The sequence below is a fragment of the Conchiformibius kuhniae DSM 17694 genome, assembly GCF_000428785.1.
GTDB classification, from domain to species: Bacteria; Pseudomonadota; Gammaproteobacteria; order Burkholderiales; family Neisseriaceae; genus Conchiformibius; species Conchiformibius kuhniae.
The window spans coordinates 1-42,081 of sequence record NZ_AUAP01000019.1; the positions used below are offsets into that span (position 1 = coordinate 1).

General features: G+C 58.0%; 33 protein-coding genes and 1 tRNA gene. 16 read left to right on the forward strand and 18 right to left on the reverse strand.

The features are described from left to right. Positions 1 to 191 precede the first annotated feature (191 nt). Positions 192 to 2,033 carry a glutamine--fructose-6-phosphate transaminase (isomerizing) gene (gene glmS, locus G392_RS0106720; protein WP_027009631.1) on the reverse strand — a complete coding sequence of 614 codons (1,842 nt, stop codon included), beginning with the start codon at positions 2,031 to 2,033 and terminating at the stop codon, positions 192 to 194. A gap of 139 nt (positions 2,034 to 2,172) precedes the next feature. After that, a complete protein-coding gene (exaC, locus tag G392_RS0106725) occupies positions 2,173 to 3,693 on the reverse strand; it encodes an acetaldehyde dehydrogenase ExaC (RefSeq protein ID WP_027009632.1) in 1,521 nt (506 codons plus the stop codon). Positions 3,694 to 3,849: 156 nt separating this feature from the next. On the opposite strand from exaC, the gene polA reads away from it, so the two are divergent. Then, on the forward strand, positions 3,850 to 6,594 hold the full coding sequence (gene polA / locus G392_RS0106730; protein ID WP_027009633.1) for a DNA polymerase I: 2,745 nt from the start codon (positions 3,850 to 3,852) through the stop codon (positions 6,592 to 6,594). A 55-nt stretch (positions 6,595 to 6,649) separates the two neighbouring features. Here polA and G392_RS0106735 read toward each other — a convergent pair. From G392_RS0106735 to galU, 6 genes are all read right to left on the reverse strand, one after another. Beyond that, positions 6,650 to 6,725, reverse strand: a tRNA-Lys gene (locus tag G392_RS0106735). Positions 6,726 to 6,774: 49 nt separating this feature from the next. Beyond that, entirely contained in the window at positions 6,775 to 7,437 is a 663-nt protein-coding gene (locus G392_RS0106740; protein ID WP_034334652.1) for an NAD(P)H-dependent oxidoreductase, read from the reverse strand. Between the two features lie 245 nt (positions 7,438 to 7,682). Then, positions 7,683 to 8,561, reverse strand: coding sequence for an Hsp33 family molecular chaperone HslO (gene hslO, locus G392_RS0106745; protein WP_027009635.1), 879 nt, complete (start codon positions 8,559 to 8,561; stop codon positions 7,683 to 7,685). A gap of 35 nt (positions 8,562 to 8,596) precedes the next feature. Beyond that, positions 8,597 to 9,619, reverse strand: a complete 1,023-nt coding sequence (murB, locus tag G392_RS0106750) for a UDP-N-acetylmuramate dehydrogenase (RefSeq protein ID WP_027009636.1) — start codon at positions 9,617 to 9,619, stop codon at positions 8,597 to 8,599. 91 nt (positions 9,620 to 9,710) lie between these two features. Further along, positions 9,711 to 10,943, reverse strand: a complete 1,233-nt coding sequence (locus G392_RS13050) for a transferrin-binding protein-like solute binding protein (RefSeq protein ID WP_051255621.1) — start codon at positions 10,941 to 10,943, stop codon at positions 9,711 to 9,713. Positions 10,944 to 11,093: 150 nt separating this feature from the next. Continuing rightward, positions 11,094 to 11,972 carry a UTP--glucose-1-phosphate uridylyltransferase GalU gene (gene galU, locus G392_RS0106760; protein WP_027009637.1) on the reverse strand — a complete coding sequence of 293 codons (879 nt, stop codon included), beginning with the start codon at positions 11,970 to 11,972 and terminating at the stop codon, positions 11,094 to 11,096. Between the two features lie 146 nt (positions 11,973 to 12,118). Between galU and G392_RS12350 the strand changes: the two genes are divergently transcribed. Then, positions 12,119 to 12,325, forward strand: coding sequence for a (2Fe-2S)-binding protein (locus G392_RS12350; protein WP_051255622.1), 207 nt, complete (start codon positions 12,119 to 12,121; stop codon positions 12,323 to 12,325). Between the two features lie 218 nt (positions 12,326 to 12,543). Here the strand turns inward: G392_RS12350 and purD are convergent, their stop codons facing one another. Genes purD through mnmE form a run of 3 tightly spaced genes read right to left on the reverse strand, consistent with a single transcriptional unit; the run spans position 12,544 to position 16,238 of the window. Further along, positions 12,544 to 13,818 (reverse strand): phosphoribosylamine--glycine ligase, encoded by a 1,275-nt coding sequence (gene purD, locus G392_RS0106770; protein WP_027009638.1) that lies wholly within the window; start codon positions 13,816 to 13,818, stop codon positions 12,544 to 12,546. A 20-nt stretch (positions 13,819 to 13,838) separates the two neighbouring features. Continuing rightward, positions 13,839 to 14,840, reverse strand: a complete 1,002-nt coding sequence (locus tag G392_RS0106775) for a thiamine ABC transporter substrate-binding protein (RefSeq protein ID WP_027009639.1) — start codon at positions 14,838 to 14,840, stop codon at positions 13,839 to 13,841. Between the two features lie 39 nt (positions 14,841 to 14,879). After that, the gene (gene mnmE, locus G392_RS0106780) at positions 14,880 to 16,238 is read right to left on the reverse strand and encodes a tRNA uridine-5-carboxymethylaminomethyl(34) synthesis GTPase MnmE (protein ID WP_027009640.1); all 1,359 of its coding nucleotides are present in this window, start codon (positions 16,236 to 16,238) and stop codon (positions 14,880 to 14,882) included. 212 nt (positions 16,239 to 16,450) lie between these two features. Here mnmE and G392_RS0106785 point away from each other — a divergent pair, with 212 nt between their 5' ends. Together G392_RS0106785 and G392_RS0106790 are read left to right on the forward strand one after the other, a co-directional pair. Beyond that, positions 16,451 to 17,200 carry an electron transfer flavoprotein subunit beta/FixA family protein gene (locus tag G392_RS0106785; RefSeq protein ID WP_027009641.1) on the forward strand — a complete coding sequence of 250 codons (750 nt, stop codon included), beginning with the start codon at positions 16,451 to 16,453 and terminating at the stop codon, positions 17,198 to 17,200. 16 nt (positions 17,201 to 17,216) lie between these two features. Continuing rightward, positions 17,217 to 18,155, forward strand: coding sequence for an electron transfer flavoprotein subunit alpha/FixB family protein (locus G392_RS0106790; protein WP_027009642.1), 939 nt, complete (start codon positions 17,217 to 17,219; stop codon positions 18,153 to 18,155). A 368-nt stretch (positions 18,156 to 18,523) separates the two neighbouring features. Here G392_RS0106790 and ileS read toward each other — a convergent pair whose 3' ends face one another. Continuing rightward, a complete protein-coding gene (ileS, locus tag G392_RS0106795) occupies positions 18,524 to 21,295 on the reverse strand; it encodes an isoleucine--tRNA ligase (protein ID WP_027009643.1) in 2,772 nt (923 codons plus the stop codon). 206 nt (positions 21,296 to 21,501) lie between these two features. Here ileS and G392_RS14195 point away from each other — a divergent pair, with 206 nt between their 5' ends. Further along, positions 21,502 to 21,867, forward strand: a complete 366-nt coding sequence (locus G392_RS14195) for an MliC family protein (protein ID WP_027009644.1) — start codon at positions 21,502 to 21,504, stop codon at positions 21,865 to 21,867. A 62-nt stretch (positions 21,868 to 21,929) separates the two neighbouring features. Here the strand turns inward: G392_RS14195 and G392_RS0106805 are convergent, their stop codons facing one another. Both G392_RS0106805 and G392_RS12355 read right to left on the reverse strand, forming a co-directional pair. Beyond that, on the reverse strand, positions 21,930 to 23,270 hold the full coding sequence (locus tag G392_RS0106805) for an NCS2 family permease (protein WP_027009645.1): 1,341 nt from the start codon (positions 23,268 to 23,270) through the stop codon (positions 21,930 to 21,932). A gap of 126 nt (positions 23,271 to 23,396) precedes the next feature. Continuing rightward, positions 23,397 to 24,026, reverse strand: coding sequence for a YdcF family protein (locus G392_RS12355; protein ID WP_034334635.1), 630 nt, complete (start codon positions 24,024 to 24,026; stop codon positions 23,397 to 23,399). Between the two features lie 151 nt (positions 24,027 to 24,177). Here G392_RS12355 and tsaA point away from each other — a divergent pair, with 151 nt between their 5' ends. From tsaA to virB11, 6 genes are all read left to right on the forward strand, one after another. Further along, on the forward strand, positions 24,178 to 24,873 hold the full coding sequence (gene tsaA / locus G392_RS12360) for a tRNA (N6-threonylcarbamoyladenosine(37)-N6)-methyltransferase TrmO (RefSeq protein ID WP_034334638.1): 696 nt from the start codon (positions 24,178 to 24,180) through the stop codon (positions 24,871 to 24,873). 57 nt (positions 24,874 to 24,930) lie between these two features. Next, the gene (locus G392_RS0106820; RefSeq protein WP_027009646.1) at positions 24,931 to 26,733 is read left to right on the forward strand and encodes a DUF294 nucleotidyltransferase-like domain-containing protein; all 1,803 of its coding nucleotides are present in this window, start codon (positions 24,931 to 24,933) and stop codon (positions 26,731 to 26,733) included. Positions 26,734 to 26,746: 13 nt separating this feature from the next. Further along, entirely contained in the window at positions 26,747 to 27,349 is a 603-nt protein-coding gene (locus tag G392_RS0106825; RefSeq protein ID WP_027009647.1) for a 3'-5' exonuclease, read from the forward strand. A 102-nt stretch (positions 27,350 to 27,451) separates the two neighbouring features. Then, on the forward strand, positions 27,452 to 27,658 hold the full coding sequence (locus tag G392_RS0106830; protein WP_034334642.1) for a hypothetical protein: 207 nt from the start codon (positions 27,452 to 27,454) through the stop codon (positions 27,656 to 27,658). A gap of 15 nt (positions 27,659 to 27,673) precedes the next feature. Continuing rightward, positions 27,674 to 29,038, forward strand: coding sequence for a bifunctional UDP-N-acetylglucosamine diphosphorylase/glucosamine-1-phosphate N-acetyltransferase GlmU (gene glmU / locus G392_RS0106835; RefSeq protein ID WP_027009649.1), 1,365 nt, complete (start codon positions 27,674 to 27,676; stop codon positions 29,036 to 29,038). A gap of 89 nt (positions 29,039 to 29,127) precedes the next feature. Continuing rightward, a complete protein-coding gene (gene virB11, locus G392_RS0106840; protein ID WP_027009650.1) occupies positions 29,128 to 30,153 on the forward strand; it encodes a P-type DNA transfer ATPase VirB11 in 1,026 nt (341 codons plus the stop codon). 49 nt (positions 30,154 to 30,202) lie between these two features. On the opposite strand, the gene G392_RS0106845 is transcribed toward virB11, so the two are convergent. The 4 genes from G392_RS0106845 to G392_RS0106860 all read right to left on the reverse strand — a co-directional run bounded on the left by G392_RS0106845 (position 30,203) and on the right by G392_RS0106860 (position 35,717). Continuing rightward, entirely contained in the window at positions 30,203 to 32,332 is a 2,130-nt protein-coding gene (locus G392_RS0106845) for an AAA family ATPase (RefSeq protein ID WP_027009651.1), read from the reverse strand. A gap of 11 nt (positions 32,333 to 32,343) precedes the next feature. Further along, complete coding sequence (gene prfH, locus G392_RS0106850) at positions 32,344 to 32,964, reverse strand: peptide chain release factor H (protein ID WP_027009652.1); 621 nt, start codon at positions 32,962 to 32,964, stop codon at positions 32,344 to 32,346. Beyond that, on the reverse strand, positions 32,957 to 34,033 hold the full coding sequence (locus G392_RS0106855; RefSeq protein ID WP_027009653.1) for an RNA ligase RtcB family protein: 1,077 nt from the start codon (positions 34,031 to 34,033) through the stop codon (positions 32,957 to 32,959). Before G392_RS0106855 ends, prfH begins: the two co-directional genes overlap by 8 nt. Before the next feature lie 280 nt (positions 34,034 to 34,313). Next, positions 34,314 to 35,717, reverse strand: a complete 1,404-nt coding sequence (locus G392_RS0106860) for a surface lipoprotein assembly modifier (RefSeq protein ID WP_027009654.1) — start codon at positions 35,715 to 35,717, stop codon at positions 34,314 to 34,316. 142 nt (positions 35,718 to 35,859) lie between these two features. On the opposite strand from G392_RS0106860, the gene G392_RS0106865 reads away from it, so the two are divergent. The 5 genes from G392_RS0106865 to G392_RS13275 form a co-directional block, all read left to right on the forward strand. Then, the gene (locus G392_RS0106865; RefSeq protein ID WP_034334646.1) at positions 35,860 to 36,873 is read left to right on the forward strand and encodes a Slam-dependent surface lipoprotein; all 1,014 of its coding nucleotides are present in this window, start codon (positions 35,860 to 35,862) and stop codon (positions 36,871 to 36,873) included. Between the two features lie 17 nt (positions 36,874 to 36,890). Further along, positions 36,891 to 39,500, forward strand: a complete 2,610-nt coding sequence (locus tag G392_RS0106870; protein WP_156900838.1) for a TonB-dependent hemoglobin/transferrin/lactoferrin family receptor — start codon at positions 36,891 to 36,893, stop codon at positions 39,498 to 39,500. Positions 39,501 to 39,521: 21 nt separating this feature from the next. After that, on the forward strand, positions 39,522 to 40,106 hold the full coding sequence (locus tag G392_RS0106875; RefSeq protein WP_027009657.1) for a biliverdin-producing heme oxygenase: 585 nt from the start codon (positions 39,522 to 39,524) through the stop codon (positions 40,104 to 40,106). A gap of 309 nt (positions 40,107 to 40,415) precedes the next feature. Further along, positions 40,416 to 41,693, forward strand: a complete 1,278-nt coding sequence (locus G392_RS0106880; protein ID WP_027009658.1) for a DUF2868 domain-containing protein — start codon at positions 40,416 to 40,418, stop codon at positions 41,691 to 41,693. Positions 41,694 to 41,894: 201 nt separating this feature from the next. Beyond that, a partial coding sequence (locus tag G392_RS13275; protein ID WP_156900839.1) for a transposase occupies positions 41,895 to 42,081 on the forward strand: 187 nt, incomplete at its 3' end.

Here is a 42,081-nt window from a genome sequence, read left to right on the forward strand (position 1 = left end):
CGTTCAAAACCACGCAGCCGTTCAAAACCACGCAGCCGTTCAAAACCACGCAGCCGTTCAAAACCACGCAGCCGTTCAAAACCACGCAGCCGTTCCATACTACTTCAAATCAAATTATCTGTCAAAAAAATTAATTTTTAATTAACAAAACGGTATGGCGTTTTTATTGTGCAACACCATACCGTTCGGTTTTATTCCACCGTAACCGATTTTGCCAAATTGCGTGGTTTGTCCACGTCCGTGCCCCGCGCCAGTGCCGCGTGATACGCCAGCAGTTGTACGGGAATGCTGTGGATAATCGGCGACAATGCGCCCGTGTGGCGCGGGGTGCGAATCAGATGAACGCCCTGCGCCGCTTCAAAATGGCTGTCCAAATCGGTAAACACGAACAGTTCGCCGCCCCGCGCACCGACTTCCTGCATATTGGCTTTGACTTTGTCGAGCAGGGCATCGTTGGGGGCGATGACCACAATCGGCATGTTTTCGTCCACCAGTGCCAAAGGCCCGTGCTTGAGTTCGCCCGCAGGATAGGCTTCGGCGTGGATGTAGGTGATTTCTTTGAGCTTGAGTGCGCCTTCGAGCGCAATCGGGTAGTGGATGCCGCGCCCCAAAAACAAGGCGCTGCTTTTTTGGGCAAATTTTTGCGCCCACGCCGCCACTTGCGGCTCGAGGTTCAGGGCGTGCTGAATGCTGCCCGGCAGTTGGCGCAAGGCTTCGGTGTGGGCGTGTTCGCGTTCGGCATCGATGTGTCCGCGCAGTTTGCCCAGCGTTACCGCCAAGCCGAACAGTACGACCAGTTGGGTGGTAAAGGCTTTGGTGGACGCCACGCCGATTTCCGCGCCCGCACGGGTGTACAGCACCAAGCTGCTGGCACGGGGCAGGGCGGATTCCATGACGTTGCAAACCGACAGTGAGTGGCAGTGTCCGAGCGATTGGGCGTATTTCAGGGCTTCCATCGTGTCGAGCGTTTCGCCGGATTGGGAGATGGTGATGACCAGTTGCTGTGGGTCGGCGATGACATCGCGGTAGCGGTATTCGCTGGCGATTTCTACATCGGTGGGGATTTTGGCGATGCTTTCCAGCCAGTATTTGGCGGTGAGCGCGGCGTAATATGATGTGCCGCAAGCCAAGATTTTGATGCTGTTGATGCTTTGGAACACTTCGCGGGCGTTGCTGCCGAAGTTTTCCGGCACGAAGCCGCCATCGAGAAACACTTCGGCGGTGGCGGCAACGGCTTGGGGCTGCTCGTGGATTTCTTTTTGCATGAAGTGGCTGTAGAGCCCCAGCTCCAGTGATGCGAGCGACAGTTCGGAAGTTTTGACGGCGCGTTCTGCGGCTTCGCCGTTTTTGTCGCACAGGCGCACGATGCCCTGTGTGTTCAGCAGGGCGATGTCGCCATCTTCCAGATAGGCGATGCGGCGGGTGAAGGCGATGACGGCGGAAACATCGGAAGCGATAAAGGTTTCGCCTTCGCCGAAGCCGACCAGCAGGGGGCAGCCCATGCGTGCCACTGCCATGTGTTCGGGACGGTCGCGGCTGATGACGCCGATGGCATACGCGCCGTGAAAGCGGGCGCAGGCTGCTTTCACGGCAGCAAACAGGTCGCCGCCGTTGGCGGTGTATTCGTGATGCACGCTGTGGGCGATGACTTCGGTGTCGGTTTGCGATTCGAAAGCATAGCCCAGTTGTTGCAAACGGGCGCGTTCGGCTTCAAAGTTTTCGATGATGCCGTTATGCACCACCGCAATCAATCCGCCGGAAACGTGCGGGTGGGCATTCGGTTCGGTAACGCCGCCGTGTGTCGCCCAACGGGTATGCCCGATGCCGGTTTGTCCGCACAGTTTTTGCGCTTGGGCGGCGGCTTCCATATTGGCAACGCGCCCGACACGGCGCACGCGGCAGATGCCTTCGGCGGTATGCACGGCAATGCCCGAAGAATCATAACCGCGATATTCCAAACGCTTGAGTCCGTCCGTCAGAAAATCGACCACATTGTTTTGGGGGGCGCGTATCGCGCCGACAATTCCGCACATAGTTGTTCCTCAAAATTCATACCAAGCGGCGCAATTGCCGCACGGTGCTTATTGTAACAGAAGCGGCAAAACAAAAACGATGCTTCATGTGCTGAAGCATCGTTGCCGTATTCAGTAAACATTCAAGTGATGATGCGCTTTAGAAAAAACCGAGCTTATCGGGCGAGTAGCTGACCAGCAAGCATTTGGTTTGTTGGTAGTGTTCCAGCATCATTTTGTGGGTTTCGCGGCCGATGCCCGATTTTTTGTAGCCGCCGAAAGCGGCATGGGCGGGATAAAGGTGGTAGCAGTTTGTCCACACCCGTCCTGCCTGCACGCCGCGACCGATGCGGTAGGCGGTGTTGATGTCGCGGCTCCACACCGCCGCCCCCAAGCCGAACGCGGTATCGTTGGCAATGGCAAGGGCTTCTTCGGCGGTTTTGAACGTGGTTACGGCAACAACGGGCCCGAAAATTTCTTCTTGGAAAATCCGCATGCTGTTTTCGCCTTTGAAAATGGTCGGCTCGATGTAGAAACCGCCCGCCAAATCGCCGCTTTCCTGCCGCGCCGTACCGCCCGCCAGCACCTGTGCGCCTTCTTCTTTGCCCAGCTTCAGATAGCCTTCGATTTTGTCAAACTGCTCTTGGCTTGCCTGTGCGCCCACCATGGTTTCGGTGTCGAGCGGGTCGCCCGCTTTGATGGCTTTGACGCGGGCAACGGCTTTTTCCATGAATTTTTTGTAAATCGACTCCTGCACCAGCACCCGCGAAGGACAGGTACACACTTCGCCCTGATTGAGCGCAAACATGGCAAAGCCTTCCAAGCATTTGTCTAAAAAGGCATCATCTTCGTCCATCACGTCTGCAAAGAAGATGCTGGGGCTTTTGCCGCCCAGCTCCAGCGTGACCGGAATGATGTTTTCCGCCGCATAGCCCATAATCAGCTTGCCGGTACCGGTTTCGCCGGTAAAGGCGACTTTGGCAATACGCGGGTTTTGCGCGAGCGGTTTGCCGCATTCGATGCCGTAGCCGTTGACCACGTTCAGCACGCCCGCCGGCAGCAGGTCGCCGATGATTTCCAGCAGATACAAGATGGACACGGGCGTTTGTTCGGCGGGTTTCAACACGATGCAGTTGCCCGCCGCCAGCGCGGGGGCGATTTTCCACGCCGCCATCAAAATCGGGAAGTTCCAAGGAATGATTTGCCCCACCACGCCCAAAGGCTCGTGGAAGTGGTAGGCAACGGTGTCGTGGTCGATTTCGGAAATGCCGCCTTCTTGGGCGCGAATCACGCCGGCAAAGTAGCGGAAATGGTCGATGGCAAGCGGAATGTCCGCCGCAAGGGTTTCGCGCACGGGCTTGCCGTTTTCCCATGTTTCGGCAACGGCGATTTTTTCCAGATTCTGCTCGATGCGGTCGGCGATTTGCAGCAGAATGCGGCTGCGCTCGGCAACGGAGGTTTTGCCCCATGCGTCTTTGGCGGCGTGCGCGGCATCAAGGGCTTTTTCGATGTCTTCCGCCTGCGAGCGCGGCACTTGGGCAAACGGCTTGCCGGTAATCGGGCTGATGTCGTCAAAATATTCCCCGCCAACGGGCGGAATCCATTGTCCGCCGATGTAGTTTTCATAACGGGTTTTGAATTGCACGATGCTGTCGGGGGTATTGGGGGCTGCGTACTTCATAAATCAGGCTCCTGATGTGTGTGGTTGTGGGCGGTTTGATATTAAAACGCCTGTTGGCACAATGCCAGCCCCTTCGGTTTTTGTGATGCGCGGCATCAACGCGCACAATCATCAAAGACGGGTATAATCGCCGTTTTGATTCCCGCCCCACCCAACATGTCCGCACCCACCCTGCTGCTGGTAGACGGCTCGTCCTATCTTTACCGCGCCTTCTACGCCATGACCCACCTTTCCGCACCGGACGGCACGCCCACCAATGCCGTTTACGGCGTACTCAACATGCTGCGCCGCGCCCGCAGCGAAATCGCCCACGACCACTGCGCCTGCGTGTTTGACGCCAAAGGCAGCAACTTCCGCCACCGTCTTTATCCCGACTACAAAGCCACCCGCCCGCCCATGCCCGACGATTTGCGTCCGCAAGCACAAATGCTGCCCGAACTGGTGCGCCTGCTCGGCTGGACGGTGCTGCAAACCCCCGACGTGGAAGCCGACGACGTAATCGCCACACTGGCAACACAAGCGCAACAACGCGGTTGGCACACCATTATTTCCACCGGCGACAAAGACATGGCGCAATTGGTCAATCCGCACATCACACTGGTCAATACCATGTCGGACGAAACGCTCGACCGCAACGGCGTATATGCCAAATTCGGCGTTTATCCCGAACAGATTGCCGACTATTTGAGCTTGGTCGGCGACAAAGTGGACAACGTGCCGGGTGTGGAAAAATGCGGCCCGAAAACCGCCGCCAAATGGCTGGCACAATACGGCTCATTAGACCAAATCATCGCACACGCCGATGCGTTTGGCGGCAAAATCGGCGAACACCTGCGCGGCGCACTGGCACACCTGCCGCTTGCCAAACAACTGGTGCGGCTGAAAACCGATGTGGACTTACACGCCGAATTGCCCGAAGGCTTGGATAGCCTGCGCCGCCGCGATGCCGATTGGACGGCACTGGCAACACATTTCGAACGGCTCGGCTTCAAAAGCTGGCTCAAAGAAGCCCGCGAACACGGACAGGGAACGGACACGCCCGCCGCACCGTCCGCACCGCCAACGCCCGTACCCGCCCAACCCGTTGCCCATCTGCACTACCGCACCATCACCAACGAACACGATTTCCAAGCCTTATTGCAACGCTTGGCAAACAGCACCCGCATCGGCTTGGACACCGAAACCGACTCTTTGGACGCCATGCGCGCCCGCCTGGTGGGCATCAGCATTGCCTTTGCGGCGGGCGATGCCGCCTACATTCCGCTTGCCCACAACCCCGCGCTCACCGAACACCAGCTCGATGCCGACACCGTATTGCCCGCACTCAAACCGCATTTGGAAAACCCCCAATTGCACAAAATCGGACAAAACCTGAAATACGACCGCCATGTTTTCGCCAACCACGGCATCGGCTTGCAAGGCATTGCCGGCGATGCGATGCTGGCATCGTACATTGTCGAAAGCCACTTGGGACACGGCTTGGACGAATTGGCACAACGCTGGCTCGGGCTGCCCACCGTATCCTACGAAGACCTGTGCGGCAAAGGCGCCAAACAAATCCCCTTTGCCGACGTGCCTTTGCCACAAGCGTCCGACTACGCCTGCCAAGACGCCGATTTCGCCCTGCGCATCGAAACCCACCTGCGCGCGCAAATGGACGCCGCACAACAACACATGTACGAAAACATGGAACTGCCCGTTGCCGAAGTGCTGTTTGCGATGGAGCGTGCGGGCGTGCACATCGACACCCGCGAACTGGCGGCGCAAAGCCGCGATTTGGGGCGCGAGCTGCTGGATTTGGAACAAAAAGCCTATGCGCTGGCAGGTCAGCCCTTCAACCTCAACTCGCCCAAACAGCTTCAGGAAATCCTGTTCCGCCAAATGGGCATTCCCACCAAAGGGCTGAAAAAAACCGCATCGGGCGGCGTGTCCACCAACGAAGCCGTATTGGAACAACTGGCTTTGGACTACCCCCTGCCCAAACTCATCTTGCAGCACCGCAGCGTGGCAAAACTCAAATCCACCTACACCGACAAACTGCCGGAAATGGTGTCGCCGCACACGGGGCGCGTCCACACCACCTACGCCCAAGCCGTCGCCATCACCGGCAGGCTTGCCAGCAGCAACCCCAATTTGCAAAACATTCCCGTACGCACCGAAGCGGGACGGCGGGTGCGCCGCGCCTTTACCGCACCTGCGGGCTTTATCATGGTGTCGGCAGACTACTCGCAAATCGAATTGCGCATCATGGCGCATTTGAGCGGCGATGCCACACTGCTGGAAGCCTTCCGCAAGGGCGAAGACATCCACCGCCGCACCGCCGCCGAAGTGTTCGGCATTGCCCCCGAACAGGTCGGCACGGAACAGCGCCGTTATGCCAAAACCATCAATTTCGGCTTGATTTACGGCATGGGGCAATACGGCTTGGCAAAAGCCTTGGGCATCGACAATTTGTCGGCAAAAAATTTCATCGAGCGTTATTTCGCCCGTTATACGGGCGTGGCAGACTATATGCGGCGCACCAAAGAACAGGCCGCCGAACAAGGCTATGTGCAAACCCTGTTCGGCAGACGGCTGTATCTGCCCGACATCCGCAGCCGCAACGCCGTTGCCCGCGCCGCCGCCGAACGCGCCGCCATCAACGCCCCCATGCAAGGCACGGCTTCCGACCTGATGAAACGCGCCATGATTGCCGTACACCGTTGGCTGGGCGAACACAGCCCCGCCAGCCTGACGGTGATGCAGGTACACGATGAATTGGTGCTGCAAGTGCCCGAAGCGGAGCAAGAACGCGTGTGTGCCGAACTGCCGCACCTGATGGCACAGGCGGGCGCGGACGTGCTGGACGTGCCTTTGACGGCGCAAGTGGGCGCGGGCGCGGATTGGGAAGCGGCGCACTGACCTGCCGCAGCAAAAGAAACAAGCCCGAACGGAACACCGTTCGGGCTTGAAAATGTGGTGGGTCGTGAGCGATTCGAACGCTCGACCAACGGATTAAAAGTCCGCTGCTCTACCAGCTGAGCTAACGACCCGAAAGCCGAGACTATACGCGCCGCCGTTTCGTTTGTCAAGATTTTTTTGTCAAACCCATGCCACGATGTCGTCAAGGCTTTGGCGGGTTTTCGGGCGCGGCGGGTCGGCGCGGTAGCCGAACGCCGCCATCACGGCGAGTTTGAACGTGCCGCCGTCATACACGCCGCGTTCTGCCAAAGCACGGTTGAGCGTTTCCAAAGGAAAGCCTTCCACGGCAGTGGCATCGATGCCTGCGGCTTGCGCCGCCGTCAGCATATTGCCCAAAGCAATGTAGCACTGTTTGCACGCCCAATCGTAAAAGCTGCGCGGCTCGTGCGGATACAGAGCGAAATCCTGTTCGCAAAAGGTGCGGTAACGCTCGCGGCGGGCTTCGGCAGCTTCGCGGGCGATGCCGTGTACGTTTTGCATCATGTGCATGATGTAGGGCGCGTCTGCGTGCAGGGTGTTTGCCAAACGCGCCAAAATCAGCACAAAATGGCTGCACGCGCCGATTTTGTCTTTCGCGCCCCATGCGTGCGTGCCAATCAGTTGGCGCAATTCGGGGCTTTGCACCACCACAAAACGCCACGGCTCAAAGCCGAACGAGCTGGGCGAAAGCCGCGCCGCTTCCAGCAAAAAGGCAAAATCGTCATCGCTGACGGTGCGGGCAGGGTCGTATTGTTTGCAGGTGGAGCGGGTTTGCAGCAGGTGCAGCAGGTTTTGTTTGTCCATACGGTTTTCCTGTGTGTGGTGGTTGGCGGATTCGCTGATGGTGCGCCCTTGGGGCGTGTCATCAATTGACCGAAAAATCCCTGCACCGTCATTCCCGCGCAGGCGGGAAGCCAAAACAAATTTCAAAAAGCATTGATAAAACATCGCTTCACAAACATCAGACAGTGGATTCCCGCATTCGCGGGAATGACGGCGTTTTTGTATTATGCTGATTTATAGCATAAAAGTTTAATTGATGACACGCCCTAAACCATGTTGCGCATGGCTTGCGCCGCCGCCAGCACGTCTGTGCCGAACAGCGCGTCCGCATCGGCTTGGTCGAAGGTGTAACGTTCGCCGCAAAAATCGCAGTCTACGCCAATCGAGCCTTCCGTGCCGATGGCATCGCCCACTTCTTTGCAGCCGAGCAGCAACAGCATGTCCGCCACTTTGCTGCGCGAGCAGGTGCAGGCAAATTCCAGCTCTTCGGCGGGAAACAGGCGCGGCGGGGTTTGGTGGAACAGGCGGTACAGCAGGGCTTCGGTGTTTAAATCATGCAATTCCTGCCGGCTCAGTGTTTGCGCGGGCGCAAGCACTTCCGCCCATGCGTCTTCGCTGCCGGCGGGCAAACGCTGCAACAAAAAGCCGTTGGCGCGGTGTTCGTCTGCGGTCAAAACGATGTGGGTGTCGATTTGTTGGGAATGGCGCATGTAGGCGCTCAGCATTTGGGCGATGTTGTCGCCGTCAAGGGGGACAATGCCCTGCCACGCTTCGCCCTGACGCGGTTGGACGGTGATGGCGCAGATGCCGTCTTTGCCGAGCAGGTCGCTCAGGCGGGCATCACGGGCAATGTCGGCGTGTTCGTCCCAACGGGCGGTGGCGCGGCAGGTTTGCCCGCAAGCGGCTTCGGCAACCAGCATTTTCAATGCGCCCGTGCCTTGCACCTGAATGGTGAGGGTGCTGTCGGATTTCAAATCTTCGGCGAGCAGGGCGGCGGCGGCAAGCAGTTCGCCCAAAGCGCGGCGGACGGCGGGCGGGTAGTTTTTGCGTTGCAGAATGTGCTGCCACACCACGTTCAGGCGCACGTGCAAACCGCGCGCGGGGTGGTGGTCAAACAAAAAACGGCAGCGTTGGTCTTGGTTCATGTCTGTTCCTTGAGTTTTTTAAATAAGGCAATTGATTATAAAATATTCGGCTCGGGAACAAGCACCACGCCGAAACGCTCGCGCACCGTTTCGCACACCAGCGCCGACAATGCCAGTACGTCTGCCGCGCCCGCGCCGCCGCGATTGACCAACACCAGCGCCTGACGGTCGTGTACCGCCGCGCCGCCGATTTGCCGCCCTTTCAGCCCGCAACGGTCAATCAGCCAGCCTGCCGCCAGTTTGACCGTGCCGTCCGGCTGGGGATACACGGGCATGTCGCCGAAGCGTTGGCGCAGGTCGTCTGCCCGTGCTTTGTCCACAATCGGGTTTTTGTAGAAGCTGCCGACATTGCCCGTGTCATCGGGATCGGGCAGCTTGCTGCGGCGGATGGCGCACACCGCTTCCGATACGTCGGCGGCAGTCGGCGCACGCGTGCCGCAGCGTTGTGCCAACACCGCCGCCAAATCGCCGTAGCCCGCATTCGGGCAAAAATCCCGCTTCAGGGCAAACACCACCGACACAATCACATAACGCCCCTTGCCCGCCTGTTTGAACAGGCTTTCGCGGTAGGCGAAGGCGCACGCCTCCCGCCCCAAACGCACAAATTTTTGCGTTGCCAAATCAAAGCAATGCACATGGTCGATACAATCTTTCACTTCCACCCCGTACGCGCCGATGTTCTGCACGGGCGCTGCCCCGACCGTGCCCGGAATCAGGCTCAGGTTTTCCAAGCCGCACCAGCCTTCGCGCACGGTGTGCAACACAAAATCGTGCCACACTTCGCCCGCTTGCGCTTCCACCAGCACCGTATTGCCCTGCTCCGACAGCACGCGGATGCCCTTGTTGGCGATTTTCACCACCAAGCCCCGATAATCGCGGGTAAACAGAATATTGCTGCCGCCGCCGAGCCACAGCACCGTTTGGCGGTCAAACTCGGGCAGGGCGCAGATTTCGGGCAACCGCGCCGCATCGTCCAGCACACAAAAATGCGCGGCACGGGCGGGCAGGCGGAAGGTGGAACAGTTTTGCAAATCGTATTCGGAGCAAATCGTTATCATGATGCATTCGCAGAAAAACAAAAACGGATTATCCCATCTGCACGCTTGGCGGTACAGATGGGATAATGGCTGAACCTACGGCGGGGCAGGCTTATTCTTTCGCCGCACCGAATGTGCCGTGGCTGGTGCCGTTGATGTAAATGCCGGTCAGTTCTTCGGCATTGTCGCCGTGGAACGTGCCTTCCATAATCGCACCCGCTTCTCCCAAAGCGGAATCCTTGCCGCCGAAACGGTAGGGGTCGGTATCGCTGTAATCGGCTTTTTTGCCAAACGTGCCTTTCAAATTGATTTTGAAATCGGGGTTGTTTTCGTCCTTAATCGTGCCGACTACGGTTTTGTTGCCAAAATTAACGAAAAATTCGGACTGCACGGGAACGGGTTTGACCGATAAGGCGGATTTGACGCCTTCTTGCGCGGTTGCCAAGCCTTGTCGGGCGCCGTTCAGGGCATCTGCCGCCGTTTGCAAATTGCTATGGGCGCGACCGAGTTCGGTTTCGGCTGCCGCAATGGCAACGGCATCACCGCCCAGTTTGGCATTTTCCACTGCCGTTACTGCGCCTTCCCAAGCGGCATACGCGCCTTTGACATTGTTTTCGGCATTGTCAAGCTGTTGTCTGCGTTCTTGTAAAAATGCTGCCGCATTAAAATACGGTGCGGCTTCCACATGCAGGGCTTTGCCTGTGTATTTGATTTCTTTGTCGATTGCGCCTTTGGCTTCGGTCATTTGTTTGATTTTGTCTTCGGGTGTGGCATCGCCGACCGTCAGGGTGTGGCGTTTTTCGTATTCATCGTATATTTCGCCGTAGCGGGCGTGCTTGAGATGGGTGCCAATCATGCGCCACGAGTTGCTCGGGTCTTGATGGTAGGGTGCGGTACTGGTACCGGTATAGATTTTTTCGTTGCTGCCTTCATAAAAGCCGTCTTCTTTACCGTCTGCGGCATCGCCTTTGCCGGTGGGTATCAATTGGATAACGCGCCCTTCGATTTCCACCGCCTCCATGCTTTTCGACAACTTCCAATCGCCGTGCGCAGGAACAAATTTTCCTGCCTGTTCGGAAGCGGGATTCACGTCCAAAGAGGCGTGCAAGCCGGCAAGTACTTTGATTGCGGGCGCGCTGCCGCCGGTGCTGCTGCCGGATTGGTTGCCCGCAGACGAAGAAGCGCCGGTGTTGTTGGCAGAACTGCCGCCCGCAGACGCACCGCCCTTGCCGCCACTGCTTCCGCCACTGCCTGTGGTAATCACACCGCTTCCGCCGCCGCCACTGCCGCAAGCCGCCAATCCGAACACTGCCGTTACCAAAACGGCGGTAAGTTTTTTATCCATATCACATGCTCCTGAGAGTTTTGTTTTGAAACCGCCGCAAAGGCAGGTGCGTGATTCTAACACAGCTTGTTCGCGGCAAAGCATTTTTTCGTGCCGCAAGCCGTCCGCGCCCGCACCTGTGTGGCATTTGCGGCGCACCTTGCCAAGCGCTTATTGTTCCGCCGCGTAACGGCGCAGCAGTTCGCGGAACGCCGCGCCCGTTTCGGGGTGTTTCAAGCCGTAGGCGAGCGTGGCTTCCAGATAGCCGATTTTGCTGCCGCAGTCGTAGCGCGTGCCGGTAAAGGCGTGTGCCAGCACGGGTTCGTATTCCAGCAGCTTGGCGATGCCGTCGGTAAGCTGGATTTCGTTGCCCGCGCCGCGCCCCAAGCCCGCCAGCAGCTCAAAAATGCGCGGGGTCAGCACATAACGCCCCACCACCGCCAAATCCGAAGGCGCGTCTTCGGGCTTGGGCTTTTCCACAATGCTGCGTACGCGTTGGCACTGCTGCCAATCCGCCACTTCGACAATGCCGTAGGAAGCGGTTTGGCTCGGCTCGACCGTTTCCACCCCCAACACGCTCGCGCCCGTTGCCCGATACACGTCCACCATTTGTTTCAATGCCCCTTGCGGCGCGTCAATCAGGTCGTCTGCCAGCACCACCGCAAACGGTTCGTTGTTTACCGCCGCTTGGGCGCACAGCACCGCATGCCCCAAGCCCAAGGCTTCCGCCTGACGGATGTACAGGCAGGTAATGCCTGCGGGCAAAATGTTTTGTACCGTTTCCAGCAGCGTGTGTTTTTCGCGCAATGCCAATTCGGTTTCCAATTCGTAGGCTTTGTCGAAATGGTCTTCGATGCTGCGTTTGCTGCGTCCGGTAACAAAGATGATTTCATGGCAACCTGCGGCAACCGCTTCTTCCACGGCATACTGAATCAACGGTTTATCCACAATCGGCAACATTTCTTTCGGGCTGGCTTTGGTGGCGGGCAAAAAGCGCGTGCCCATTCCGGCAACGGGAAAAACGGCTTTTCTGATGGTGCGGGTGTGCATGATGCAGGCTCCTGAAACAAAAACGCCCATTGTATCAGCATTACCCGCCGCAACAAAAACCCCCATGCCCCTTGCGGCTCGAAATAAACAGTATTATCATTACACGCACACCCCGTCTCTAAAACTGTCGGAAAAAGGAACGCGCCATGTACGTTTGTATCTGCAATGCGGTTACCGACCGCCAAATCCAAGACACTGTTGCCGCAGGTGCGGCGTCGTTAAACGATTTGCAAGACCGTTTGGGGGTGGCAAGCTGTTGCGGCTGTTGTGCCGATTTGGCGGTGTCGTTTTTAAACGGCAGCGCGGGCATGGGGCAGACGGTGTGCCATATGGGCTGTGCCGAAGCCGTGTGAGCGATATGATTGAAATGCTTTTTCCATACAGCGTTGGCTCGCCTTGCCGTATTGTCCATGCTGTCTGCGGCTCGCCGCCTTTTCTGAAAAATAAATCATTTCAACTATATTAAAAAACCGTATCTGTGCAGATACGGTTTTTTGTTTGGCGGAAAAATGACGGTTTTTTATACCCGACCGGTTTTCATAAGAAAGATTCAGATGACGGCACACCCCAATCAGCGCGGCAGGGCTTTGCCGGCAATGTCGCGGCGGTACTGCATGCCGGTGAAGCGGATTTTTCCGGCAGCGCGGTAGGCTTGGGCTTGGGCGGCGGCGGCATCGTCGCCCAAACCGACCACGCACAACACGCGTCCGCCGTCGCTGACGGTTTGCCCTTGTCCGTTTTGGCGGGTGCCGGCGTGGAACACTTTTCCGCCTGCGGCGGCGGCTTCGTCCAAGCCTTCAATCGGGTCGCCTTTGCGCGGCTGCTGCGGGTAGCCTTCGGCGGCAAGCACCACGCCGACTGCGGTTTGTGTTTTCCATTGTGCGGACGCGCCGTCCAGTTTGCCCGCCAAGGCGCTTTGTACCAGTTCGGCAAAGTCGCTGTCCAAACGGCTCAATACGGGCTGGGTTTCGGGGTCGCCGAAACGGCAGTTAAATTCGATGGTGTGCGGTGCGCCCGTGTCGTCAATCATCAGTCCGGCATAGAGAAATCCGGTAAACGGTGTGCCTTCCGCCCGCATGCCGCGCACGGCCGGCAAGATGATTTCGTCCATCACGCGGCGGTGGACGGCGGGGGAAACCACAGGCGCGGGGCTGTACGCGCCCATGCCGCCGGTATTGGGGCCCTTGTCGCCGTCCAGCAGGCGTTTGTGGTCTTGGCTGGACGCCATCGGCAACACGTTTTCGCCATCGCACATGACGATGAAGCTGGCTTCTTCGCCTTGCAGAAAGTCCTCAATCACCACGCGCGCGCCCGCGCCGCCCATGCTGCCGCCCAGCAGCATGTCGTTCACGGCACGGACGGCTTCGTCCACGCTTTGGGCAACCACCACGCCTTTGCCCGCCGCCAAGCCGTCTGCCTTAATCACAATCGGCGCACCTTTGCGGCGTACGTAGTCGCAAGCGGCGGCGGCATCGGTAAAGGTTTGGTGGGCGGCGGTGGGAATATTGTGGCGCAGCATGAAGGCTTTGGCAAAATCTTTCGAGCTTTCCAACTGTGCCGCCGCACGGGTCGGGCCGAAAACCGCCAAACCCGCCGCACGGAAATCATCAACAATGCCCGCCGCCAAGGGCGCTTCCGGCCCGACCACGGTAAAGGCGATGTTTTCCCTGCGGCAAAAATCCGCCAATTCATCGTGTTTGCCCAAAGCGAGGTTGCACACCTTCGCTTCCTGCGCCGTCCCCGCATTGCCCGGCGCGACAAATACGGTGTCCACTTTGGGCGACTGCGCCAGCTTCCATGCCAAAGCGTGTTCGCGACCGCCGCCGCCGATGACCAAAATCTTCATTTTGCTTCCTTTTGCTCAAATTATCTCAAAACGGTTTTCGTCCAACGCGCCACCCACGTTTTGCGGTTGTCGGCAATACGCCGGTCGTTGGGCGACCAGTGCCGGTGCGGCACGGACGCGTGTTTCATCACGGCGGGAAGTGGGGTGCCCGACACGGCGGGATACACCCACATCGCCGTCGGCACGGCTGCCTGCACATCGGGGCTGTGCAGGTATTGCACCAGCTTTTCCGCCAATTGCGGCACTTTCGCCCCCTTCAGCACCGCCGCGCCTTCAATCTGGCGGTACACCCCGCCTTCCAAAAACAAATTGCCCATATTCGGCGCAGACAATTTGCCCTTGCTGTAAAACACTTCCGCCGCAGGGCTGCTGGCATAGCCCACCATAATCGGACGCGAACCGCCGTTGAGCGAAAACTCGGTATTGTAGGCTTCCGACCAGCCTTTGGTGATTTTCACCCCGTTGCGGCGCATCTGCGCCCACCATGCAAATGCCTTGTTTTCGCCCAAACCGCCGATGTTCGCCAGCAGAAACGCCATGCCCGGCGTGGACGTGCCGGGGTGCGGCACCACCGTCAAATCCTTGTATTGCGGCAAAGTCAAATCATGCAGACTTTTGGGCAGGGGCAGCTTTTTCTGCGCGAACCACTGCTTGTCGTAATTGAGCGCGACAAAGCCGTAGTCCACCGCCAGCATGCCGGGCAGCTTCACCACCGTGTCCGCCCCCGCAGGCTGGCGCGCCGCCAAAATGCCCGCCGTACGCGCCTTGTCGGCATTGCCGTTGTCCAAGCCGTACACCGCATCGGCAATCGGCTTGCTTTTGGTGAGAATCAAACGGTTGAGCAGCTCATTGCCGTCTCCCGCCTTCACCTGCACGATTTTGGCATCGTGTTCCTGCTCGAAACGCACCAACAGGGCTTTGGGCAGCTCGAAGCTGTCGTGTACGGCAAGGCGCACTTCCACGGGCGCGGCACGGACGGCCGGTACGGTCAGCAGCGACAACAGCAGCAGGGTTTTCAACAGTTTCATCATGATTCCTTTGCGTTTTGATGGAAAAGGGGATTATTTGCCGATGCAAAAACGGCTGAAAATCACGCCGAGCAGGTCGTCGGCGGTAAATTCGCCGGTGATTTCGTTGCAGGCGTTTTGTGCCAAACGCAGGTGTTCGGCAAGCAGTTCGGCGTTTGCGCCGGCACCGGCAAGCGCGGCGGCGTGCGCCAGCTCGTCATCGGCACGGGCAAGCGCGTCCAAATGGCGGCTGCGGGCGAGAAACAGCCCTTCGCTCTGCCCCTGCCAGCCGATTTGCCGCAACAGGGTGTGTTTGAGCAAGTCCAAGCCCGCGCCGGTTTTGGCGGACAAGCCCACCACCGCCGCTGCGCCGCACACGCTGCCGCTTCCGTCTGCCACAAACGGCGCTTCGCCGCGCAAGTCGCATTTGTTGCGGATTTCCACGCGCACCAATTCGGGCGGAAGCTGATGCAGGGTGAGGGCGAGGGTGTCGTTGATGCCTTCTTGCGGATCAATCAGCACCAGTGCGATGTCTGCCTGTGCCAATGCCTGACGGCTGCGCCCGATGCCGATTTGTTCGACTCGGTCGCCGGTTTCGCGCAGCCCTGCGGTGTCGGTGATGCGGACGGGTATGCCGTCCAAAGTGATTTGTTCGCGCACGGTGTCGCGGGTGGTGCCGGCAATGTCGGTAACGATGGCGACTTCTTCGCCCGCCAGTGCGTTGAGCAGGCTGGATTTGCCGACATTCGGCGCACCCGCCAGCACCACCTGTACGCCCTCGCGCAGCATCGCGCCCTGCGCTGCTTGGGCGCGGACGGCGGCGACCCGCGCCCGCAAGTCCGCCACTTGTGCGGCGATGTCCAGCTCTGCCAAAAAATCAATGTCTTCTTCGGGAAAATCCAAAGCGGCTTCCACCAGCATGCGCACATGCACCAAGCCGTCCGCCAAGCTGCGGATGTGTTGTGAAAACGCGCCTTTGAGCGAGCGCACTGCCATGCGGGCGGCGGCGCGGCTGTCGGCGTCAATCAGGTCGGCAACGCTTTCCGCCTGTGCCAAATCCAGTTTGCCGTTTAAAAACGCCCTTTGGCTGAACTCGCCCGGCCGCGCCACCCGCGCCCCCAGTGCCAAGCAGCGCGCCAACAGCATCTGCATCACCACCGTACCGCCGTGTCCGTGCAGTTCCAATATGTCTTCGCCGGTAAAGCTGGCGGGCGCGGGAAAATACAGCAGCAGTCCGTTGTCGAGGGCTTCACCGTTTTCGTCTAAAAAATCGGTGTGCAGGGCGGTGCGCGGTTGGGGCGTTTTGCCGCACAAGGCGCGGGCAAAGGGCAGCAGGTTTTTGCCCGACACGCGGACGATGCCCACCCCGCCGCGTCCGGCGGCGGTGGCGATGGCGGCAATGGTTTGGCTCATGGCAGGGTGCGGCTGATAAAAACGCCGCGATTATAACCGAGAAACCCGCCCGATGACACGGACGCGCCGTTTGCGCCGCGCCCGAATAGTTTTCCTGCTCCAATCTGTTCAAGCAGGGGCGTTTGCATTAGAATAGCGCGGATTGTCCGACACATCAAAAGGGCTTGGGGCGCAAGTTGCCAAGCAAACCAAAAAGAAAAGGAACTGAAATAATGAAGATTCTGGTTGCCGTCAAACGGGTGGTGGATTTCAACGTCAAAGTCCGCGTCCTGCCCGACGGCTCTGACGTGGACACCGGCAATGTGAAAATGTCGATGAACCCCTTTGACGAAATCGCGGTGGAAGAAGCGGTGCGCCTGAAAGAAGCGGGCAAGGCAAGCGAAATTGTGGCGGTTTCCATCGGCGGCAAAAAATGCGAAGACACCTTGCGCACCGCCTTGGCAATGGGCGCCGACCGCGCCCTGCACATCGAAACAGACGTCCCCGCCATCGAGCCTTTGGCGGTGGCGAAACTGCTGGCACAGGTGGCGCGGCAGGAACAGGCAAAGCTGATACTGTTGGGCAAACAGGCGATTGACGACGATGCCAACCAAACCGCGCAAATGCTCGCCGCCCTGCTCAACGCCCCGCAAGCCACCTTTGCCGGCAAAATCGATATCGGCACAGACGAAATCACCGTCGTCCGCGAAATCGACGGCGGTACGGAAACGCTGGCATTGCGTCTGCCGGCGGTGGTCAGCACCGATTTGCGCCTGAACGAACCGCGCTTCGTCAAACTGCCCAACCTGATGCAGGCAAAGAAAAAACCGCTCGAAAAAAGCACCCCCGCCGACTGGGGCGCAGACATCAGCCCGCGTCTGCACACCCTGTCCTATGCCGAACCGCAACCGCGCCAAGCCGGCGTGAAAGTGGCAAACGTTGCCGAGCTGGTATCGGCACTCAAAGCCGCCAAAGCCATTTGAACCAAGGAGCAACACGATGACAACCCTCGTTTTGGCAGAACACGACGGTCAAACCCTGCAAGCCGCCACACGCAACGCCATCAGTGCCGCAGCGCGTTTGGGCGCGGTGGACGTACTGGTTGCCGGCGACAACGTGCGCGGCGTGGCGCAAGCGGCGGCAAACATTGCCCACGTCCGCACCGTATTGTTGGCGCAAGCACCGCACTACGCCCACCAACTTGCCGAAGAAATCGCCCCTTTGCTGGTGTCGCTGGCAGAACCGTATGACCATTTGGCGGCGGCGGCAGGCAGCTTCGGCAAAAACATCATGCCCCGCGCCGCCGCCCTGCTCAACTGCCCGCAGATTTCCGATTTGACCGAAATCATCGCTGCCGACACCTTCGTGCGCCCGATTTACGCAGGCAACGTTTTGGCAACCGTACGCAATCCGGGTGGCAAACTGGTGCTGACCTTCCGTGCCAGCGCCTTCGATGCCGCCGCCGACACAGGCGGCAGTGCCGACATCCGCGAAGTCCCCGCCACCGCCGCCCAAAACCTCAGTCGCTTCGTGCGCCGCGACCTGACCGAATCCGAACGCCCCGAGCTCACCCAAGCCAAAGTAGTGGTGTCGGGCGGACGCGGCTTGGGCAGTGCCGAACAGTTTGACGCACTGATGACCCCGTTGGCAGACACGCTTGGTGCCGCCATCGGCGCATCGCGGGCGGCGGTGGACGCAGGCTACGCCCCCAACGACTACCAAGTCGGACAAACCGGCAAAATCGTTGCCCCCGAGCTGTACATTGCCGTAGGCGTATCAGGCGCGATTCAGCATCTGGCGGGCATGCAGGGCAGCAAAACCGTGGTGGCGATTAACAAAGACCCCGATGCGCCGATTTTCGCCGTTGCCGATTACGGACTGGTCGGCGACCTGTTCGAGCTTGTGCCGCAGCTTACCGATGCCCTGAAGCAGGTCTAGGGCGTGTCATCATTTAATTTTTCATGAAAATCAGCACAATATAAAAACCGCCGTCATTCACGCAAATGCGGGAATCCACTGTACGATGCTTGGCAAACGATGTTTTATCAAGGTTTGTCGTGCTTCGATTTGGATTCCCGCCTACGTGGAAATGACGGTACGAAGGTTTTTCGGTCAATTGATGACACACCCGAGAACACATCATCATTTCACTGAAAAAACAGCACCGTTTCATAACGGTGCTGTTTTTTAGTCGCTTGTCAGCGATGGAGCGATGGTTGGTGTGATTTATTTTTCATACAAGGCAGCGAGCCGCAGTACAAAAGTACGGCAAGGCGAACCAACACAGTATGAACATTAAAAAAACATCAACTATAGTCGCGCTGCTCGCCCTGTCCGCCGATATTGTCGGCGCAACGTCCGCACACGCCGTCTGCGCCCATCTCATCAACATAATGCCAGCAGCGCGGACATTTTTGCGCGGTGCTGGGCGACACCGCCGCCGCCAGTTCCGCGCCTTCACGCAGTGCCACTTTGGACACCAGCAGCACGAAACGCAGTTCCGCGCCCAAAGTTTCCAAAGCGGCAAAATGGCTTTCCGGCGCGGTCAGCACCACGTCTGCCTGCAAGGACGAACCGATGGTTTTGTCGGCACGCAAAGGCTCAATCGCCGCATTCACCACCGCACGAGCTTCCCTTACAACCGCCCATTTGTTCAACAACTCGGTTTCGCTCGCTGCAGGCATGGACGGAAAGTCATGCCAAGTATGGTACAACACACTGTCTTCCGAACCGCCGCCAATCAACTCCCACGCCTCTTCTGCAGTGAAGCACAGAATCGGCGACATCAGCAGCACCAAACTGCGGGTGATGTGGTACAGGGCAGTCTGTGCGGAACGCCGTGCATGGCCATCTGTCTTGGTGGTGTACAAACGGTCTTTGAGAATGTCCAGATAGAACGCACCCAAGTCTTCAGAACAGAAATGCACGATGTCTTTCACCGCCAAGTGAAAGGCATAACGGGGATAGTATTCGCCCGCAACTTTTTCCTGCAACTTACGAGCCAGCACCAGCGCATAGCGGTCAATCTCCACCATGTCTGCTTGCGGTACGGCATGTTCCATCGGGTTGAAGTCCGTCAAGTTGGCAAACAGGAAGCTCAAGGTGTTACGGATACGGCGATAGGACTCTGTAACCCGTTTCAAAATCTCTTTGGAAATCGCCAATTCGCCTGAGTAATCGGTCGCTGCCGTCCACAGGCGCAGAATGTCCGCACCAAACTCGTTGTACACTTCTTGCGGAGCAACCACATTGCCAACGGATTTGGACATCTTACGTCCGTTCTGGTCCACCACAAAACCGTGCGTCAGCAATTGCTTATAGGGTGCGCGTCCCAAAGTCGCGCAGCCCGTCAGCATGGACGATTGGAACCAACCGCGATGCTGGTCGCTGCCTTCCAGATACAAATCCGCAGGCCATGCCAGCTCGTTACGTTGCTTCAACACGGAAAAATGCGTGCTGCCTGAATCAAACCATACGTCCATCGTATCGGGCAGTTTGTCGTATTGGTCGCAGTCTTCAGGAGAAAGCAGTTCCGATTTATCCATTTCAAACCAGGCATTGATGCCACCTTGCTCAATTCTTTGCGCCACTTGTTCCAAAAGGGAGGCAGAATCAGGGTGCAACTCACCCGTTTCCTTGTGCGCGAAGAAGGTCATCGGTGTGCCCCAATAACGTTGGCGCGACACCACCCAGTCGGGACGGTCTTCAATCATAGCTTGTAAACGGGCGCGTCCCCACGCAGGGAAGAACTCCGTATCGTCCACCGCTTTCAAAGCGGTGTTCCGTAAAGTCTGTCCTTTTGCACCCGCTTTGTCCATGCCGATAAACCATTGGGGCGTAGCACGGTAAATCAGGGGCGTTTTATGCCGCCAGCAGTGTGCATAGCTGTGCTCAATTTTATTCTCGCACAGCAGAAGTCCGTTTTCAGCCAGCCACGAGATGATGACAGGATTGGCTTCCCATACATTCATACCTGCGACACGCTCCACAGACGGGAAATAATGCCCTTTGGCATCAACAGGGTTAATCAGTTTGATACCGTATTGCAGACATACAAAGTAGTCTTCCAAACCGTGTGCGGGCGCGGTATGAACCAAGCCCGTACCGGCATCGGTGGTAACATGGTCGCCGTTCAAAACAGGAATATCACGCTCCAAAAACGGGTGTTTCAACAGCAGGTTTTCCAGTTTTGCTCCATTGGTTTCAGCCAGCACAGGACTGCCTGAACAACCGTAGCGTTCCAATACGCTTTCCGCCAAGTCTTTTGCCACAATCAGCAGACCTCTATTGGTATCAACCAATTGATACACAATATCCGCACCAACGGAAACCGCTTGGCTGGCAGGCAATGTCCAAGGCGTAGTCGTCCAAATCACGGCAAAGGCTTCACCTGTGATTTCAGGCAGCCCGAATGCTTTTGCCAATGCACCCATATCTTGAACGGGATAAGCCACATCAATGGCATGCGACACCTTATCTTTGTATTCTACTTCCGCTTCTGCAAGAGAAGAGGCGCAGTCCAAGCAGTATTGCACGGGTTTCTCCCCGCGATACAGGTAACCTGCCTTATAGATTTCACCTAATGTGCGTACGGTGTCGGCTTCGGTTTGATAGTCCATTGTGAGATAGGGCTTATCCCAGTCGCCAATGACGCCCAAACGGATAAAGTCCTGCTTCTGACGGGCGATTTGTTCGGATGCATATTCGCGGCACAGTTCACGGAACTTCGCTGCGGGCATATCTTTACCGTGCAGTTTTTCCACCATCACTTCAATGGGAAGTCCGTGGCAGTCCCAACCCGGAACGTAAGGCGCATCAAAACCTGCCAAGGTTTTGCTGCGGATAATGATGTCTTTCAAAATTTTATTGACGGCGTGTCCGATATGGATGTCGCCATTGGCATAGGGCGGGCCGTCATGCAAGATGAATTTGGGACGTCCGGCGGCTTTTTGGCGCAGTTTTTGATAGCGTTGCTGTTGCTGCCATTGCGCCACCCATGCGGGTTCGCGTTTGGCGAGGTTGCCGCGCATGGGGAAGGGCGATTCGAAAAGATTGACGGTGGCGCTGTGGTCGGTCATGGTGTGCTTCCGTGTAAAGAATGTAAATCAAAAATACGCCCTTGGCGGTGCAAGGCGGGCGGTAGCTGAATTTTAACAATTATTTGGGTTTGCCGAAAGACGGTGCGGCGGCGCGGGCGCGGGTAAATTGCGGTTAATGCGCGTTACAAAACGGCGCGTGGTGATTAATATGGCATCTTTTCGTACTGCATATAAGGAAACGACAGATGAATAAATGGATTGTGGCAAGCCTTGCCGCCGTTTGTGCTGCGGGCGCGTTCGCCGCACCGACAGGCAACACCGGCAGCCGTCCCGTCAATATGCCCGACGAGCATTACGCCTGCCGCACCGGTCAGGGCGTTACCGTGCGCTATTTGGGCAACAGCCGCATCGCCTTGTCGCTGAACACCGACCGCAACGCCCGCGCCGTGTTGAAACAAACCCGTGCCGCTTCGGGCGAATTGTACACGGCAGGCAAAGGCTTGTACGGCAAAGCCACCGAATGGCATCAGAAAAACGGCGAAGCGGTATTCGAATTCCGCGACCGCTACGGCAACAAAACCGCTACCGTTTGCCGCAAAAAACGCCGTTGATGCCGTTGCATCAAAACGACCGTTTCCTTGAAAGGGAACGGTCGTTTTTGCGGGCGTCCGGCTTACGCGCCCAAAAACCAGAACTTCGCCGCCCAACACAGGGCGACAATCCACACCATCACCGGCACGTCGCGCTGCCGTCCGCACAGAAGCTTAATCACCGCGTAGCTGATGAAGCCCATGGCAATGCCGTCCGCAATCGAATAGGTAAACGGCATGAACGCCATGGTTAAGAATGCGGGCGCGGCTTCGGTGATGTCGTCCCAATCGATTTCGGTGGCGGAACGCAGCATTTGCACGCCGATGTACAGCAGCGCGGGCGCGGTGGCAAAGCCGGGTACGAGTTTTGCCAAAGGCGAAAACCACAAACACGCCAGCATCAACACGCCCACCGTTACCGCCGTCAAGCCCGTGCGCCCGCCCGCCGCCACGCCCGATGCGCTTTCGATGTAGGGCGTGGTGGACGACGTTCCCAGTGCCGCACCTGCAACAATTGCGGTCGAATCGGCAAACAGGGCTTTTTTCAAACGCGGCAGCTTGCCGTTTTCCAGTAGCCCCGCACGGTGCGACACCCCCACCAGCGTGCCGGTGCTGTCGAACAAATCCACCAGAAAAAACACAAACACCACCGCCAGCAGACTGCCGTTGAGCAAGCCCGAAAAATCCATCTGCAAAAAGGTCGGTGCCAAAGAAGGCGGCGGCGCGACAATGCCTTCATACTGCGTCAGCCCCAAGCCCAGTGCCGCCAGCGTGACCGCGCCGATGCCGATAATCATCGCCCCGCGCACCTTGAAATAATCCAGCGCAATCGTTACAAACAAGCCCAGCAGTGCCAACAGCACCGGCCAGTTCGGCGATTTTGCGCCGTTTTCGCCCAAAACGTAAAGCTGCCCCATTTTCACAAACGTGGCTTCGCTGGCAACGATGATGCCCGCGTTTTTCAGCGCAATCAATGCCAAAAACAAGCCGATGCCCGCCGCAATCGCCATTTTCAAGCCCATCGGCAGGGCATTGACCAGCAGCTCGCGGATTTTGAAAAAGCTGAACAGAATAAAAATAATGCCCGACACGAACACCGCCGCCAGTGCCGTCTGCCACGACACCCCCATGCCCAGCACCACCGAAAAGGTGAAATAAGCGTTCAAGCCCATGCCCGGCGCCAGCGCAATCGGGTAATTGGCAAGCAGCCCCATCACAAAGCAGCCGATGGCGGCGGAAATGCAGGTGGCAACGAATACCGCGCCGAAGTCCATGCCCGTGTTCGACAAAATCAGGGGATTGACCACCACGATGTAGCACATGGTCAGAAAGGTGGTCAAGCCCGCCATCAGCTCGGTGCGGACGTTGGTGCGGTTTTTTTCCAATCGGAACAGGCGTTCCGGCAGTGATGCGGGGTGCGGCATGAGCAAATCCGTAAAAGAAAAACGGGGCGGATTATAGCAATGTTTTGTGCCGTGCAAGCGCAAGGACGGGGGCAAAAACGCAAAAACGGCATCAGAATGCCGTTGTTGTTTGCGCTGCATCAAAAATCAGTCCTGCCCGCCGCGCAGCCACTTTGCCAACTGCCACAGCCGGAACAGGCACAAATACACGGTTTCGCGGACAAAAAAGTCGTTTGCCTTGCTGCTGTCGGCGTAGCGGCTGGGGGGGGGGGCGGAATATTCGGCGCTGATGCCCAAGTCTTGCGCCATCGCCCGCGCCCGTGCCATGTGGGCGGGGTCGCTGATGATGATGACGCTGCCGATTTTGTGGCGGCGCATCAGGGCGCGGGTGTTTTTCAGGTTTTCGTAGGTGCTGGTGGAGGCGTGTTCGGTGAGGATGTCGCGCTCGGACACGCCGTGCTTTATGGCAAAGCGTTTGCCCACTTCGGCTTCGGTGGGGTAGCCTTTTTTCGGCGTGCCGCCGGTGAAAATCAGTTTGCCGACCGTGCCGTTGCGGTACAGGTCGATGCCGTGCGCAATGCGTTCGCGGAACACGGGCGAGGGTTTGTTGCCCCACGCCGCCGCGCCCAACACCACCGCCGCATCGGCTTTGGCAGACGGGTGGGCAATCAGGCGGGCATCGCGGCGCACCTGCCACATGCTCACGCACGCCAGCAGCACCACAAACACCACAGCCAGTAAGGAAACCAGCAAAAACAAGTCGAAAATTTTTCTCATAAAGAACGGCCTGCCGCATACGGAATCACCCGCAACCGTAAACCGCAATCGCACCTGTGATTAAGTGAAGCGCCTATTTTAACCGTGATTTCGCATTTGCGGTAAATAAGTTGGGTATAATCGCGTTTCCGTTTTGTCCGCTACGCTCCGCATGAATGCCCACACAATCACGCCCATTGCCCGCGTCCGTTCGCCCTATACGCAGAAATTCGGCATTCCGCGCCAGCCGCAGCTTGTGCCTGCGGCGTGGACGGACATTGTGTTGGAAGCGGATTTTCCACCGGAGTGCGTACGCGGTTTACAACACTTCGGCTGCATTTGGGTGCAGTTTCTGTTTCACGAGGCGGTGGCGGAAGGCTGGTCGCCCACCGTGCGCCCGCCGCGTTTGGGCGGAAAGACGAAAATGGGCGTGTTTGCCACGCGCAGCCCGCACCGTCCCAACCATTTGGGCTTGTCGCTGCTCACGCTCGAGCGCATCGGCAGCGAAAACGGGCGCGTGGTGCTGCATTGCGGCGGTGCGGATTTGCTGGACGGCACGCCCGTGTTCGACATCAAACCCTATTTGCCCTTTGTCGAAGCCCGTGCCGGTGCTGCCGCCGGTTTCGCGCCCGCCGCGCCGCCGTGTTTGCCCGTGATATGGACGCCCCAAGCCGAGCCGCCGCCCGAGCCCGTGCGCGCCCTTATCGAGCAGAGCCTTGCCCAAGACCCCCGCCCCGCCTACCACCGCAATCCCGACCGCCTTTATGCCGCGCGTATTGCCGGTTGGGAAATCCGTTTTTACGTCCGCAACCGCAGCGTGCTGGTCGAATCCGCCAAACTGATGCCTGCCATACAAAAAACCGATTAGTCCCCGCCGCCCGATTGCCCGACAATACCGCATCGTTTTCCCTTGCGAGTACGGATTATGCAAGCCTTTGATTTCAGCCATGCCCCCTTCAGCTACCTGAGTCCGCAAGAGCGCGTCCGCATACAAAAATCGGTCAATATCGCCTACTACAAAAACCACGAAACCATCATCGCCGCCCACACCCCCATCGAATACCTGTATGTCGTCATCAAAGGCTTGGTGCGCGAAACCGGCAGCGAAGGCGAAATCCTGTCCCTCTGCCATCCGGGAGACGCCTTTGAAGCACGCGGACTGATTGAAGGCGCGTGCGAACACCCCTTTGTTGCCGAAGAACAAACACTGGTGTACACCATTCCCAAAGCCGTCGTGCAGGAAATCATCGCTTCCAACCCGCGTTTTGGCGCATACTGCTACGCCAGCGTAGCCGACAAATTCGCCAGCCTTGCCCAAATCAAAAACGAAAGCGAATTCGAAAGCCTGTTTACCGCCAAAGTGCGTGATGCCTACCACAACAACCCCACATGGCTGGACGGCAGCGCCACCGTGCTGACCGCCGCCCAAACCATGAAACAGCGCAAAACCAAATCCCTGCTGGTTCGGCACGAAGGCAGAATCGGCGTACTGACCGAATCATTTTTCCGCGACCTGCTCATCAACGGCATGCCTGCCGACACCCGTATCGGCGACGTTGCCACCTACACACTCATCAGCGCCGACATCGACGACTTCGTTTTCACTGCCCTGCTCACCATGATGCGCCACCACATTCAAAGGGTGGTGGTAACCGAAAACGGCACGCCCGTAGGCACGCTGGAACAAATCGACGTATTGGCATACTTCTCCAACCACAGCCACCTGATTGCCCAAAGGCTTGACCGCGCCGCCGACATCGACGAACTGGTGGACTTGGCGGCACAAATGACCCGCTCCATTCAGCTATTGCGCAACAACGGCGTACGCGCCCCGCAACTGGCGCAACTGATGCAGGTGCTCAACACGGGACTGTTTGAAAAAGTATGGCGCATTCTCGCCCCCGCCGACCTTTACCAAAACGCCTGCCTGATTGTCATGGGCTCGGAAGGGCGCGGCGAACAAATTCTCAAAACCGACCAAGACAACGCCCTGATTATCCGCCGTCCCGAAGACGCCGACATCGCCCGCGAAACCGCCGAACGCTTTTCCGCCACCCTGACCCGCTTGGGTTATCCGCCCTGCGCGGGCAACATCATGGTCAGCAACCCCGAATGGCGCAAACCGCTCAACGAATTTAAAAACATGGTGTTGGGCTGGTGCCGTTCGCCCTCGCCCGCCGCCATGATGAATCTGGCGATTTTCATCGATGCCAAAGTGGTGGCGGGCGATGCGTCCATGCTGGCGGAAGTCAAAGACCACCTGTACCGCCACATGATGAACGATGCGGGCATGCTGATGACCTTTGCCCGCGCAGTGGAGCAGTTCGACAGCCACAGCCACGGTTTTTTCGCCCAACTGCTGCACCGCCAACCCGAACGGCTCGATGTGAAAAAAATGGGACAATTCCCCATCGTACACGGCATTCGCGCCTTGAGCCTGCAAGCACGTTTGGAAGAAACCAACACCTTCGAGCGCATTCAAAAACTGGTGCAGGCAGGCGTGTTAAACGAAGGCTTGGGGCGCGACATCGCCGAAGCCTTGAGCTATCTGATGGATTTGCGCCTGAAAGCGAATTTGGCGATTTTGGCGGGGCAAACCGACCACCAGCCCAACCAGTTGGATTTCAAAGATTTGTCCACGCTGGAGCGCGACCTGCTCAAAGACGCGCTGGCGGTGGTCAAACGCTTCAAGGGCGTGATTCGCCACCACTTTCATTTGAATGCCTGACGGAGCGGAAACAATGTTGCAAAAATTGGTGCGCCGTTGGCAGCGCAAAAGGCTTTCCGACCCGCAATATGCGTTTTTGTATGACGAACACCCCGATGAGTTGGTGAGCATCGATTGCGAAACAACGGGCTTGGAGGTGAAAGATGCGGAAATCGTGTCCATCGGTGCGGTGAAGATTCGCGGCAATCAGGTGCTGACCAGCGAGTCGTTTTATGTGTTGGTCAAGCCCGAAGGCGAGATGGCGGCGGAAAACATCAGCGTGCACGGTTTACGTCCGCAGGATTTGTCGGCGGGCATGGGGGTGGAGGAGGCGTTGCGGCAGTTGTTGGACTTTATCGGCGGCAGACCTTTGGTGGGCTATTTTTTGGAATACGATGTGGCGATGCTGAATAAGTTTCTCAAGCCCTTAATCGGGGTGAAGCTGCCCAACCGCCAAATGGACATTTCTTCGATTTATTACCGTCAGGAGATGAAAAATCTGCAGGACGGTTTTGTGGATTTGCGTTTGGAGGCGATTAACAAGAAGCTGCGTTTGCCCGAAACGGTGCGTCATGACGCGCTGAACGATGCGGTGCATGCGGCGGTGGTGTATTTGTGGCTGAAAGGCAGGGGCTGAATGCGACAGCCCCTGCCGTTTGCGCGATAAAATTCTGCCTGTTTGCGGCGAAACCCTTTACAATACGCGCCGGCGTGTTGCCACAAAAATGAAGGAATACGGATGAAAACGGCATTGGTTTTGTTTGGTGCGCTGGCGTTGGGCGCATGCACTTGGGAAACGTATCGCGATGCGGGCGGGCAGACGCGCATGCGTCCGAAATATCCTGCCGGAAGCGGGGTGTTTTATTCGGAAGGCGCGGCTTCGCAAAATCCGCATTATCACGGCTTGCGCCCCCAACCGCACGTTCTTCCCCCCAATCAGCAATAATCAGGAAGCAATATGATGGAACTGCACATTGTCATTTTGGCTGCGGGCAAAGGCACGCGCATGTATTCGGCACTGCCCAAAGTGCTGCACCGCATCGGCGGCAAGGCGATGTTGGCGCGTGTGGTGGAAACCGCGCAATCCCTGCAACCGCAAGGGATTCATGTGGTGGTCGGACACGGCAAGGACGCGGTATTGGCACAATTGGGGCATTATCCGGTCAATTGGGTGGCACAAACCGAGCAGCTCGGCACGGGACACGCGCTCAAAACCGCCCTGCCGCATCTGCCGCCGCACGGACGCACTTTGGTGCTGTACGGCGACGTTCCCCTGATTGATGCGGACACCCTGCGCGGTTTGCTGGCGGCGGCGGGCGAAGGCGTGGCGCTGCTGACCGATGTGGCGGACAACCCGCACGGCTACGGGCGCATCATCCGCGCTGCGGACGGCACGGTTGCCGCCATTGTGGAAGAAAAAGACGCCGATGCCGCCCAAAAAGCCATCAAAGAAATCAACACGGGCATATTCGTTTTGCCCAACACCCACTTGTCGGCATGGCTGGGCGCACTGCAAAGCAACAACGCGCAAGGCGAATATTATCTGACCGACGTGGTTTCGCTCGCCCGCGCAAGCGGCGTGGCGGTCAGCCCCGTTGCGGTACGCGCCGCACACTTGGCGGCGGGCGTGAACAACAAAAACCAACTGGCGGCGCTGGAGCGCGTGTACCAGCACGAACAGGCGCAAGCCCTGATGACGGCGGGGCTGACCCTGCGCGACCCGTCCCGCTTCGACTTGCGCGGCACGCTCGCGCACGGCCGTGATGTCGCCGTCGATGTCAATTGCGTGTTTGAAGGCGAATGCGTGCTGGGCGACAACGTATCGGTGGGCGCAAATTGCGTACTCATCAACGCCAACATCGGCGCGGGAACGGTCATCGCCCCGTTCAGCCACTTGGAAAACTGCACGGTGGGCGCGGGGGCGCACATCGGGCCTTATGCGCGTTTGCGCCCGAAAGCCGTGTTGGACGACGGCGTACACATCGGCAACTTTGTCGAAGTGAAAAACAGCCGCATCGGGCGCGGCAGCAAAGCCAACCACCTGAGCTACATCGGCGACGCGCAAATCGGCGAACGCAGCAACATCGGTGCCGGCACGATTACCTGCAATTATGACGGCGTAAACAAACACAAAACCGTCATCGGCGACGAAGTGCGGGTCGGGTCGGGTACGATGATTGTCGCGCCGGTGGAAATCCAAGACCGCGCCACCACCGGCGCAGGCAGCGTGATTACCAAAACCTGCCCCGCAAACAAGCTCACACTCGGACGCGCCCGCCAGCAAACCATCGAACATTGGGTGCGCCCCGAGAAAACGGACAAATAAACGGCAGATGCTGTTTCCCGTCTCCGTACGGTGCGGCTGCCGTACCGTACGGACATCAAATATCCCCCATACCCGCATCAAGCCAAACCATGGACGAAACTGCCGCCCTGTCCGGAATCTCCGCCGAGTTTCTGGATTATCAATATGAAATACTGGGTATTTCCACTTTTTTACAGCATCCGGACGTAACGGAAATCTGCATCAACCGCCCCGGAGAGGTATTTTTGGAAACCCCCTACGGCTGGCAGCAGGTTTCCGTGGCTTCCCTGACATTTGAGCGTGCCAGACAATTTTGCACATCGGTGGTCAATGAAAGCCATACCGGTCAGCGCATTACCGAAACCGAGCCGATGGTTTCTCTCACCTTTCCCACAGGTCAAAGGGCGCAATTTGTCATTCCGCCCGCCTGTGATGCGGGCAAGGTTTCGATTACCATCCGTTTGCCGTCCAAACACACCAAAACTTTGTCGCAATATGCTCAGGACGGTTTTTTCCAACACATTTTGGAACATACCGCAGCACCTGCAGCCCATGACCAGGAATTGGCACATTTGAAACAGCAGGGACACTACGAAATGTTTTTTCAAAAAGCCGTTGCCTATCGGAAAAACATTGTGGTTTCGGGCGCGACGGGGAGCGGTAAAACCACATTTATGAAGGCATTGGTCAATCATGTTCCCCACAATGAACGGTTAATCAGCATTGAAGATGCTCGCGAATTGTTTATTCCCCATCCGAATGTCGTCCACTTGCTGTATTCCAAAGGCGGACAGGGGCGTGCCAACATTTCTGCCAAAACCTGCATGGAAGCCTGTTTGCGCATGAAGCCCGACCGCATCATTCTTGCCGAACTGCGCGGAGACGAATCATTTTACTTCATCCGCAATTGTGCTTCGGGACATCCCGGTTCGATTACCAGTTGCCATGCCGGCAGCACTGCCCAAACATGGGACCAACTGGCACTGATGGTTAAAGCGTCCCCCGAAGGAAGCGGTTTGGAATTTGAAACCATTAAAAAGCTGTTAAAACAAACCATTGATATTGTCGTTCATTTAAAAGCACATGCCGGCAGACGTTATATTACCGGCATTGAATTTGGTACGCCGTACCAATAGGCGACCAGCCGGCATACCGACCTTTCCCTGCGGACAGGTCGGTATGTTGTCAGACGAATCCGAATGTGCCTTTCGCCCCTTCTTTCAGCGAGCATTCGTGCTTGAGTGCGGTCAGCAGGGCGGCGGCATCGGCAAGCGGCAGCACCTTTGCCTGCTTGGCAACGGCGGCAAAATCGCCCAACGCCAACTGCTTCAAACACAGCAATTCCGCTTTCACCACCGCATCGCCGGCATCGGGCAAGCCCAATTGGCGGCAATGGCTTTGAAACACGTCCCACGCCTGCTCGGGCTTCAGATAATCAAACTCGATTTTGAAATCGAAACGGCGCAAAGCCGCTTGGTCGAGGTTTTTCATCAGATTGGTGCTGGCAACGAAAATCCCGCCAAAGGCTTCCATTTGCGTCAGCATTTCGTTTACTTGGGTTACTTCCCAGTTTTGTCGTGCTTGGCGGCGGTCCTGCAAAAAGCCGTCCACTTCGTCAAACACCAGCACCGCATCGTTTTCCTTTGCCTGTTCGAACGCGGCGGCAATCAGTTGCTCGGTTTCGCCGACGTATTTCGACAGCAAATCGGAGCTGCGCTTGTACAGCAGCGATTTGCCCGCGCATTCCGCCAGCCATGAAGCAAACGCACTTTTGCCCGTGCCGGGCGCGCCGTACAGGCATAAGGTGCCGCGCCCTGCGGCAGCAATGCCCGCCGAGAGCTTTTGCAAATCCTGTTTGCAGTTAATCCACGCGGGGTTATACACTTCGGGCAATTTGGCACGGCTGTTGAGTGCGTGAAAATGTCCTTGTGCTTTCAGGGTGTTGTGCAGCAGTTTTTGCAGCAGCTCGCTTTTGGGTTCGGGCTGCCAGCCTGCCGCCGCGCTTTCGGTAACGCGGTGCGCCTGTTGCAGCAGTGCGGGCACGATGGCGTCGTTTTCCGCTAAAGTGCGGATTTGCGGCGCGGGCAGGTAGCCGCCCGCCAAGCCGCGAATCATTTCGGCGCGTACCGGTACGGGCGGGGCTTTCATTTCCACCACCATGTCGAAACGGCGCACGGCAGACGGGTCAATCAGGTGGACGTTGTTGCAAATCCACACGGTCGGCACGGGGTTGTTTTCCAACATGCGGTTGAGCCATGCTTTGTTCAGGCTGAAATCGGATTGCCCACGGTCGAACAGGTCTTCCACTTCGTCAAACATCAGCATGATTTTTTGTCCGGCGAAGATGTTTTGCGCCATGCGCAGGGCGTTGATGCGGCTGTTGCGGTTGTGCGGACGGTTGTCTTCGTCCGCCCATGCGATTTCAAACAGCTCCACACCCGTCTGTTGTGCCAATACGCGGGTAAATTCGGTTTTGCCCGTGCCCGCGCTGCCGTAAATCAAGATGTTGCAGCCTTTTTGTTTGTCGGCAAAGGCGCGGCGCAGGTGGGCGGGCGCGGCTTGCGCCAACACGCCCAAGTGTTTGAAGTTGTCGGCTTCGAGCTTGGTTTGCGGGGCGGAGGTGATGTGTTCTTTCAGTACTTCGGCGGGGCTTAAGGGCTCTTCTGCCATTTGGGTGGCAAATTGGCGCGAGAGCAGGTCGATTTTGCTGCGCAGGGTGTAGGTTTCGCTGCGGTCGAGGCTCAATACGCCGGTGGTGTTGAGTTTGCCGCGCGAGTGCAGGGCTTGGGCGATGTCGTTTTCGGGGGTGTCCAGCAGTTTGGAGAGGGCGTTGCAGGTGTCGTTGTCGTCCAATTCGCCCAGCAGGGCGCACAGGCGTACCAAGTCGGGGGTGGTGTAGAGCATGATGACGAAGGTGAGTACCCGCGATTCGGTTTCGCTAAAGTCGAACATTTCCGTCCATTGGGCAACGTTGTGGCGCAGGACGGGCGGTACGCCTTCGCGCCACAAGATGTCGAAGTCGTATTCTTGGGCGGCTTGGTAGTGCAGGCGGATGTGGCGGCGGGCGGCAACGGGGTCGAAGGCTTCGTGGTGGTCGAACCATTCGTCTGCGCCAATCAGTTCGGCGATGGGGGTGTGGCGGAAGCCGTCGCTGTCGATGAAGTTGTTTTGTCCGTCCAGTGCGTAGAGTATCTGCCATGCCCAGTGCAGCAGCAGTTGCCGTGCGGCGTTGCTTTCGGTCAGGGGCGGGGCGTCGGCGCAGGGCTGGTCGGTGCGGGGGGCAATCAGGTTTTTGATTTTGTCGGATAAGCTCATGTTTGTTCCTTTTACTTTGCGGTAAACGGGTTGCCGTAACAGACGCGCACGGGGTTGCCGCGTTCGAGCTGATGACGTTGGCGGTGGGTGTGGCGGTCGGCTTGTTGTTGTGCGTGCCGGCGCAGGTGTGCCAGTTTGTCTGCCAACAGGCGTTTTGCCTGTTGTTTGTTGGCGTGCTGGCTGCGGCGGTTTTGCACTTTGACCGCCACGCCGGTGGGGGTGTGGACGGCACGGACGGCGCTGTCGGTTTTATTGACGTGTTGTCCGCCGTTGCCGCTTGCGCGGCAGGTGTGAAAGCGCACTTCGCCCGCCGTGTCGGGCAGGACGGCTTCGGGCAGCAGCGATACGCCGACAAACCAGTTTTTGCGCGGGTGCTGCAAACGCAGGGGGCTGCGGCACACCCATTGCCAACTGCCCGTCCAGTTTTGTGCGGCGCGTGCCGCACCTGTGCCACGCACGGTCAAAACGGCAGACAAGATGCCGTGCCGGCAGGGGGTTTGGTCGGCGTATTCGGCAGACAAGCCCGCTTGTGCGGCTTCGCGCAGCAGGGTTTGGCAGACGAAGCGGGCAAACAGGCGGCATTCGGCAGGGCCTTGCGCCGCAGACACCAGCAATGAGACGGTTTCAGTCATGGCACGCTCCTGCGGTTTTGTAGGTGAGAACGGGTTTGAGCCGTGCCACCGCCGTTGCCAAACCCGCCTGTTCCAAAGCGGCAACGGTGTCGGCAACGGATTTGTAGGCTTGCGGGGCTTCTTCGTAGAGCAGGGCTTTGTCGGCGCAGACCACCACGCTGCCCAAAGCGGTTTTGCGGAAGCTGTCGGCGGGGTATTTGCGCGACAAGCGTCCTTTGCATTCGCCGCGCTGCCATTTGCGCCCCGCGCCGTGCGCCAGAGAATCCAGCGCGAAACCGGTATTTTCGGCGGGCATGAGCAGGTAGCTGTAATCGCCGCGCGAGCCGGGCAGCACCGTCAAGCCCCGATTGGCAGGGCTTGCGCCTTTGCGGTGCAGCCAGCCCGTTTCGCCCGCGTATTCGGCGCGTTGCAGAAAATTGTGCGGCAAATCCAGCAGACAAGTGCCTTCGCTGCGCCAACGCGCCAGCATGCGGGCGGCGATGGCGGCGCGGTTGCGGCGGGCGAAATCCAGCGCGTGGTCGTGTTTTGCCAGATAATCCGCCGCTTCAGGGCTGTTTTCCGCCAAACCTTGATGCCCGAAACGTTCGACATGTTCGCGCAAAATCTGCCCGCCCAAGCCGCGTGAGCCGCTATGCACCAGCAACAGCAGGTGTTTGCCGTGCCAATCGGGAGGCAGCAGTTCGGCGCGGTAGATTTGGTCGGGGCATTGCAGCTCGGCAAAGTGGTTGCCGCCGCCGATGGTTGCCGGCACGTCGCCCGCTTCGGGGGCGTCGATGCTGCCCAGTTGTTTGACCAATTTGGCGGGCGGTGTGCGGCGCGCGCACAAGCCGGTTTGCCACAAACCCATGCCGCAGCCGATGTCGCCGCCAATCAGGGCGGGATAAAACACGCCGGTGCTGAAAAACGCCGCACCGACCGGATAGCCGCGTCCGGGCTGCAAATCGGGCATGCCCGCCACGCGGCGCATGCCGTTCAGGGTGGCGGTGTGCCGCAACTGCACGACTGCCGCGCCTTCAATCCATGTATTTTGATTTTGAATGATGATGGTGTTTTCGTAATGGTTGCCCATAATCGTGTGCTTTCCTTGTGCCGTCAAAAGGCACAAAAAGTGCGCCGAATCTGTATGTCAGATGCGGCAGTAGGAAGGAAGCAGCCCGATTACGGTTCAAGCGGACAAGGGTGAACGTTCAGAGCTTCGGGCTGCAAAGAAAAAACGCTGTGGCAATCATCATTTGAATGTCCTTTCTTTGCAGGGTTGAAAAACGAAGCTGCGATTATGCCGAAAAACACGGCGGCAAACAAGGTATTTGTGCGTTTGTCCTGCCAAGCGGGACAAATTGCGACAGTGGCTAAAAATCCGCCGCCACGCCGATGCCCGCATCATGGCGGCGGCGTTCTGCCCAAGGCTGCGGGCTGCGGGTGCGGCTGTAGCGGTAGTGCAGCATCGGTTGCCAGCCCCGCCATTGCAGCTTGCGGTGGGCGATGCCCGCGCCGAAAGCGTATTCGCGGTTGCGTTGCGGCTGCGTGTCGAATGCGGCAATGCCGCGATAACGCCGCACACCGTAATCCAGCGACAACTGCGTGTGCAAGCCGTTGCGCCAAGATTGCGTCCAGCCCGCACCGATGCCGTGAAACACAAATGCCGCATTGTTTTGCGCCGTGCCGATGCGTTCCCGCGCCGGTTGGAAGCGCACGGCGCGGTAGCTGCCGAACACGGCGGTATGCGTGCCGAAGTGTTTGCCCAACACCAGCGTTGCCGCATCTTGCGTGCCGTTCAGACGGCGGGCGTGCGCCGCTTCGCGGTAACGGCTGAAACGGCGTTCCACCGTCAGGCGCGCGCTGCTGCTTGGTGTCAGCCGTTCGTGCCAATGCACTGCCATGCCCGCATCGTGGCGGTAGGCATAGGGCAGGGTACGCTGCGGGCGCGGCGCATCAAAAGACGCGTTGCCCGCCAAATGTGCTTGGTAAAACGGCAGCCATGCCCATTCGCGCCGCGCATCGCGGTATTGCCAGCCCAAATCGGCACGGGCGGCGGCTTCGTTGTGGTCCTTGTGTCCGAAATAAAACGTCCCGCCCTGATGCAGCCGCAGCAGCACGCCGTGTTTGCCGCGCAGGGGCAGGCGTTTTTCCGCGCCCAGCGCATAGGCGGCGCCGTAAGCGCGTTGGGCGCGGGTGCGGGTGCAGTACGCATCTTTGATGCAGTGCGGCGGCGGGGCTTGATTGACGTTGTGGTCGTACACGGGGCGGAATGTCGCGGCAAAACGCCATTGTTTTTGGCGGTCGATGGCGCGGCGGAACACGTTGATGTTGTCGCGCACGGCGGCGGGCAAGCCGCTTTGTGCCGATACGGCGGCAAATTCGGCGTCCGCTTCGCGGATTTTGCCGTTTTCAAACAGCACCGCCGCCAAGTCCAAACGGTCGCGCACGGCATCGGGATAAGCGGCGGGCAAACGGCGGTATGCCTGTTCGGCTTCGTCCAAACGTTTGTTCAGGCGCAGTTGCACGGCATCTGCCCGCAGCAGCAAGACGGGGTCGGGCGAAGCGGTGCGGCGGTAGGAGTCGGCAAGCGATGCCAGCAGTCGGGCATCGCCGCCGTCCAATGCACGGTACAGCAGGTTTTCCAACAGCGCAGGTTGTTGCATCAGTGCCGCATCGTCCCACACGCCTTGCGGCGGCGGTGAAGCGGCGGCGGCGGCACAGCAGCCGAAAAATACGATGGTTTGCCAAGCGGTTCTCAACATCAGATGGGGCATGGTCGATTATTTTATTGATAATGGGAATCATATCATTTATTATCGCTCATTCATATGATTGACGGCAGGCGTGTTCTGTGCAAGGCAGGTGCAGTGTCTTGAAGCGTTGCGGAATGCGCTTGTTCTGTTGGAAGGAATTTTGATGAAAGTGATTTGTGCGGCTGTGGCGGCAGTCTTTTTGTTGGGCGGCTGCTTGGGCAGCAATTTGGGCGAGCCGGTTTCGCCCGTTCCCATTCCCCTGCTCGAGCCTGTGCGCGACAATCCCCCCGTTGATGCCGAAGCCGCACCGCGCATGCAAACGCTGCGTACGGCAGGCAATGTCGGCGGCACGGTCGAAACCGTGCGCACCACCCGCAACGTCAATGGCTTGAGCATCACCGAACCCGAGCTGGTGTACCGCCATCGGGACGGCACCGTGTACCGCTTCAATGCCTTTAGCGACCCGATTGTGCCGTCATACGGCAGCCCGTCTTGGCAATTCATCACCAAACAGCCCGGACAAGACAGCCGGCACGGCAAGCTGTTTGCGTGCTGTACCCGTTCGGCGCAATTCGGTTACGCGCCCGCCACCAAGCTGCAACACGTCCGCTTCGGCGCATGGCAGAAAAACGGCATGGCAGAGCTGTTTGTCGGCGGCAAAACCGCCGATGCGGCACTGATGCCGGGCGGCAGCCACGATGCGGTACGCAACACCAAAGGCAAAGCCACATATGAAGTTTGGGCATTGCGCGTGAAAGACGGCGCATTCGTTACATCGTCCTATACGCCCAAAGCACTGGGCTTTAACAACAAAGGCGAACCCGTACTGTCGCTGTTTACCGCCAACTTCAACACCGGCAAACTCGGCGGCACCATCATCGGCAACCAAGATTTCGGTGCCGACGTGGTGCTGCAAGATGTGGACATTCACGGCAACGCCTTTTCCGGCACTGCCCAATCGGGCGGGCGGCAAGGCTTGGTGGACGGACGCTTTTTCGGCGAACCGCGCACCTACGGCGACGGTGAGAACAAACGCATCACCGGCCCTGCCACCGACGAAATCGGCGGCAAAATCGTGTTTGACGGGCACCGCCACCTCGATACCGTATTCGGCGGCAAACGCACCAACGAACAATACAACGACACCTCCACCGATTTGACCCCGCTCAATCCGTAATTTTTCAGGGGAACACCATGTCCGGCAACAAACACCACCGCATCCGCCGCAAAATCGGCAAAACGCCCGGCACCGCCGCCGCCAAAATCCGCAACAAATCCGCCGCCCCCCTGCGCGGACGCACCCCCCCGCGCCCTGCCGCAGAACCGTCCGTGCCGGCACCCGCAACGCAGCCCGTGTACCGCCCTGCCGCACCCCTTGCCCGCACCGCCTGCCGTGCGGACAAAACAACATGGGGCGTTGCCGCCGTATTGCCCACCCTGCTGCTGGTGCCTACCGCCCCCGCATGGTCGGCAAACGAAAGCGAAGGGCAAACCCTGCACCAAATCGAAGCAGTCGGACGGCGCGACCGCAGCCAAAAGCTCGGCGAAACCCGCCAAAGACGCAAAGCATTGGACGAACAAATGGTGCAGGACGAATACGACCTCACCCGCTACGAAACCGGTGTCAGCGTGGTCGAAGGCGGACGCGCCGGCAGCAACGGCTTTGCCATTCGCGGCGTCGACAAAGACCGCGTCGCCATCAACGTAGACGGCTTGGCACAAGCCGAAAGCCGCTCCTCCGAAGCCTTCCAAGAACTGTTCGGCGCATACGGTAATTACAACGCCAACCGCAACACCTCCGAAATCGAAAACTTCTCCGAAATCACCGTCAGCAAAGGCGCAGACTCACTCAAATCGGGCAGTGGCGCACTCGGCGGCGCGGTCAATTACAAAACCAAATCCGCCGAAGACTACGTCCACGAAGACAAACCCTACCACATCGGCGCGAAAGCGGGCTACCTGAGCCGCAACCGCCAACGCTTCTCCAGCATCACACTGGCAGGCAAACTCGGCGGCTGGGAAACCTTGGTGGTGCATACCCGCCGGCAAGGCGCGGCCACCAAAAACCGTGCCGAAAATACTTCCTACCTTGCCAAAGGCGGCTCTGCCGTTGCCGACTTTAGCGGCTTGGGCAGCAAATACATCAACAACGAAGCAGTGGGCATCGTCCGCACCCTGCCCGACCCGCAAGTATGGGAAAGCCAAGCCACCCTGCTCAAAACCGGCTACCACATCACCCCCAACAACTACATCGGCGGCGTATTTGAAGAATCCCGCCTCGAACGGATTACCGAAGAACTTTCCAACCTGTGGCAGCCCAGCGTCAGCAACGCAGACGAACCTGTTGGCGACGTGCGCCGCCGCAACGACCTGAGCTACCGCCGCAGAGTGGGTTTCGAATACCGCAGCCTGCTGGAAAAAGGCCCTTGGGACAAACTCAAATTCAACTGGGACAAACAGCGCATCACCATGTCCACATGGACATGGGACCTGCCTGCCAGCTACACCCGTCGCGGCTACAATGCCGAAGCCTACCACATGTACCGCCAAATCCACCAAACCACCCGCCAAGCAAGCCTGCAAGCCGACAAAACCTTCGCCTTCGACAAACTCGGCTGGCAGCTTCAATACGGCGCGGGCAGCATGAGCAACGACAACGACAACGACAACATCAGCTATTTCGTACGGGCGTTTTACCCGGGCTACGCCACCTCCAACCGCAACGACGACATCTTTCTCATCAAAACCCGCTCGAAAAACCGCCACGCCTACCTGAACAACATCTTCAACATCGGCGCGCGCCGACAACTGCGCCTGACGCTCGGCTTCCGCCACGACCGCAGCACCAGCCACGCCAAAACCGACAACAACTACGGCCCTGCGGTACAAACCTTATTACCGGGCTTGGGCAGCAGCATCACCCGCAAAGGCAACAGCTATTCGCTGGGCGCGGATTGGCGCCCCACCGCCAACCTGACCCTGATGGCAAAAGCCTCCAACGGCTTCCGCGCCCCTACCAGCGACGAACTGTGGCTGCTGTTTCCTCACCCCGATTTCTACCTGAAAGCCAACCCGCAACTCAAAAGCGAAACCGCCCGCAACATCGAATTGGGCATCTCCCTGCACGGACGCGCCGGCTCGGCAACCTTGTCGGGCTTCCACACCCGCTACCGCAATTTCATCGAGCTGGCGTATTTGGGACAGGGCGTCATGCCTTTTTCACGGGGGTCGTTCCCCTCCACCGTATGGCAAAACCAAAACCGCGCCGCCGCCTACGTGCGCGGCTTGGAGTGGAAAAGCCGTTGGCAACTGGACAGCATCGGCATGCCCAAAGGTTTGCACACGGGCTTAACCGCCACCTACACAAGCGGCAAAGCCCAAGCGGCAAACGGACAACACTATCCCATCAACACATTGGCACCATGGTCGGCAGTATGGAGCATCGGCTACGACGCACCGTCCAAAAAATGGGGCATCGGTGTCCACCTCAGCCACACGGCGCGTAAAAAACCGCAAGACACCGTCCGCAGCAACGATGATTTGAACAAACCTTGGCCGTTTGCCAAACACAGCAAAGCCTACACACTGGCAGACTTGAGTGCCTACCGCCATTTCGGGCAACACATCACCCTGCGTGCCGCCGTCAACAATCTGACCAATAAAAAATACTACACTTGGGACGCCCTGCGCAGCATTCGCGAATTTGGTACGGTAAACCGTGTCGATAACAAAACCCATGCCGGCATCGAACGTTTTACTTCGCCCGGACGCAATTTCAACCTGACTTTTGAAGCACGTTTTTAAATCACCCACAAGGAGCCTCTCATGTCCGAACAGACTTTTGCCGAATACCTGAAAGCCAACAGCCGCGCCACCCACGACAGCGTGGACAAGATGGTGATGTCGTGCCAACCGTTCGACAATGCTGAAAACTATGCCCGCTTTTTACAATTGCAGGCAGTATTTCACAAAGTTGTTGATGCGGTGTACCACGACCCCGAATTAAACCGCCGCATTCCCGATTTGGCATCATTGGCGCGTTATGATGCGGTGATGCAGGATTTGCAAGACTTGAATGCCCAAGAAGCACAGTTGGACATTGCCCTGCCGCATTTGGAAGGCGCGGAAGCCATCGGTTGGCTGTATTGCGCCGAAGGCTCCAACATCGGTGCGGCATTTTTGTTTAAAGACGCACAAGAAAAGCTCGGATTCGGAGCGGAACACGGCGCACGCCACTTGGCACCCCACGCAGACGGGCGCGGCAAACACTGGCGTGAATTTGTCGGACATTTAAACGGCTTAAACGTAGGCGATGAGGAGCGCGAAGATGCCCTGCGCGGTGCTTTAAACGCCTTTGCCTTCTACAAGGTATTGTTGAAAAAGATTTTTAGCAATCATTCCTTTGCCTGATGCTGCGGCAAACGGGGCAGACGGTAAAACTTACCCTGCCCCGCATCTTTTTTACTTCAAACCGTTTCACGTGAAACATTAAAATTTTCCCAAAAAATCACAATTAAATACATATTGTTATGTTTGTTGAAAATTTGGGCGCAAAATTGGCAAAGCCATCATTGCCGTCCGGAGCGCTGCTTGTGCAAAAATAGACGGCACTGTGGCTTTTCCGTCAACGGCTTTGCGGCGGAATGATGATAAGCTCCCAAGCACGGCAAACATATCTGTTAAAATAGTACCTGTTTTCAATATACAGCAGTATTTCCCATGCATCAGCTTGCCGAACTCGTACGTCTGCTCGAAACACGCGGACACACTTTTCCAACCGACCCGATTTTAATTACCGAACGTTTGCGCGGCGCATCGGACGGTTTTGTCGAACGCCTTTACCGCCGTGCCGAGCTCATTGACGCGGACGGTCATTTGGCACGGCAACTCGAACACCACCGCCAACGTGCCGTGTGGTTGTTGTCTGCTGCCACCGTGTTGTGGTTTGTGTGCGGATTTATCGGCACTTATACGCTGATGCACCAGCACAATTTGAATTTCCTGTTTGTTTTGGCGGGGATTTTGGGCATGAATACGCTGATGATGCTGTGGTGGCTGTTGAATCTGAAACGCCGCAATCCGCAAAGCGGTTGGCTGTTTCCCACGCTGCTGTTCGGACGGCAGCCCCAAGCCGTGCCGTCTGCTTTGGCGGAGCTGTATGCCCAAGCGGTGCGCCAACCCACATTTTTTTGGCAGGGCAGTGCGCTCAGCCACCGTTTGGCTTTGTCGGCATTGTGCGGTATGTTTGCCGCCGCGCTGCTGCTGCTGACGGTGCGCCAATACAGCTTCAATTGGGAAAGTACCCTGCTTGACGGCCGTTCTTTTGCGCGTGCGGTGAGCCTGTTGGGTTGGTTGCCGGCACAATTGGGCTTGTCTGTTCCCGATGCCGATGCCGTGTTTGCCAACCGTAACCGTGCCGATGCGGTTCACGCGGCGCGTTGGGGCGCACTGCTGTTGGGCAGCATTGCCTGTTACGGTATTGTGCCGCGCGTGCTTGCTTGGGGGGCGTGCCGTTGGCAGCAGCACCGTTCCACGCCCGCCATCGACCTGACTTTACCCTACTACCAAAGCATCATCGGGCAATGGCAGCGCCGCATCACCGACCACAGCCATGATTTTTGTGATGATGCGGTAGCGGTGCCTGCCGCTTCCGGCGCTTTGCCCGAACAATATTGGGCAGTGGCACTCGATGCGCCCGATGCGCCCGCCACTTGGTTTCAAAACGCCTGCAACCGTATTTGGCGCGACAAAGGCATGGTGAGCGAACGCGATGAGTTTCATCATTTTGTCGAACAACTGTCTCGCCAGAGCCAAAACATCATGCTGCTGACGGGCATTCGTGCGGCCACGGCCCCCGACCGCGGCACCGTCCGCCGCCTGACCACCCTTGCCGCGCACGCACATGGCGGATTTGCGGTACGCCTGATTGGTCGCGGTGGTGATACCGAGCAGCAATGGCTTGAAATTTGTCGCGAACACGGCTGGCACATTATTTAGGGCGTGTCATCAATTGACCAAAAAATCTCTGCACCGTCATTCTCGCGCAGGTGGGAATCCAACAATAAACTCAAACAAACCTTGAAAAAACATTGCTTATAGGTCATCGCGCAGTGGATTCCCACCTGCACGGGAATGACGGATTTTTTATATTTCACTAGGGCGTGTCATCAATTACCCAATACCCTATAATCCCAAGCCATGAATACAACCAAAAGATACGCACTGACAGACAGCCAATGGGAACGGATAAAAGACCTGCTGCCCGGCAGGTCAGGCAGCGTCGGCGTTACAGCCAAAGACAACAGATTGTTTGTAGATGCGGTATTGTACAGATACCGGTCAGGAATACCGTGGCGGGACTTGCCCGAGCGCTTCGGTGATTTCC

Coding starts and splice junctions, on each gene's coding strand:
- glmS (WP_027009631.1), bottom strand. CDS start 2,033: ATGTGCGGAATTGTCGGCGCGATACGCGCCCCCCAAAACAATGTGGTC.
- exaC (WP_027009632.1), bottom strand. CDS start 3,693: ATGAAGTACGCAGCCCCCAATACCCCCGACAGCATCGTGCAATTCAAA.
- polA (WP_027009633.1), top strand. CDS start 3,850: ATGTCCGCACCCACCCTGCTGCTGGTAGACGGCTCGTCCTATCTTTAC.
- G392_RS0106740 (WP_034334652.1), bottom strand. CDS start 7,437: ATGGACAAACAAAACCTGCTGCACCTGCTGCAAACCCGCTCCACCTGC.
- hslO (WP_027009635.1), bottom strand. CDS start 8,561: ATGAACCAAGACCAACGCTGCCGTTTTTTGTTTGACCACCACCCCGCG.
- murB (WP_027009636.1), bottom strand. CDS start 9,619: ATGATAACGATTTGCTCCGAATACGATTTGCAAAACTGTTCCACCTTC.
- G392_RS13050 (WP_051255621.1), bottom strand. CDS start 10,943: ATGGATAAAAAACTTACCGCCGTTTTGGTAACGGCAGTGTTCGGATTG.
- galU (WP_027009637.1), bottom strand. CDS start 11,972: ATGCACACCCGCACCATCAGAAAAGCCGTTTTTCCCGTTGCCGGAATG.
- G392_RS12350 (WP_051255622.1), top strand. CDS start 12,119: ATGTACGTTTGTATCTGCAATGCGGTTACCGACCGCCAAATCCAAGAC.
- purD (WP_027009638.1), bottom strand. CDS start 13,818: ATGAAGATTTTGGTCATCGGCGGCGGCGGTCGCGAACACGCTTTGGCA.
- mnmE (WP_027009640.1), bottom strand. CDS start 16,238: ATGAGCCAAACCATTGCCGCCATCGCCACCGCCGCCGGACGCGGCGGG.
- G392_RS0106785 (WP_027009641.1), top strand. CDS start 16,451: ATGAAGATTCTGGTTGCCGTCAAACGGGTGGTGGATTTCAACGTCAAA.
- G392_RS0106790 (WP_027009642.1), top strand. CDS start 17,217: ATGACAACCCTCGTTTTGGCAGAACACGACGGTCAAACCCTGCAAGCC.
- ileS (WP_027009643.1), bottom strand. CDS start 21,295: ATGACCGACCACAGCGCCACCGTCAATCTTTTCGAATCGCCCTTCCCC.
- G392_RS14195 (WP_027009644.1), top strand. CDS start 21,502: ATGAATAAATGGATTGTGGCAAGCCTTGCCGCCGTTTGTGCTGCGGGC.
- G392_RS0106805 (WP_027009645.1), bottom strand. CDS start 23,270: ATGCCGCACCCCGCATCACTGCCGGAACGCCTGTTCCGATTGGAAAAA.
- G392_RS12355 (WP_034334635.1), bottom strand. CDS start 24,026: ATGAGAAAAATTTTCGACTTGTTTTTGCTGGTTTCCTTACTGGCTGTG.
- tsaA (WP_034334638.1), top strand. CDS start 24,178: ATGAATGCCCACACAATCACGCCCATTGCCCGCGTCCGTTCGCCCTAT.
- G392_RS0106820 (WP_027009646.1), top strand. CDS start 24,931: ATGCAAGCCTTTGATTTCAGCCATGCCCCCTTCAGCTACCTGAGTCCG.
- G392_RS0106825 (WP_027009647.1), top strand. CDS start 26,747: ATGTTGCAAAAATTGGTGCGCCGTTGGCAGCGCAAAAGGCTTTCCGAC.
- G392_RS0106830 (WP_034334642.1), top strand. CDS start 27,452: ATGAAAACGGCATTGGTTTTGTTTGGTGCGCTGGCGTTGGGCGCATGC.
- glmU (WP_027009649.1), top strand. CDS start 27,674: ATGGAACTGCACATTGTCATTTTGGCTGCGGGCAAAGGCACGCGCATG.
- virB11 (WP_027009650.1), top strand. CDS start 29,128: ATGGACGAAACTGCCGCCCTGTCCGGAATCTCCGCCGAGTTTCTGGAT.
- G392_RS0106845 (WP_027009651.1), bottom strand. CDS start 32,332: ATGAGCTTATCCGACAAAATCAAAAACCTGATTGCCCCCCGCACCGAC.
- prfH (WP_027009652.1), bottom strand. CDS start 32,964: ATGACTGAAACCGTCTCATTGCTGGTGTCTGCGGCGCAAGGCCCTGCC.
- G392_RS0106855 (WP_027009653.1), bottom strand. CDS start 34,033: ATGGGCAACCATTACGAAAACACCATCATCATTCAAAATCAAAATACA.
- G392_RS0106860 (WP_027009654.1), bottom strand. CDS start 35,717: ATGCCCCATCTGATGTTGAGAACCGCTTGGCAAACCATCGTATTTTTC.
- G392_RS0106865 (WP_034334646.1), top strand. CDS start 35,860: ATGAAAGTGATTTGTGCGGCTGTGGCGGCAGTCTTTTTGTTGGGCGGC.
- G392_RS0106870 (WP_156900838.1), top strand. CDS start 36,891: ATGTCCGGCAACAAACACCACCGCATCCGCCGCAAAATCGGCAAAACG.
- G392_RS0106875 (WP_027009657.1), top strand. CDS start 39,522: ATGTCCGAACAGACTTTTGCCGAATACCTGAAAGCCAACAGCCGCGCC.
- G392_RS0106880 (WP_027009658.1), top strand. CDS start 40,416: ATGCATCAGCTTGCCGAACTCGTACGTCTGCTCGAAACACGCGGACAC.